The sequence below is a fragment of the Hymenobacter crusticola genome, assembly GCF_002154225.1.
In the GTDB taxonomy this organism is placed as follows: domain Bacteria; phylum Bacteroidota; class Bacteroidia; order Cytophagales; family Hymenobacteraceae; genus Hymenobacter; species Hymenobacter crusticola.
This window is the reverse complement of sequence record NZ_MTSE01000002.1, coordinates 692056-743054: the sequence shown is the minus strand read 5'-3', so window position 1 is coordinate 743054 and position 50999 is coordinate 692056. Positions and strand designations below refer to the sequence as shown.

Below are 50999 nucleotides of genomic sequence, written 5' to 3'. Positions count from 1 at the left end.
AATCCGAATAATCCGTTCGAATCCGTGGTTTAGATTTACCACTGTATCGGTGCTTCGCCGTGCTGTTCTAGGTACGCATTCGTTTTACTGAACGGACGAGAACCAAAGAAGCCCCGATCGGCGGCGTAAGGTGATGGATGCGCTGCTTTGAGCACAAGATGCTTACGGCCATCAATTATTTCTTCCTTCTTCTGCGCGTAGGCTCCCCACAGAATGAACACGACGTGCTCTTTTAAGTTGGAGACCTTCTGAATAACGGCGTCGGTAAACTGCTCCCAGCCCTTTTTCTGGTGTGAGCCTGGCTCGCCTGCCCGAACGGTGAGGGTAGCATTGAGTAGCAGCACACCTTGCTGCGCCCAGCGGTCAAGGTTACCATCAGGAGCGGGTGCTGTACCAGGCAGGTCCTGCTGGAGCTCTTTGAAGATATTTTGAAGCGACGGGGGCGTGCGCACGCCATGGGCCACAGAGAAAGCTAGGCCATGTGCTTGCCCTCGGCCATGGTAAGGATCTTGGCCTAAAATAACCACCTTCGTTTGGTCGAAAGGACAGGCATCGAAGGCATGAAAGATCTGGGCACCAGGCGGATACACGGTGGCAGTGGCATACTCGCCGCGTACAAAAGCAGTCAAGTGCTGAAAATAGGGCTTGTCAAACTCGTCTTGTAGTACGCGCTGCCAGCTTTCTTCTATCTTTACAGACATAGGGAATTTAAATTTTTTACGGTGACAGCTGGCCTTTTTGGTGCTGAGCTGCGTAGATAAACCAAACTTCGGCCACGGCTGTTTGTCCCTCACAGAATTGAATGAGAGCCATGAATACCACGACCACGCAAGGCGTCACGGTTAGCGTCACAACGAATTATCTGCCTGACTATTCCAGCCCTAGCCAAGAACATTACGTATTCGCCTACAAAATTGATATTCAGAATAACAGCGAATACACGGTGAAGCTGCTTCGCCGTCACTGGTACATCTACGACGCGAACGGTGTAGTGCGTGAAGTAGAAGGGGAAGGTGTTGTAGGTCAGCAACCTATCTTAGAACCCGGCGACTCGCACCAGTATGTATCTGGCTGCAATCTTAAGAGTGGCCTAGGAAAGATGCGCGGTACTTACCAGATGGAGCGCCTCGTAGATGGCCGCACATTCATGGTAGAAATACCTGAATTTACGCTTGTCGTTCCGTATCGTCTAAACTAAGTTACTGGTTGCATGGCTAGGTAATTCCTAAATGATCGTTTTAACAAGTAGTTTTGAACGACCAGCCATTTAGCTATTTAATTTCTTGCTCTACCAGGCACTCCAGTACGTACAGTTTTTATTCCGTTCGGGGAATGCGCATGGGCTGCATTCCCCGTTCGTTTTTGCGCTCTACAACGATGTCATCCTACACGATGGCTTCTACGCCCCCTACACCTCTATTGAAGCTAGGCGTAGTGCGTTACTCAAGCGAATGGACACTATTACTGTCCGCGATTTTGGGGCTGGCTCACGCACGGGGGCTGGTCAGCAACGCCGTGTAGGTGCTATCGCCCGCACGGCTGCCAAACCGCGCAAATTCGGCCAGTTGTTGTTCCGGCTAGTCAATCGGTTTCAGCCGCGCGTTGTGCTGGAGCTAGGTACTTCTTTGGGGCTTACAACAGCGTACCTTGCTACCGCCGATTCACGAGCGCAGGTCATTACGTTTGAAGGCTGTCCTCAAACTGCCGCCATTGCGCAGCAAACATTCGAAGAGCTAGGCTTACAGAATGTAACGCTTATAGAAGGCAACCTTGATGCAACCCTAGCTCCAACGTTAAGAAACCTAGTAGGCCCCGTTGACTTTGCCTTCTTTGACGGCAATCATCGCTACGAGCCCACCGTGCGCTACTTCGAACAGCTTCTCCCCTATCGCACCGACCACAGCGTATTTGTGCTGGATGACATTCATTGGTCAGCAGACATGACCCGCGCTTGGCAAACGATTAAAGCTCACCCGGCGGTCATACTTACCATCGACTTGTTCTTTGTGGGACTGGTGTTTTTCCGCAAGAATCAACCAAAACAGCATTTCCGCTTGCGCTTCGATAATGTGTTTGATAAAATCATGAATCGTACGCGTAGCTTGTCTGCCTAGGTAACCAGATCAGCGAGAAAACACTACAAATAAATTTTGCTATTATAAATAGCAAACAAATGACGCAAATGCCAGTATATTTGGCAAGCGTACGGTTGTCACCCCGCCAACACGACTGTTTTAAGCTTTTAAAACAGTGAAGCCCGTGTTGTGAGCACGGGCTTCGGGATAAGTGGGTGTGTGAGCCACCCTCAAATCCACTGGTATATGGGTAAGGGTCGTACAGACTTGGATGGGCTTCGTTTCCGATTCTCCATCCAGGTTACCACTACCTTCTTGGTGAAGGTACTGGCCGCTTTGGGAGGAGTAGGAGGTTTATACCTCTTATTTAATCCCTAGCAGAACGGTAGCAGGGGGCATTTGCTTCCTGCTACTTTCGTTTTCAACGAAACAAATATACGGTATGTTTTGGCAAAAAATGGACAACAAAATTGACTAATTGGCATTTATAGGCCCGCTACTCCTAGGTCTTTTACGCTACCCGTATCCTGCAAGGCTTGCCGAATATTTGTCAGTTTTATCAGCAAACGTTCCAGCTGATCTAGGGGCAACATATTGGCGCCATCTGACTTCGCTGTGGCTGGTGTAGGGTGCGTTTCGATAAATAAACCATCCGCTCCTACCGCAATAGCAGCTTTAGCAATCGTCTCGATCAGAGCGGGTTGTCCCCCGGTTACACCACTTGCTTGGTTGGGTCGTTGTAAGGAGTGCGTCACGTCCATCACCACCGGCACACCAAAGCTTTGCATCTCCGGTAAGTTGCGAAAATCCACTACCAAGTCGGAATAACCGAAGGAGTTGCCCCGGTCCGTTAGGATGACGTGTTCGTTGCCCGACTGCTTCACTTTATCGACGGCAAACTTCATGGCCTCCCCCGATAAGAATTGACCTTTTTTGATATTAACTACTTTGCCCGTCTTGGCTGCGGCAATTAATAAGTCGGTTTGCCGGCACAGGAAAGCAGGTATTTGCAGCACATCAACATAGTCGGCTGCAAAGGCGGCTTCGCCGGTTTCGTGAATGTCGGTAACGGTGGGTACTCCTATTTCCTTGCTCACCTTCTGCAGAATGCGCAGAGCCGTTTCGTCGCCAATACCTGTGAACGAATCGAGGCGTGAACGGTTTGCCTTGCGGTACGAGCCTTTGAAGATGTACGGGATTTGCAGCTTGTCGGTGATGTGCTTCACCCGTTCGGCAATACGCAGGGCCATCTCCTCCCCCTCAATTACGCAAGGGCCAGCCATCAAGAAGAACTGACCAGAGTTGGTGTTGCGAAAGTGCGGCAGAGCGTCGGCGAGAGAGTTAAACATACAAGAGGAAATGCAGCGTGGAGCAACAGCTCCATGCTTCGTTGAACAATGGGTACAAAAAGAGCTAGGTATAGTAGCTATAAGGCACTACAACAAGTAGCTCAAGCTTATTTCTTTTTCAAACAGACAAACAGTTCCCGTCCTTGGCGTGGCTTAATGGAGTTATAGGCCCTTTCGAAATGAACAAAATCAAAGTACGGCGCAAAATACGTTTCGTACTCTGCCCGATTACCGCCAAACGGTGGTTCTTGCCTAGGTCCAAAATCTGCATCGAACAATAATCCCATTAAAGTTCCGCCTTTGCGTAAGAGCTGAGCACACTTTTGCGCGTAAGTAGCGCGCTGCGTGGGAGGCAACGCACAAAAAAATGTTTGCTCTATTATTAGATCGTAGGGAAGCGCAGGAGACAAGGCAAAGAAATTTTGCAACAATAAATGCTCTTGGGGAAAGCTAGGTACCCGCGCCTGAAATGCCGCGATTGGCTCTGGTGCTACTTCTACGACGAAGACCTGCGTAAAACCTAAACTATGCAGATACTCAGCTTCATAACTATTGCCAGCGCCCGGAATTAAGATGCGACGGGCGTCGGGTGGGCCTAGCTGCATAAAATAATCGCGCAGAGGCGGCGTTATAGCGCCCACGTCCCAGTCGGTGCGACCCGTGGTATAACGCTCACTCCAGTAGGAAGGATCAAAGATTAAATCCAAATTCATCCGGATTTAGTAACTATGTAATGTATTTGCGTAGGCGGCTAATCCGTTTATTTTTGCGAATAAAGGTAATGCGCCAGCCGGACAGTCCGGGCTTTACTCATTTAAACACCCACCTTTCATATGGAACAAAACACCAGCCCCGAACCACAGAAAAGCAACCGGGCCCTACTTTGGATAGCCCTAATTCTGGTTTTGTTGGGCATTAATGCCGTGCTGATTTACATGAATCAGCAGAAAGGCAAGCAGAATGAGCAACTTACTGCCACTGTGCAGGAAAAGGACACGAAGCTAGAAGAGCAAATCAAGCAATTTGAAGCACTCAAAGCTGATTTCGAGCGACAAAGCCAGGAAGTACAATCCATGGGGCAGTCGAACGATTCGCTAGAAGCCAAGATTGCCTCCATCAATGCTGACTTGCTGAAACTCCGTTCCTTTAAGAAAGGCAGTTTCTCTATTGCTGACCAGCAACGTTTCAAGCAGCGCGCTGCTAATTTGGAAAGCCAGTTGAAAGCAAAAGACGCTGAAATTGCCCAGCTCAAGCAGGACAACGAAGCGCTTTATACCGAGACAACTACTCTGAAAGAGCGTCAGAATAAGCTCACTGACACCATTTCGACGGTAGTACGCTCTAATCAGGAACTTACAGAGAAGGTAACGATTGCATCACGCTTACAAGCCGAGAACATCAAGGTAGGCGTCATCAATAGCCGCAACAAGGAAAAGGATGACGAAGAAAATGAGTTCAAAGCCAAGCGTGTGGAAAAGGTAAAGGTAACCTTCAACATTGCGCGCAATGATGTATCACCCAAAGAAACCAAGGAGATTATGATGCGGCTGATCGAACCTGATGGCTCAGCGCTCTATAACCTGAGCACTGGCGGCGGCACGTTCATGATCGACGGGGCAGAAGCATTCTACACAGCCAAGCAAGATGTCGTGTACGATAACACGCGCCAGCCCGTGCAGTTTGTATATGCGAAAGGCGCTCCTTACAAGACGGGTCTGCACACGGTTGAGCTGTACTCAGGCGGTGTTATGATCGGCAAGACTACATTCACGCTGAAGTAACCTGAACCACGGATTCGGCGGATTCATCGGATTTCACGGATTTTGTGAGCAAGTAATAACTTAGGTTACGATCAATAAAAAGCCTTCCCGCTTGCGGGAAGGCTTTTTGACTTTTAAGCTATGCTAAAAAGAAAGAAGAGACAATCGACTACAAAATCCGTGAAACCCGATGAATCCGTCGAATCCGTGGTTCAGACGGACTGTTCATAGGCTTCTAGTTTTTTAATGGTATCGCTGATGTTCTCCGTGAGCAAGACGATAACCGATCCTTCTGGAGACGTTGCTAGCACGTGGTCGATGGCCTCCATTTCATTTTCAATGTAGGTAATAGGCAAGTCAGCTTTGTCGAGGCGCAAGCCCCGAGTCATCAACTCGCGTAGTTCGGCAGCGGTTTTGCCACGCAGGTCCCGGTCTTGCCGTAATATAATTTCGTCGAAAGTGCGCCCTGCTACCCGCGCAAAACCTAAGGTATCCTCTTCGCGCCGATCACCTAGCCCCGATACTATCCCAATTTTGCGGGTGGCAGTGGTATTGTCTAAAAATTCCGCAAACTTTTCAATACCAGCCGTATTGTGGGCATAGTCAACAATGACTTCGAACTTCGGGAACCGGTACACGTTCATGCGGCCCGGCGTTTTAGTAGCAGAGGGCACAAATGTGCGCAAGGCGGTTTTGATATCGTCTTTCTCGAACCCAGCTAGGTAGGTTGCCAGCGCCGCAGCCAGCGAATTTTCGATATTGAAGCCTGCTCTGCCACCAAAAGTTATTGGGAACTCAGCGGCTCTATCGATGCGCAGCTTGTAGCTGTTTTTATAGATCGTGACGTAGCCTTCCTCGTACACGGCCGCCACTCCTCCTTGCTCCACATGCTCGCGAATTCGAGGGTTATTCTCGTCCATGCTGAAGAAAGCAACCCGACATTCCAACGTCTTAGCCATCCCGTACACCAAGTCGTCATCGGCGTTGAGTACGGCCCACCCGTTCTTCTGTACTGTACGCGGCACAACGGCTTTCACCGCCGCCATTTCCTCCAGCGTGTGAATATCCCGCATACCTAGGTGGTCAGCAGCTACATTGGTTACCACAGCAATGTCGCAGGCGTGAAAGCCTAGCCCCGAACGCAGCATGCCACCACGCGCCGTTTCCAACACTGCGTAGTTGACGGTAGGGTCTTTCAGAACGAACTCAGCACTTTGTCCACCGGTGCAGTCACCTTTTTGCAGCTGTTTGTTTTGAATGTAGATGCCATCGGTGGTAGTAAAGCCTACTTTATAGCCTTTGGCTGCCACAATATGCGCAATCAGTCGAGTAGTGGTGGTTTTGCCGTTGGTGCCCGAGATGGCAATAATAGGAATGCGTGCTGTAGAGCCAGCCGGAAACAGCATATCAAGCACCGGGGCAGCCACGTTACGCGGCAAACCATCGGTGGGCGAAATGTGCATCCGGAAGCCAGGCGCAGCATTCACCTCGATAACGGCGCCGTTTGTTTCATTGAGGGGAATGGCAATGTCGCTCGTCAACAGATCAATGCCGCATATATCGAGCCCAATGATGCCCGCTACGCGCTCCGCCAGTAGCACGTTGTATGGATCTACCAAGTCGGTTACGTCTGTAGCGGTACCACCGGTGCTAAGGTTGGCTGTGCTTTTTAAGTACACGGTCGTGCCAGCCGGCAACACCGATTCTAAGGCCAGGCCTTGTCCTGCTAGCAGGTCTAAAGTATGTTGATCTGCTTTGATCTGGGTAAGTACCTTCTCGTGGCCAACTCCCCGTCGCGGATCCATGTTAACGTGGTCGATTAATTCCTGGATCGTGCGGGTTCCATCACCAGTAACGGCAGCAGGCGTCCGTTTTGCAGCGGCAATGAGCTTACCATTTACCACCAGCAAGCGGTAATCGTCACCTTCCACATACTTTTCCACGATCACAGCCCGCGAGTATTCCTGGGCAGCCTTTAACCCAGCCAGCGCTTCGTTCCAAGTTTTGATCTTGATAGTTGCTCCTTTGCCATGATTGCCGTCGAGCGGCTTTGTTACGATAGGGTAACCTAGCTCATCAACGGCATCTTGCAGGCCTACCGGCGAATACACCGTGGTGCCACGCGGCACTGGTACACCTGCGTCGTGCAACATGGCTTTTGTTCTGTTCTTGTTGCCAGCAATCTCGACGGCGAAATAGCTTGTCTTAGAAGATGTAGTAGCCTGTATACGCTTTTGATTACACCCGTATCCTAGCTGGATAATCGAGGTGTTTTTGAGCTGAATGTATGGGATGTTGCGCGAAGCAGCTTCTGCTACAATGCTCCATGTGCTAGGTCCGAAGAACTCATCTTCTCGGATTTCGTGCAGTTCATCAATAATAGGCTGTAGGTTCACCTCCTGCTCCCGACACAGCGCTTCTACAATCTGCACAGCGGCTTCGGCAGCGGCTCGCCCTGCTCGTTCCTCTTGGTACGAGAAAACCACAAACTCTACCCCTTCTTCACGGGCTGGGTATGATTTGCCCCAGTACACGGGCATGCCTGCTAGGCGCTGGATTTCCAAGGCAACATGCCGAATCAAGTGCCCTAGCGGTTCACCATCAGCAATCTGTTCGCGCGTGAGCGGCGGATATTTAGAAGCATATTTTTTCGCTTCTGCCCCCTGAGGCTGGCTCATAGCAGGAAAGAGCTGCATGATCCTAGCATCGAGTCCAGGCACGGCGTCCGACCACATGTTGGCAAAATCCTCCAAGTCTACTTTCATCACAATTAGCTTGTAATGCTTCACCGACCAGTAACTTGGGCCGCGCATAGTACGCAGGTCAATAATCTTCATAAAAGTGCTTGGGAAAGGAGGAAAGCGTAATAAACAGCCTGCTTGTACGATTTTCTTAAATGTAAGGATTATGTTTTGTCAGCCACAAACCCATTTAGCCTTTACCCTAGCAGCACGTACTCGCTAGTAAACCAGCCTAAAAACAAAAACCCCGGTTGGGGCTAGTCAACCGGGGTACTGAACTACTGAAAACAGGAATCAAAAGAGGTGACGAGCGGATTCGAACCGCTGTAGGAGGTTTTGCAGACCTCTACCTAGCCACTCGGTCACGTCACCAGAATGAGGACGCAAACTTACAGGTTTAGTTGGCTTCCGCCAAACCTGATATCGTTTTTTCGTCTTTATTAGCCTTAAGCAACTGTCTATCTGAAGAAAGCAAATTAAAAAGAATGATTCACCCGCATAGAAAAGGCCCCAGTTCTGCTGGGGCCTTTCCATTTCACTAAATTAAAGAGTGAACTGCTTACGCTTGCTCGTCTTCTTTTTTAGTCTCATCCGTGTCGAGCAAGTGCTTTGCACGTTCTACCACGTCTCCAGCTACTTCTTTAGCTTTTTCGAAAGCGGCTGTGTGCGTAGCTGCATCAACAGCGTCGGTAGCTACTTCTTTAGCTTTTTCGAAAGCAGCCGTAGCAGCATTCGCTACAGTCGATAGAATACCACCTTCAACTGCGGGAGCTGGAGTAGACTTCTTTTCAACTTGCGCTTGCAGCTTCTGTTCACCAGCCTGACGCTCGTCACCCATCATCCGGTCACGTAGGGCGCTCAACGCGTCCAGGTCACCTAGGGTCGACTTTTCAGCCGGAGCTGGCTTTTTCGCGTCGTTCTGCTTGCTATCGTTTTGGGCGGCAGCAGGCTGACCAGCAGCTGGCTTCTTCTTCGCGAACTTCGAATTGCGGTCATCTTCTTGTGGTGCTTGCTGGCCGTAAGTAGCCGAGTGCGACAGCACAATGCGACGATCGTCTTTCGAGAATTCTACTACGCGGAAGTCGAGCGTTTCGCCGTTTTCAGCATTCGAGCCGTCTTCCTTCACGAGTGACTTCGGATAAGCGAAGCCTTCGATGCCATAAGGCAACTCTAGCACCGCGCCGCGGTCGTTTTTCTCGGTGATAGTAGCACGGTGTACCGAACCGGGGGTAAATACCGTCTGGAACGTATCCCAGGGGTTTTCCTCCAGCTGCTTGTGGCCTAGAGCCAAGCGACGGTTAGCAACGTCCAGTTCAAGTACTAGCACGTCCAGACGGTCACCTACCTTCACTACTTCTGAAGGATGCTTGATCTTTTTGGTCCACGATAGGTCCGAAACGTGCACGAGGCCGTCAACACCTTCTTCTAGTTCTACGAACAAGCCGAAGTTGGTCAGGTTACGCACTAGGCCGTTATGCTTGGTGCCTACTGCGTACTTCGTGGCGAAGTCGCCGCGAGTCCAAGGATCTTCGGTCAGTTGCTTGATACCTAGGCTCATCTTGCGGTCTTCGCGGTCGAGCGTCAGGATTTGCGCTTCTACCGTGTCGCCCTGCTTGATGAAATCTTGTGGGTTACGCAAGTGCTGGCTCCAGCTCATTTCCGAAACGTGGATGAGGCCTTCCACGCCAGGAATGATTTCCATGAATGCGCCATAATCGGCAACGTTCACGATGCGGCCTTTCACTTTCGAACCTACGCCCATATCGGCTGGCAGCGAATCCCATGGGTGTGGGGTCAGTTGCTTCAAGCCGAGGCTAATGCGCTTCTTGGCTTCGTCGAAGTCCAGAACTACTACGTTCAACTTCTGATCCAGCTGCAACACTTCGCTCGGGTGCGCGATACGGCCCCACGAGATATCAGTGATGTGCAGCAGGCCGTCGACGCCACCTAGGTCGATGAACACACCGAAGTTGGTCATGTTCTTGATAACGCCCTCGAGGATCTGACCTTTCTCCAGGTTGTTGAGGATAGCTTCGCGCTGCTTCTCGAGGTCTTTCTCGATTAGGACTTTGTGCGAAACAACCACGTTGTCGAAAGCAGCGTTGATCTTCACCACTTTCACTTCCATGCGACGACCAACATAGATGTCGAAGTCACGGATGGGTTTCACGTCGATCTGCGAGCCGGGCAAGAAAGCTTCTACGCCGTCTAGCTCCATGATAAGACCACCTTTCGTGCGACGCTTTACAACACCTTCTAATACAGTGTCGTTTTCCAAAGCATCGTAGATAGCCTTCCAAGCCTGCTTGATCTTCGCCTTCTTGCGCGACAGGATCAATTGGCCATTTAGGTCTTCCTGGTCTTCAATGAATACTTCTACCTGGTCACCAACCTTCAGGTCGGGAAGGTCGCGGAATTCAGACAGGGGCACGAGGCCGTCGGATTTGAAGCCAATGTTCAGGATTACGTCGCGGTCAGTGATGCCCACTACGGTACCTTTCACCACTTCTTCTTCCTGGACGGTTGTCAGCGTGTCGCCGTACATCTGTTCCATCCGGGCGCGCTCCTCGGGGCTGTAGTTGCCACCGAAACCACTCGCTCCGACGTTGTCCCAGTCAAAGTTATCTACTACTTCTGCCATATTGTATTTAGCCCTGGCTATACACGTTCCAACCTAGGACTAGCAGTTGGTCCGCGTTTTTGGTAACTACCTGAAGCTCAGCCCCAGACCCTACCACCTTGGCGGGGGCGCAAAGATACTAAAATTGGTCGAAGAAAAACAGCAAGACTTCACAGGATTGCTAGCAGTCAATTGCTTCTTAATAAGTACTGTCCTCCTCTGCTGTAAATCTTATCTGAACACTGTGTTTTAAGTGAAGCCAAGCCTACTTGCAGCAGTTTTCCACTTACCTCTCCCGCACTAGTAGCTACTGGGATATTCTAGCTAGCGCTATTCAACAGCGAAATTTCGTGTAGATCATATTAAAGCATATGTTAACTAGCTAGGATTTTGTGGTATAATCACCAAGCAGATTATAGTAATTATACAATTACACCTAGCTGCTGCTGAATATTTAGCTTATTTGACTTAGTGGAGAGCGAGTTACAACTTAAACTTAAATGACTATTTATTTACCTATTCTGATATACTATCATAATTGAAGGTATTTGCAGCTTTTAGTGCGTTTCATAAGACAATACACCCTAGTTTTTTAGGCGTTTACCTTGTAAAAATGGTCATTTACCGGTTTTCCCCTCTCAATCACATGGTATGACTGTTCACCTTATAATTGGTAATATTTGTTAGTATTAGAGATATTTTATTAAAAATTTGTTCGATCATGTTTGCTAGGTTTGAATAGATGTACTTTATTCGTTATATTCTTTGAATATTTCTTAATCAACAAAATTTGATCACATGAGGAAAGTTCTACTGCTCTTCCTGTTTGCAATTCTTGCGCTGGCAGGCCATGAATTAAGAGCTCAAGGGCGTGCCATTTCTGGAAAAGTAACAGGACCCGATGGTTCAGGATTACCCGGTGTTACAGTGGTAATACGTGGCACTTCGCTGGGTGCCTCTACTAACGCAGAAGGTGTTTACTCGTTAGAAGTACCCACATCAGCTACAAACTTGGTTTATTCATCCATTGGATATGAATCCAAAACGGTAGCTATTGGAAATGAATCAACCATCAATGTTACGCTAGCTGCTAGCGCAACTGGGTTAGATGAAGTGGTAGTAGTTGGCTATGGTTCTACCGTATCCAGACGCGAATTAACGGGTGCTGTATCTACAGTTAGCGGGACAGAAATTGCGCAAAAACCTGTACAAAGCTTTGAACAAGCTTTACAAGGGCGGGCAGCGGGCGTTAGCATCACTACACCTAACGGCGTTCTGAATAACCCGCCTGTCGTTCGAATCCGAGGTGTGAATTCTATTAGCCTGAGTTCTTCGCCGCTTTATGTTATTGATGGCATTCCAGCGTACAGTGGTGATAACTCCGCTACAAACGCGCCAAACAACCCACTTAGCAATGTCAACCCCAACGACATTGAAAGTATTGAAGTACTAAAAGACGCAGCTGCTGGTGCTATTTATGGCTCACGAGCGGCTAATGGAGTTATCTTGGTAACTACCAAAAAAGGTAAAAAAGGCCAGAGCCGTGTAACATTGGACTCCTGGGCTGGCTGGACGAAACCGGTGCGTTTGTATAGCCTTTTAGGCGCACAAGATTACATGACGATTAAGAACGAGGCTGTCCGTAATCTGAATGATAACCGTCGTGCCGTTACTCCCGCTGGCACTGCCTTCACACCTAGCGTTGAAGGTTTTTTACCCTCTTATAATCCTGATGGGAGTTTGGTGGATACACGCTGGTATGACTATGTATATCGGACAGGCTTTTCATCTTCAAACAATCTGAGCTTCTCGGGCGGCACGGAGAAAACTAGCTTCTATGCCTCTGTAGGTTATACTAACCAGAAGGGTATGTTGGAGAACAACGAATTCAAGCGTGCCTCGGCTCGTTTAAACGTTGATCATAAGGTGTACAAAAACTTCACGGTAGGTGCCCGTGTAGCTTATGCCAACAATTACAACTCTGCCCCTAACTCTGGTTCGTTGAGCGGTTCAGCTTTCAGTATCGCAGGCCTAGGTCGCGCCCCACTGGTGTTACCACCCAACATTGCAGCTTACAATGCAGACGGCACCCCAAACCTTAGTGGTGCATATGTTGGCTCTGGTGCTAACGTTGGCCCTACACCGCCAGCGTCACCTTCATTGCCGGTTCCACCTCTAGGGCCTACCTACTATAATCCGGTAGTTGACTTGATGTACAATAAATACACATCGGAAAGTAATGAGATTCAAGGTAGCGTTTACGCTAACTGGGAAGTACTCAAAGGACTGAATATCCGCACAAGCTATGGCATCAACAACGTCGGTTTTGAGGATAAGTCGTTCCAAACAGCTCTTGGTGGCGATGGTTTCAGCCTAGGTGGTTCAGCAACCAACTACTATCGCACGAACAAACGCTGGAACTGGCAAAACACGGCGCAGTATGACCGCACTATTGCTGAGAATCACAATATCTCCTTGTTGGTTGGAGGTGAGCAACAACGCACTCAGATCCAACGCTGGGGTGCCCAGCGCACACAAGTAGCTGATAATCTTTTTGATTCATACCAAGGCAACTTCACCAACATTGCAGTAGCAGGTAACTTACAGAGCGATAACTACTTAGTATCTTACTTTGGCCGGCTTACTTATGACTTTGCGAAGAAATACTTAATTTCTTTTAACGCTCGGCGTGATGGATACTCTGCTTTTGCCAAGAAATGGGGTAATTTCTATGGGGTTGGGGCTGGTTATATCATTTCGGAAGAGAACTTTTGGAAGAACTCTTCTGTGTTGGCTCCTATCAGTTTCCTGAAATTTACTGGTAGCTATGGCGAAGTAGGCAACATTCAAGGCGTTGAGGATTACGGCTTTTTACGTTCCTATTCATCCGGACTTTACGCTAATGCAGCAACGCTGGCGTTTAACGGAGCTGGTAACCCCGATTTAACGTGGGAAAGCAGCAAGAAAACTGATGTCGGCTTATCCTTCGGCTTGTTACAAGATCGGATTCAAGGTGACTTTTCATACTACCGCACTACTATTGATGACCTCATCCTGAACGTGCCATTGGCACCTTCTCGTGGTGTGCCCTTCCCAGGAGTAACTAACGCCAACTACATTCAAGCGAACGTAGGATCGATGCGCAATTCGGGTGTTGAATTCAACTTACGGTATAACGCAATTCAAAAGAAAAGCTTTACCTGGACAGTAAGTGGCAATGTCACCACACTGAAAAATAAGGTACTCGTACTGGCGACAGAAGGTCAGCGCCTTGGAACAGCTACTTCCGGCTCAGAAACTGTGAACTATACGGAAGCGGGTCGGCCGATAGGCTCTATTCTGGCTGTAACCTCTCTGGGGGTAAACCCAGCGAATGGGCAACGAATGATTGCTAAAAAGATCAAGGACACCGACGGTAAAGTAGTTGACATCATCCCAGTGCAATACAACCACCTAGGTACTCCAGCTGGCACTACAGGCTGGACAACATTAGATGGGCAAAATACTATTGCTCCGACACAGCTAGCTGATGGCGAGTACTATAACGTACTTCCTAAATGGTATGGCGGTTTTGATAACACTTTCACTTTCAAGAACTTCGACCTAGGTATTTTTATTCAGTACTCAGGAGGCAATTACATCTACAACGGTACCAAAGCCGGTCTGCATGACCAACGTTACTGGAATAATGACGCAGATATTATGGAACGTTGGACTCCGGAGCACACCAATGCGAAGTGGCCGCGAGTAGTGTATGGCGACAACGTATCTAACGGCTCGGCGTTGGTTATGTCGTCGAATGTAGAAAAAGGTGATTTTGTACGCCTTCGAAACGTATCGCTAGGGTATTCGCTAGCCTCACCAGTGGCCAAACGGCTAGGTATTGCTAGCGCCCGACTGTACGTTCAGGTGCAGAACGCCGCCTTGTTGACCAAGTATAAAGGCATTGACCCAGAAATCTCGTCGAATGCCAGTGGTGCTAACAGCAACACCGGTACAGGGGTAGACCGCAACTCGGTTGGGCAAGCTAGAACATACACGGTTGGGTTCAATATCGGTTTCTAAAAGTAGTTTCTAATGAAAATAGTCATAAAAAACAAGGTTACAGTAGCAGTTTGCTCAGCGCTCCTGACACTAAGCGCCGTTTCTTGCCAGACTGATTTACTGGATCCACAACCAACCACCATTTTTTCTAACTTAGTTGTATTTGATACCCCTACTCGTATCACATTACAAATCAACGGCTTGTATGCTGCTGTAAAAAATGGCAATTTTTTGGGTGGTCGTTATCAGGTGTACAACGACGTTCGCGCTGATGATTTCATCAACCGCACCTCGAATGCTATTACTGCTCTCCAGGTTTGGAACCACACGCTAACAGAAACGTCGCAAAATGACGTTATCAACACGTGGGAATACGCCTACAATGCCATTAACCAGATCAACGTGTTTTTGGATGGCATGGATGCTAACTCGGCTAAGTTCGTGGCCCCTGTTTTCCCTGCGGATTACGCTACTACGACGGCCAACCAATACAAAGCAGAAGCTAGGTTTCTGCGGGCGCTGTGCTACTACTCACTCCTCCAACTGTACGCCAAGCCTTACGCGGACAACAATGGCAATAATCCTGGACTGCCTCTCCGTTTGAAGGCAGAAGCTTCACTGCCCGGCAATGATTTGGCGCGGAGCACGGTAGCCGAAGTATATACGCAGATATTGGAAGACCTTAAGTACGCTGACGAGAACCTTCCGTTAACTTATCCAGCGGCTGTAAGCCCGAGCACTAGAGCTCACCGCAACACGGCTATTGCGCTAAAAACGCGGGTGTATCTGTCGATGGGCCGTTATCAGGATGTTATCACAGAAGCTGACAGAATTGTGTCGAAAACGGCGCCTTTCACAGCTACGACTGGTGTACAGCATACTCTGAGTGCTTCAGTCACCAATGTGTTTCCTTCGCAGACGACTACTGAAAGCATTCTGAGCTTTCCTTTCACGGCGCAGAACCCCCCTGGTACGCAGAATCAGTTAGGAAACTACTTCCTGCCTAACTTACCGCAATCAGCAGGCGGAACCGGTGAATTCTACCTGAATGCTAACGGTATATTAGCTAATCCTGCTTGGGCTGCTAACGATACCCGCCGGGTTAACTGGGTGACGGTGTATAATGGTGCTTCTTATCTTAAGAAATACTCTAGTCCTACTCCATTTCTAGATCCAGCCCCTGTTATTCGCTATGCTGAGGTATTGCTGAACCTAGCAGAAGCTCGCTCCCGTGTATATGGGGTGAGTGACCCACAGGCATTGGCTCTATTGAACGCAGTACGTACGCGTTCTAACGGCACAGCTTACACTCAAGCAACAGTAGATAATATCTTGCTGGAAAGGCGTATTGAGTTCTTAGGCGAAGGCCTGCGTAACATTGACATCATGCGCTTGAATGCTACCATTCCGGGCAAAGGAACAATTAGCGCAGTACCTCCCGGCAGCCCTAGGTACATTTGGCCGATTCCATCAACGGAAATAGCAACGAATAGATTGATAGTTCAGAATTAAGCACAGTTCCTCTGTTCAACAAAAAAAGGCTTCTCCGAAATTGGAGAAGCCTTTTTTTGTTGAACAGAGCTAGGGATTACTGACGTCCCATCTCGCGTAAATGCGCAACGTGCGAAGCTACCGCGTAGCGCATTTTGGGATATTCATTGTACTCAACGCCAAACTCCGCGCAGGCCTGTTTGATAATTTTGTTCAGAGCGGGGTAGTGAACGTGAGAAATGGTAGGGAATAAGTGGTGCTCTACCTGAAAGTTCAGGCCGCCTACTAACCAGCTGATTACTTTATTATCGGTAGCAAAGTTGGCAGTGGTTCGGATTTGGTGGATGGCCCACTCGTCTTCCAGCTTGTGCGTGATTTCGTCGGGCATAGGGAAGGCTGCGTGTTCCACAGTATGTGCCAGCTGAAAGACAATACTCATAGTGAAGCCAACAACAGTTGTAAACACAATGAAGCCGATGAGCCATGCCCAGAAACCAGTTGTGTAAATAGGCAGCGCCACGAACAAACCTAGGTGTAAAGCTTTAAAGCCCCAAAAGACTGACTGATCCTTGGCCGTCATCTTTTTGATGGGCATCTCCCCGATCTTTCCCTTGAAGTACTTCTGGTAATCCATAAAGAAGATCCAGGCAATAAAGAGCAAGGCATAAAAAAACCAGAAGTAGAGGTGTTGGAAGCGGTGCAACTTATAGCGGGGCTGCGTGCTGCTCAAGCGTAACCAAGGCTGCGCATCAATATCGTCGTCGACGCCATCCACGTTGGTGTACATATGATGGATGAGGTTGTGCTTCATGTTCCACATAAAGCTGTTGCCGCCCAGTACGTTCAGGGTAAAAGCGGCGAACTGATTGACCCACCTCGACTTACTAAAGCTGCCGTGTGCGCCGTCGTGCATCACGTTGAAACCGATAGCCGAGCCGATCAGGCCTAGCAATGCGCACTCAGCGAGAGCTACCCAGGTGGGCGGAGTCAAGAACACGAGGTGCAGGTAGAGCGCAACGAAGGTTGTGGTAAGAAGAACAGCCTTAACAAACAAGCTCGTACCGCCGGTTGTAGACTTGCCTGCCTCCGCGAAATAGTTGTTGATTCTAGCCTTAAGCTCGGCGTGAAAGGAACGCGAAGCCGCAAATTTGGGGATTGACATCAGGGTGTATTAAGTGAACCACCCGCAAAGGTAGGCTTCAACTCAACCCTTACAGCTTACTATTGATTCAGTTATAGACAATTCATGTTCTATATACCCCGAAACTGATGCCTGTTATGAGGTCTAACTCGTTCAGCCGCTGTTGCTATATCAAGAGCGTATATAATTTTGGCAGCCTTCAAAAGCTCATCCAGCATTTTTACTTGTTTACCGGTTAAGTACCAGCGTTAGCAGAAAAGCAGCCTACAGCGCGGTTTCAGGGGTTGCTGCGTAAGACAACTCAACTGTTGCAAAATAGTATGTAGCAAAGACACAGCACACGCTGCTCTCTCATTCTCCATACACTTCCTATGAACTTCATTAAAGCCGGCACTGACTCCCAGGGTCATCCCGTTGAATTATTTTACCAAGACCTAGGCCAAGGCAGCCCAGTAGTACTTATCCATGGCTGGCCGCTCGATAGCCAATCATGGGAACATCAGTTGTTGGAGCTTCCTCAGCATGGCTTGCGCGTTATTGCCTACGACCGCCGTGGGTTTGGCAAATCGTCGAAACCATGGGACGGGTACGATTACGATACATTCGCTAGCGACTTGAAGGCCGTACTTGATGAGCTTGACCTACAAGACGTGACCTTGGTCGGCTTCTCGATGGGCGGTGGCGAAATAGCCCGCTACATGAGCCGCTACAATGGCGCCCGGGTCTCGAAAGTAGCCTTCGTTAGTGCCGTAACGCCCTTCATGTTAAAGACGGACGACAACCCTAGCGGTGTCGACAAATCGGTATTCGATGAAATGATCGAAGGCGTGAAGAAAGACCGCGCTGACTTCCTCACCAGCTTTGGCAAACAGTTTTTTGGCGTAGGCTTGCTCGATCATTCAGTGAGCCAGGCTACACTCGACTGGATGCAGAGCATTGCGTTGCAGGCAACACCTAAAGCGACATTGGATTGTATCTACGCGTTTGCCTCTACCGATTTCCGCCAGGACCTAGCTTCTGTGAAAGTACCAGCGCTCATCATCCACGGTACGAGCGATAAGATTGTGCCCATCGAATCAGGTGGTGAGCAAACCGCCCAGCTCCTGCCCCAGGCGCAATACCTGGAGTACGACGGAGCACCGCACGGCCTGAACGTGACGGAAAAAGATCGTCTTAACCAAGACTTGCTTGCTTTCGTAGGGCAACCAGCTAGCACCACGACAGCTAGCTCAGCTTACTAACAAGTAACGCTAGTACCATTGCTTACTAAAAAAGCCACCCGTTGGGTGGCTTTTTTAATTTAGATAGTCGTGCCAGTTTTGGTCAATGGTGCCAGCACTAAGTTTGAGAAAGCCGGATAACGTGGGCTTTTTAGGATGCTGCCGTATCGTAAGACCAGCTTCGTATGGGGTTCGGTGTCCTTTCGCGTGGTTGCAGCGGGCGCAAGCCGTAAGCAAGTTCGTCCACGACGATTCACCACCCCGAGAACGGGGCAACACGTGATCAAGCGTCAGGTTTTTGGTCGAACCACAATACTGGCACTCAAAATGGTCGCGCTTCATGATGTTGTGGCGGCTTAGTGCAATGCCTTTATAAGGCACCCGCACGTAGCGCTGCAACCGGATAATGCTAGGTTTGGGGTACGCTTGGCTAATGGTGCGTAAGGTCCCGTGCTCTGACTTTGCAATCATCTCGGCTTTGTCGAGAAAGAGCAGCACAAAAGCTTTCTGCACACTGCACAGCGTAATGGCAGTGTAGTCGCCATTTAAAACAAGAACTTTTTGGTCCATACGCTCGGTCAGGTAGAATCTGGTCTAGCGGAAAGCTAGGTGATTCTAAGCGTATTAACAACAGGCAATTCGTCTTAGTTTCAGTACTATTCCGATAAGACGCGTTTGATAAGGCGCAGCTTGTGCGTGTACTTCTGACGCTGCCGATTGTAAATCCCGTTGTGGTCGAGCGGATCGATGCGTACCTCGCCGCTAGCGTGCAAAATCTGCTGGTCTTCCAGCAGCATACCAACGTGCACGATGGCGCCGTCGGCATTATCGAAGAAAGCTAGGTCGCCGGGCTGCGTCTGCGAGACGAAATGGACCACACGGCCGTGGTCGATCTGCTGCCGCGCATCGCGTGGCAGTTGGTAGCCAATTAGGCCATAGAGCTGCTGCATTAGCCCTGAACAGTCAATGCCCAACAGCGACTTTCCACCCCACCGGTAAGGAGCTTTGAGAAAGAACTGCCCCATTTTCAGTAACAGCGCTAGCCGTTTTTCGGGGCTTCCGAGCGGGCCGTGGCCATTTTGGGGATTAGTGGCCGCGCCGTTATAGAAAAGCTGCTGCTCCCCTACGCGTAGCGTCATGCCGTCGAAGAAGGGCAAGCGGGCTCCTAGGGTCACGGGTATACGCACGGTAGCGTCGCTCACCATTTGTACCAGGTCGAGGCTGCGCGGATGGTCTTGAGCCTGCCACGCGGCGAAATAGCTCGGCGTAACGGGCTGGTGCTGGTTGTAGAATATCCAGCCCACGTACTGATCGGCCGCTACCCGAATCTGGTGCCAATTGCCTTGCGTGAGTAAAATGCTGTAGCATTCGCCAAAAGCTAGCTCGGTTACTTGCTCGGCCCGGTCGGTTGGCTCGGCGCGTACTGGTACAGCGCTCAACGCGCAGATTCCGTGTTCCAAAAGAGTAACTAAGTGATTAAGTAGCTGAGTAATTTTTTGAGAGCAACCCGACGGCTGAGTAATAGCTAGGTCAGTTGAACAATATTACTCAATTACTCAGCTGCGCAATTGCTCTTAATAGTCGCGGGCGCGGTCCATCTCGCGCTTCTGGTCTTTGGCTTTTAGGTCTTCGCGCTTGTCGTAGAGCTTTTTGCCTTTGGCAAGGGCTATTTCCAGTTTGGCAAATCCTCGGTCGTTGACGAACATACGTAGTGGTACAATCGTGAGGCCCTGCTCCTGGTTTTTGCCGGCCAGCTGCTTCAGTTCGCGTTTAGTGAGCAGCAGCTTCCGCTCACGCATAGGCTCGTGGTTGTTGTAGGTGCCCTCGGTGTATTTGGCAATGGTCAGGTTGTGCACCCACAAACTACCATCCGTATGAAAAAGACAAAAACCGTCCTGCATATTGACGTTGCCGTCGCGGATACTTTTGATTTCGGTGCCTTGCAGCATGATTCCCGCATCGTACTTAGCCAAAAACGCATACTCGTGGCTAGCCCGGCGGTTGACAATGTTTATTTTTTTGGGAGCAGTATCTTTTGCCATTCTCAGTTCAGTATTGAGTAGTAAGTATTTAGTATTGAGCACTTAGAAGAGTGACAGTGAGTAGTTAGCAAGTTATTTTGCCACACTAATTACCCAATACACAATACTCACTACTAAATAGCTACGTTAATTTTAAGCGTGGATCAGGGCTTACGAGTTGGCTGGCAAAATCGCCGGCTTCGTATTGAAAATGGCCCGTCATGGCCACCATTGCCGCGTTATCGGTACAGAACTCGAAGTCGGGGATGAACACCTGCCAGCCTTTTTCCCCTGCTAGATCTTGCAAGGCCGCCCGCAGCCCCGAGTTGGCCGCTACGCCGCCAGCTAGCGCCACTTGGGTGAGTTCCTGATCGGTGGCGGCTCGGGTAAGCTGACGCAGCAGCGTTTGGATGATGGTGTGTTGAATGCTGGCGCAGAGGTCGGCTAGGTTGTTCTGTATGAATGCCGCGTCTTGAGCCGTTTGCTGGCGCAAAAAGTACAGCACGGCCGTTTTGAGGCCACTAAACGAAAAATCGTAGCCAGCCATAGCTCCCACCGGAAAGGAAAAGCGCAACGGATTGCCCGTGCGGGCTAGCTTATCGAGGTGCGGACCACCGGGGTACGGCAGGCCGAGCAGCTTGGCTGTTTTGTCGAAGGCTTCGCCGGCGGCATCGTCAATAGTTTGCCCAATAATTTCCATGTGCATGGGGCTGCGCACCACCACCAGCTGGGTATGCCCGCCACTTACGGTAAGGCACAAAAATGGAAAGCTAGGTTTAGGATCTTTGATAAAGTGCGCCAGAATGTGTGCCCGCATATGGTTCACGGCGATGAGCGGCTTACCCAAAGCCAAGGCAAACGTTTTGGCAAACATCCCCCCCACGAGCAAGGAGCCAAGCAACCCAGGACCTTGGGTGAAAGCCACCGCGTCGATTTCTTCTTTTGCCACCTTTGCCCGGCGCATGGCCTCCTGTACCACCGGAATTAGGTGCTGCTGGTGGGCCCGCGAAGCTAGCTCGGGCACCACGCCTCCATACTGCTCATGCACTTGTTGGGTGGCCACCACATTGGCTCGGATTTCACCCCCGACCATCACCGCGGCCGAGGTATCATCGCACGATGACTCGATTGCCAGAATAATTGGAGAAGACATTCGTTTGGTAAAAGCTATTAATTGTTGGTTGTTAGCTGTTTGTCGGGTGGCTAGTACGTTTCTTTGCCCTGTGAATACGCCTACCATTGCCCCATTGCCTGCCACGAACAGCTGAGGCCAACCATTCTTTTTTTACAAAGGTCGTAAACTAAGGGCTGCTTTTGCTATCTGAACACTACAGCCCCTACTTAAGGTTTAGCATACGCGTGGGTTGACGCGGCCTAAACCGTTGTGGTTGCGTACAACTCCGCATCTTTGTAACTACCTTCCTGACTTTCTGCCGCCCGTGCCTCGTTTTATCTCCATCACGCTCCGAGTCTTGTTCACCATGGTGGTGCTCTTGTTGCTCGCAGTGGGTGGGGCGTTGCTGGCGTTGCGTATTCCTAGCGTGCAGACGAGGCTAGCCCACGAAGCAGCGAGGATCCTGACTGATAAGCTCAAACAGCAAGTCATTGTAACGCGGGTTGACATTCGCCCGTTTACGCGTGTGTTGCTGGAAGGGGTGCGGGTACTCGACCGGCGCGGCAATGAGCTATTCAATATTGGCCGGGCCGACGCTGATATCAAGCTCTTCTCCATCTTCGACCCTAGCCATTTGCACGTAGGCAAGCTCACGCTAGAAGAACCGCGCTTTGATTTGGTGACGTACGCCAATCAGCCTGACTCAACCAACCTCGATGAGTTTATCGGGGCCGTGAAGCGCCTACTAGGGCCCGCCGACACCACGAAGAAAGCGAGTAAGCCGTTTGACTTTCAGATCGAGGGCATTGGCTTGCGCAACGCCCGCTTTGTGCTCGACCGGCAGGATGAACCCAAGGCGCCTACTTACGGCAAATCCATGGACTACGCGCACATGTACATCGACAGTGTGTACGCGGATGCTTCGCAGCTATGGCTGAAGGGCGACACGATTCATGCGCTGGTCAATGGCTTACGCGCCATCGATATCCCTTCGCAAACGCGCCTCCGTGAGCTGACGGCCGATATGACGTATGCGGGCAAGTTCTGGGAATTCAAGGGCCTCAACCTGCGGGTACAGAACAGTCAGCTGCTCAATTACATCCGCTTCGAGTACAAGCACTTTCTCAACTTCACCGACTTCAACGACTCGGTGCGCGTGGTGGCGAACCTAGCTCCTTCGCGCATCTACTCCGACGACATTGCCAAGTTTGCCCCACAGGTAGAAGACTGGAACGAAACCGTGTTGATTTCAGGCGAGGCCAAGGGTATCGTGAAAAACTTCACGACGAAAAACTTGGATGTCCGGTACGGCAAAAACACCCACGTGGTGGGCAACATCAACGTGGAAGGCTTGCCTAATTTGCAAGCTAGCTTTGTACAGATGCAACTGAAGCCCTCGGTAATTGATGGGCGCGATATCCGGCGCTACATTCCGGCGTCGGGCTGGCCATATGTACAGCGCCTCGGAACAGTGCGCTTCCAAGGGCAGTTTCTGGGTTTTTACAACGACTTCGTTGCGAATGGCAAGTTCAACACGGCGCTGGGCGACGTGAGGTCGGACGTGAACATCAAGTTCAAGACAGATCCGCGCTTCTCCACGTACGAAGGGCAAGTAACTACGAAAGCCTTCCAAATAGGTCGGCTCTTGGGCCAAGAGGACGTCATCCGCGACATCACTATGAATGGCCGGGTGGAGGGCGTTGGCTTCACGCCCGAAGGAGCGCACCTCACGGCTAACGCTACGGTGCAGAGCATTTGGCTGAACGGCTACCGTTACCGCAACGTGAGTACCAATGGCAAGTTCCGACAGCAAGCGTTTGCGGGTAAACTTTCCGTCAACGACCCTAGCTTACAAGTAACGGCCAACGGCAGCGTCGACCTCAATAAGAAGCACCAAGCATTCGATGTACGCGCTCAGGTGCGCCGCGCCGATTTGCACGCCCTAGGCTTAGTTGATCAGCACGTTACGGTGGCTACTACCGCCGATTTGCACTTCACGGGGTTGCACCTCGACGAGTTACTAGGTCGTATTCAGCTACGCAACTCTGAGTTGGGCTTCCAGGGCCGCACCGTACCCATCGATACGTTTGACGTGGTAAGCCAGCGCACCGGCGACCAGCGCCAGCTTACGGTGCGCTCAGAAGTCGTGAACCTAAACGCGGCGGGTAACTACCGGCTATCCAATGTCATTCGCGACGTGCAAACGCTAGTGACGGAGTATCAGCTCAACTTCGAGAGCAACGACGCGGCCCTGGCCAATTACTACCGGCGTAAGCGGCAGCAACCTATTTCGGAATACCAGATTGATCTGGACCTAGATCTGAAGCGTTTCAATCCGGTGTTGCACCTGTTTATGCCGCAGCTCAGCATCTCCGATTTCACGCACATTGATGGTTCTTTCCGCAACGCGCCTACGTCCATTTTTTCGCTAGGTGGGCACATCGAAAACATTCAGTACGACAGTATCCGGGCCGTCAACAACGAATTTGAATTTACCACCTCCAAGCTACCTGACCAGCCCGAAGTACTAGCGCAAGCCAATATTACGTCTGAGCGGCAAGTGATTCCGGGCCTAGGTAACACGCAAGGGTTTTACGTGGAAGGGGTGTGGGACCAAGAGCGCATTAACTTCTCTACTTCTCTGGCCCAAACTGGTACCGCTAACAAAGCGAACATCAACGGCGCCTTATCCTTTTTGCCCAATGCGGTTCAAGTCGTATTTCGTGAGTCAGGCTTGGATCTGCTGAACAAGCACTGGACTATTGCGCCCAATAATTCGGTAGTTATCTCGGGTAAAGGCAAGGAGCTGGACATCAAAAACCTAACGCTCAGCAACGGGCCACAAAGCGTCAGCGCTCAGGGTTTTGTCTCAACTGACCCGGCCAAGCAGTTGCAGCTCGTAGTGAAAGATTTTGAGCTAGCTACGCTCAGCGCACTTACCACCCAAAATATCAAGGGGCGCGTCAATGCGAATGGTACGGTAAGCGGCATTTATAATACGTTGGAAATCAATAACACGCTGAGCGTCGACTCCTTGAAATTCGATGACGTGCTCATTGGCAACGTGACGGGGAAGGGCGACTGGGATACGCCAAACAACCGCCTTCTGGTAGACCTTGATGTGCTTCGGGATGCGCAACGTGTGGTGCGCGTGACGGGATTTTATGCACCTAGCTTGGCTGCACCGCTCGACCTTACGGCCATGCTCGACAACGCTCCCATTAAGCTAGCAGAGCCGCTGCTTCGTACCCTGTTCCGCGACATGAGTGGCACGGCGGTAGGCATGCTCCACCTGTACGGGCCACTCTCCGCCCCAAACCTGGTTGGAAACGTTGATGTGACAGCCGGCCGACTTACCTTCAATTACCTAGGTACTACCTACTCATTTGCCGACCGCATCCGCTTTGCGGAGGATGGCATCTCCTTGCGCGACGTCAAAGTGCGCGACGTGTTCGGCAACCTAGGTTCGGTAGACGGCAATATCTACTACAAAGGCTTCCAGGACATGCGACTGGACTTGCGTGGCAACTTTCGGAAGCTGCAGGTGCTCAACACTACCCGGAAGGATAACGACCTGTATTTTGGGCAGGCGTTTGCCACTGGCGACGCCACCGTACGTGGCCCAGCCGATAACTTATTTATCCGCGTGAATGCCAAAAGCGAAGCCGGCACGCGCCTGTCGTTGCCGCTCGACAATGCTGCTAAAGCGCAACAAGCTAGCTACATTCGCTTTGTCAATCATAACATTCGCGACACTACCACAACCGTGAAGGTACCCGTTGCGGCTGCTCAAAAAGTCGATCTGTCGGGTATTCGCTTGAACATGAATCTCGACGTGACGCCCGATGCTTACATGGAGATTCTGCTGGATGAGAGCACCGGCGACATCATCCGGGGCACTGCTGTGGGGCAGTTGCGGCTGAACATCGACACGCGCGGTGACTTCAATATGTTTGGGCAAGTGGAAATTGTGCGCGGCGCTTACAACTTCACGCTGCAAGGCCTTGTCAACAAAGAGTTTGTAGTACGCCCCGGCGGCTTAATCACCTGGAACGGCGATCCGCTAGCGGGTGAGATGAACGTGACGGCGACTTATACCCAGCGTACGTCATTGGCGCCTCTGTTTCAGGGTTCTACCAACGGTACTGGCACCAGCAACGGCGCCGTAGTACCCGTCACGGCCGTGATGAACTTAACTGGCCCGCTCCTACTGCCCACTATCAAGCTAGGTTTGGAGTTCAACGACGCCCCCTCTACACTGGAAGGCGACCTAGTAGCTTTCACCTCCGCTCTTCGCAACGATGAGCAGGAGCTCAACCGTCAGGTATTTAGCTTGTTGGTGTTTAAGCAGCTTTCGCCACAAGGTCAGTTTACTCAGCTTTCCTTGCAAGGCCAAGACAATAAGCTTCAAAATAGTCTCGGCCAGATTGTGTCGTCGCAGCTAGGATTGCTGACGTCGCAGATTGACGAAAACTTGGAAATCGACTTCAACATCAACGGGTTGACGGCGGAACAGCTTCAAGCGCTGCAAGTACGCTTGAGCTATAGCTTTATGAATGGGCGTTTGCGCGTGACGCGAGAGGGCGGCTTCAGTTCCAGTGCCAACACTTCGGGGGCCCTAGGTCCTACCACAAACACTTCTACCCAAGCTAGCTTGCTCGGCGACTTAAGCCTAGAGTACTACCTACAAGCCGATGGCAAGTTTCGGGCAAAGTTGCGCTACGAGACCACCCCCCGCGACCTAGAAACAATCAACCAGCCCCGCGCTGGGTTAAGCTTGCTGAATACGCAGCAATTCGACTCGTTCCATGAGCTCTTTGCCCGCAAGCGCCTACGTCGTCGGGAGGCCGCCCGCCGCCGTGCCCGCGAAGTCCTGAACATCGACGACGACCCTAGAACAATCATGTAATTAGTTATCAATTAACAGCTAACATTTATCAATCTTCACAATCAAGCAGTTACGATTTATTTCGTAGTTCGTAACTTAATAAATGCATAGGTTGATTGATAAATGGTAAATGTTACCTGACCTTTGCCTTCCATGGCCCAATTGCAACGCTCACCCATTCGTAAGAAGACGCTCGGCAGCTACCCGCACACGATGGTAGTGTTCAGCATTACGCTGGCCTTGCTGGTCATTGGGTTATTTGGGTTACTGCTGATTCACGCACACAAGCTCTCGACAATAGTGAAGGAGAGCATAGAGGTTCAGATTTTTCTGGAGCGCGACCTTCCCGAAACGCAACTCTTGCGTTTGCACCAAGATTTCGCCCGCAAAAAGTACATCGCGTACAAGGGCGACCAACCGCAAGTGCGCTTTCTCTCCAGGGAAGAAGCAGCCCGTGAGTTGCTCGGCCCTTCCGACGACAGCCAGTTTCGCCAATTGCTCGGCGACAACCCGCTGCACGATGCTTTTATCTTGAATATCAATGCGGAGTATTCCGACTCTCTGAACATGCGTCGCATTACCGATGAGCTGCGCGCTGAACCAGGTGTCGATGATGTTGCCTACGTTCAAAGCTTGATCGATTCAGTCAACAAAAACTTACGACGCGTTAGTCTTGTGCTGCTCAGCTTTGCCGCCCTACTGACTATCGTGGTAGTAGTTCTGATCAACAACACGATCCGCTTGGCACTCTATTCACAGCGCTTTCTCATCCGGAGCATGCAGCTAGTGGGCGCTACGTCCTTTTTCATTCAGCGGCCTTTTTTGCGCCGAGCTACGTGGCAAGGTTTTGTGAGTGGCATCCTGGCGTGCCTCACTCTATTAGCCTTGGTGCAGTACGCCTACTTAGAAATGGATGAGCTCCGTGTACTGCGCGACGAGCGACTGATTGGTATTTTGTTCGGTGCGCTGCTGGTGCTAGGCTGTGTTATCGGCTTCTTTAGCTCTTACCGTGCCGTGCGCAAGTACCTGCGCATGTCATTGGATGATTTGTACTAGGCTAAATTGTTGAATCTAACAGATCTGACTTCAGTAATCCCTAATTGACGCAGTCTGACTTCTAAACTAGAATTTCCATGATCCAGGACCAAACTCCGCGCTTCGCTTTTGGGCGGCGCAACTACCGGTTGATGTTCGCCGGCTTGGCCGTACTCGCTATCGGCTTCATCACGATGACCCTCGATAAGACGGAATACGGGGAGGGCTTTTTGGGTATTACGCTCGGGCCAATTTTGCTGGTAATTGGTTTCATCATCGAGTTTTTTGCCATTATGGTACGCCCCGACAACTCGGCACCGGTCGCCAACGAGACGACTACGCCGACCACTGTCAACCAACCCCTTGCTCCTCTTTCGACACCGGCAGCGCCGGCTCGTCCCACTTATAAGCGATAGTAAATGAGTTATTGGCACGCCTTTCTAATAGCCGTTGTAGAAGGTCTTACTGAATTTTTGCCCGTTTCTAGCACGGGGCACATGGTTATTACCCTAGCGCTGCTAGGTATTCCAACCACCGCCTTTACCAAGCTGTATCTAGTTGTGATTCAGCTTGGTGCTATCCTGTCGGTGTTTGCTGTATACTGGCGGCGTTTCTTTCAAAGCATCAACTTCTATCTGAAGCTGTTGGTTGCTTTTCTACCCATTGTGGTGGTCGGCTTATTACTTAAAAAGCACATCGATGCGCTATTAGAATCGGTAACGGTGGTAGCCTTCATGCTACTGGTAGGTGGTATTGTACTCATGTTCGTTGACAAGTGGTTTCCGCAGGAGGAACCCACGGCAGGAGGTCATCCCGTCACGACGCCAAACTACAAGGAAGCTTTTATCATTGGCTTATTCCAATGCCTAGCGGTGGTGCCGGGCGTTAGCCGTTCAGCAGCTACCATTATTGGGGGCCTCACGCAGAAGCTGACCCGGCGGGCCGCGGCTGAGTTTGCCTTTTTTTTAGCGATGCCTACCATGACGGCCGCCGCCGCTAAGGACATGCTGGACTATTACCAGGAAAATCCGGCTTTGTCGTCAGAGCAAATCAAGCAGTTGCTGTTCGGCAACGCCATTGCCTTTGTAGTGGCCCTAGTTGCGATTCGAGTATTTGTCGGCTTCGTGACGAAATACGGCTTCCGTGTTTTCGGTATCTATCGCATCATTGTGGGTGGCATCCTCCTGATTATGATTGCCCTAGGTATCAATTTGAACCTAGTATGAGCCAATCATCTTTCAACTTCGAGGCCGGGGAGGTACTGCTGCTCGATAAGCCGCTCACTTGGACTTCGTTCGACGTCGTACGTAAGGTAAAAAACACGTTGCGGATCCGTAAGATTGGGCACGCTGGCACGCTGGACCCGCTTGCAACGGGGTTGCTCATTCTGTGCACGGGCAAGAAAACCAAACAGATCGACCAAATTCAAGCCCAGGAAAAGGAATACACCGGCACTTTTCGCCTAGGTCAGACCACACCTAGCTTTGACTTGGAAACGCCTGTTGACGCCGAAGCTCCTTACGAGCACCTGACGGAAGCCGAAATTCAGGCCGCGGTGCAGTCGTTCGTAGGCGTTATCGATCAGACGCCCCCGCTTTTTTCGGCCGTGAAGGTGAACGGGGAACGGGCTTATGAGCTAGCCCGGCGCGGTGACTCCGCCGAAATCAAGTCGAAGCAGATTGAAATCAAAACGTTTGAGCTTACCCGTATCGCGCTGCCAGAGGTCGATTTTCGGGTGGTATGCTCGAAGGGCACCTACATCCGCAGCCTAGCCCGCGACCTGGGGATAGCGCTCGGCTGTGGAGCGCACCTGATCAAGCTTGTGCGCACCCGTATTGGAGAGTACAACCTGACGGATGCGCTAACTATTGAGGCCATCCAGGCGCTAGCGCCCCCTCGCGAACCGCGCCCAGAAACGCCCGACCGCGCAACGAATTCGAACCAACGACCGCCTCGTCGTCGTATTCAGGCATATGTAGCTCCTGTTGCTTCCTCAGCTGCTCCATCAGACGAAACGGAACAGCTAGGCGAGGCACCAGAAGGCGCACCTTCTGATGCTTCCCACTAGGTCAGCTTCAGTTACTTAACCATTTAATTTATCCTCCTTCATGCAAGTCGTTCAGGATCTGGCGCAGTTTCCGCACCTCGGCAATGCCGTTGTTACGAGCGGCACCTTCGATGGCGTGCACGTAGGGCACCAGAAAATATTGCGTCGCCTGCTGGAGGTGGCGCAGCACGACCACGCGCCTTCTGTGGTTATCACCTACTGGCCCCACCCGCGCCTGGTACTGGCGCCGCCTCTCTCCCACCCCCAGCCGCTCAATTTGCACTTACTGTCTACGCTGGAAGAGCGAATTACGCTACTGGAAAAAGCGGGCGTTGATTATTTATTGGTGGTGCCCTTTACCAAGGAGTTTGCGCAGCTTTCCTCAGAGGAGTACATCCAGCAACTGCTCATCAAAACGGTTGGTACGCGCAAGCTGGTAATTGGCTACGACCATCGCTTCGGCAAGAACCGGGAGGGAAGCTTCGAATACCTGAGCCAGCATGCCGACCGCTACGGCATGGAAGTAGAAGAGATTCCGCGCGCCGATGTAGATGAAGTAGGCGTCAGCAGTTCGCGCATCCGCCGCGCTCTGGAAAGTGGCGATGTGCAGACGGCCAATCGTTACCTAGGTTACCCCTACACCCTAACGGGCATAGTTGTGCGCGGCCAACAGCTTGGCCGAACCATCGGCTACCCTACGGCAAATATTGTGAGTGAGGAGCCGCTAAAGCTTATTCCGAACCGCGGTGTATACGCCGTGATGGCCACTACCGCAGCTGGTGACACCTACCAGGCGATGCTGAACATAGGCGTGCGCCCAACAGTCGGTGGTGGCCTAGCCGAAACGGTAGAAGCGCATCTGCTCGACTTCGATGGGGATCTGTATGACCAACCGCTCACGGTGCAGTTTGTAGCCCGACTGCGCGACGAGCAGAAGTTCAACGGCCTTGACGCTCTGCAAGCGCAACTGGCAAAAGATGCCGACGAGGCTCGTCGTCACTTGATCAGCGGCTAGTTCTTCTTTCAAGAAAGCCCCTTGTTATACCCAGCTAAGTCTATGCGACTTAGCTGTTTTTTTTGCTACTACTTCAACTTATTTCCTAACTGCTAGCAACCTTCCGGCTCACCTAGCACTCTACCCTCTGCGCATAACGCTGTTGCGGCGGGTTCGCCTAGCTGCAAAGTGGGAGTTTAGTAACGCAGCTGAATTGCGCATATATGCTGGCTAATCTGAACGGAAGGCAGCGGAAATTTGACACAGCAAGCGAGAGATTACTGGTTGATTACTGCCTACTAAAACTGACGCCTTGCCTACTATAAATTTAATTTGAGCAACAGCCGATTTCAATAGTCTATTACTCAAGTACAGCTTTATATTTGGCCAGTCATATAATTTCTAGTGCTGAGTGCGTTAGACACGCAATCTATTACCTGTTATCTATTTCTAGTTCCTGTTATCCTCATGAAGCAGACTGCTACCTTGTGCCTGCTGCTAGCTACGCTAGCGCCCGGTGTTCGGGCCCAAACCACCACCCCTTCTATTACCTCTTCCAGCCTCAAGGGGCCTGGCGTGCTTCGAGGTAGCGTGCGCGATGGCGCCACGCAGAAACCCATTGAGTATGCCACCGTAACGCTGCTCCCCGCTACTGGCACTACGCCCTTAGCCAGTACCACCTGCGACGACAAAGGCCACTTTGAACTCAAGCAGCTGCCGAAGGGCTCCTTTCGACTGCAACTGAGCTTTGTGGGGTACACCCAGCGGGTCGAGAACGTGACCATCACGGACCAGGCCACCGACCTAGGGGCTCTCACCCTCACCGCCTCGGCACAGAAGCTAGGGGAAGTAACCGTGACGGGGCAGCGCCCTTTGGTGGAAACCAAGCCTGACCGCCTCATTTATAATGCCGAGCAGGACGCTACCAATGCTGGCGGTACCGCCACCGACGTGCTCCGCAAAACGCCCATGCTGAACGTAGACGTTGATGGCAATGTGCAGCTACGGGGTACTTCCAACTTGCGCATTCTCATTAATAATAAGCCCTCAGCTATGCTGGCGGGCAACCTAGCCGATGCGCTGAAGCAAATTCCGGCCGACCAGATTAAGTCTATTGAGGTGGTCACCTCTCCCTCGGCCAAATACGACGCGGAAGGCTCAGGTGGTGTGATCAACATTGTGTTGAAAAAGAGCAGTCTGCAGGGCGTGAATGGCAGCGTGGGCGCGAGTGGTGGCAACCGCAATCAGAGCACAAACGGCTCTTTGAACGTGCGGCGCGGCAAGCTAGGTGTAAACTCCCGGCTCAGCGTTTACCGTAGCAACTACCCTTACCGCTCCAGCCTTAGCCGCACCGATTTCACGCCAACTGGCGAGGGGCAATTGGAGCAGCGTACGGAGAGCCGCAGCACGGGCCGGGGTGGTTACGGACAAGTGGAGCTGGTGTATGAGCCTTCACCCTTGCACAGCTTCACGCTTAGTGGCAATGGCAACCTTTACCTAAGCCGCTCACCACAGAATCTATTCAACCAGTACGTCGCTCCTCCTCTTCCCTCAGGTGGCAGTCCCTATGCTCAGCGCGACACGTTATACTCCCGCGACATTCAGCAGCGTTACGAAGGTCGCAATTACGATTTCAATGCTGGCTACACCCGCACGTACGGCGAGGCGCATCCTCGCCGCGAGTGGAGTATGTTGGCTCAGCATACCCGTAGCACGAATACTGGCCGTTATTCTCTCGATCAGTACCACGACGCAGCTATTGAGAATGGCCCATTAGAATACCGGGAGCGCAGCACCAACCTAGCGCGCAACCTCGAAACTACGCTCCAAACTGATTACACGCACCCGCTCTCGGATAAGAACACGCTGGAAGCAGGTGCAAAAGTTATCCTCCGCCAAGTGAGCAGCGACTACAGCCTCGATACGCTGTTACTGGCCGAGCAGCCCGATTTTGCGCGCAGTTCGCGCCGCTCCAATGCCTTCAACTACCAGCAAAACGTAGCCTCAGCCTATAGTACCTATAGCTTCTCTATGGGCAAGAAGTATGCGTTTACCCTAGGTGCTCGTCTGGAGGGCACCTCTATTGAAGGGGATTTCCTAGGAACCGAGAGCCGGTTTACCAACCAATATCTCAATCTGTTGCCGAACCTGAACGTGACGCGCAACCTGAAGAAACCTGGCCATACTTTGCGCATGAGCTTCTCACGCCGTATCCAACGGCCGAATATTTACTTCCTAAATCCTTATATCAATCAGACAACCCCCAACAACGTTTATTACGGCAACCCCAACTTGTCGCCTGAGTTCACCAATGCGTATGAGTTGAGCTACAGCACCTTCAACGATAAAGCTTCGCTTAATGCCTCAGACTATGTACGGCGAACCGGTAATTCTATTGAGCGCTATAATATTTACAACGAAGCCCTAGCCCGTACCGAATCCACCTACGGCAACCTAGCTACCAACTCTAGTTATGGCCTCAGCTTGTATGGCTCCATAAAGCCCATCCCGGCCTGGAACATCAGCAGCAACCTGAATCCGAGCTACACGCGCCTGTATAGCGCAGCCCTGAGCCGCACCAACAGCCGCTTCAACCTGAACATGAGTCTCAACTCGTCCTTGAAGCTAGGTAAGCTTTATACAATACAGGCATTTGGTGGCGGCGGCACAGGCGGGGTTATGCTACAATCGCGCTACTCAGGCTACGCTTATTATTCGATGGGCCTAAAGCGGACACTGCTCAAGGAGAAGGCTGACTTGACGCTAAATGCAAACAACTTCTTTCAGCCAGGCCGTCAGTTCCGCTCGTCCACGGTTACCGATCAGTTTGTGAGTTCCAGCATTAGCTATCAGTACCAACGGTCGGTGAACCTGTCGTTCAACTATCGTTTTGGCAAGCTCGATAACAACAGCATGCGTCAGCGCCGCTCCATCCGCAACGACGACTCCAAAGGCGGTGGCAGCAGCACGGGTGGCAGCAACTAAAGAGGTAGCGTTGGGTGTAAGCTAGCTTTTGGGCTACGGCGCTACCGCGCATTGCCCAAAAACCCTACCTTGCTAGCCCACCCACCCTTACCGTTATGATTAACAAAGTAGTGGCCGACGCCCGGGCGGCACTGCAAGGCATCCGTGATGGCATGACGCTGATGCTAGGAGGTTTTGGCCTCTGCGGCATCCCCGAGAACAGCATTCAGGAGCTCCTGCGCCTTGGCGTCCGGAATCTCACTTGCATTTCCAACAACGCCGGCGTTGATGACTTTGGCATTGGCCTACTGTTGCAACAGCGGCAGGTGAAAAAGATGATTTCCAGCTACGTCGGCGAAAATGCGGAATTTGAGCGGCAGTTGCTTTCCGGCGAGCTAGAAGTGGAGCTCATTCCGCAGGGAACCTTGGCGGAGCGCTGCCGGGCCGGCGGGGCGGGCATTCCGGCGTTCTACACGCCGGCCGGCTACGGCACCGAAGTAGGCGAAGGAAAGGAGAGCCGGGAGTTCAATGGGAATATGTACCTGCTAGAAACAGCGCTGCATGCTGATTTTGCTTTGGTAAAAGCCTGGAAAGGCGACACCGCGGGCAACCTGCTCTACAAGGGCACGGCTCGCAACTTCAACCCTATGATGGCGACGGCAGGCAAAATCACTGTGGCCGAAGTGGAAGAGCTTGTGCCCGCTGGCGAGCTTGATCCAAACCAAATCCACACGCCGGGCATTTTTGTGCAGCGCATTTTCGAGGGCAAACACTACGAAAAGCGCATCGAACAGCGCACGGTACGCGTCTGAACCACGGATTCCTCCGGATTTTTCGGATTGATCGGATTTTGTGGACGATTTCTGTCAATTCTGAAAGTTTCCTGTAAACCTCGAGAGGACTAGTTGCCCGTTACCCTTGCATGGGGGCGTAAGCGTACCGCTCGCATTACGACTAAGTTAGTTTAGACAGCGTACTACTCTGTCTCTCTGTACTAGTCTCACTCACAGTAGGCAAGCTAAAAAAGCGTACAACTCACATTCCTACTGCGGTTAGCCACAATGAAAAGTACCGTCCACAAAATCCGAAAAATCCGAAAAATCCGCGGGAATCCGTGGTTCAGACCATGTTAGACAAACACGGCATTGCCAAGCGCATTGCGCAAGAAGTAAAAGACGGCTACTACGTGAACCTAGGTATCGGCATTCCGACGCTGGTAGCTAATTATATTCCGCCGGGCATCAACGTCGAGCTCCAGTCGGAAAACGGCCTGCTCGGCATGGGCCCTTTTCCTGTTGATTCCGAAGTCGACCCCGACCTTATCAACGCCGGCAAGCAAACCGTAACCACGCTGCCGGGTTCTAGCCTTTTTAGCTCGGCCGATAGCTTTGCCATGATTCGCGGCGAACACATCGACCTGACTATCCTAGGAGCCATGGAGGTCTCGGACCAGGGCGATATTGCCAACTGGAAGATTCCGGGCAAAATGGTGAAAGGCATGGGCGGCGCGATGGATCTCGTAGCGTCGGCGCGCAATATTATTGTGGCCATGCAGCACACCGCCCGCGATGGTTCCTCCAAGCTCCTATCGGCCTGCACGTTGCCGATTACGGGATTGCACTGCGTGAGAAAGGTGGTGACCGACCTAGCTGTGCTCGACATTACGCCCGATGGCTTTGTGCTACGTGAGCGGGCGCCGGGCGTTTCCGTTGAGCAAATCATAACAGCTACGGCGGGCCGGTTGGTTGTACCGCAAGCTGATATTCCAGAGATACAGTTCTGATGCTACTCGCTACCGCCGCTAGTTATTCCTGCTGCTGAAGACATGCTGAATTGGTAATTAGTGGAATCCCACCTAGAATTAGGTAGGATTGTAATGATATGGGCTGTTATATTTAGCAGCCTAACTAGTTGGTAGCTACAGCCGTATTCACTGGCTAACGCTCAAAATTCCTTAATAGGAATCTTGAGCGTTAGCTGCATTGCTAGCTAGCCCTGTCCTTCTGTCTACCCTAACCTTTACCGCATGCGCCACTCCTACTCTTTCCTTCTTTCGGCTTTCCTTACGGCTTCGACGCTCACGGCGCACGCCCAAACGCCCATCAGCATCACCCGCGACGACATGCCCAATACGGGCGACACGTTGCGCGTAAGCCAGACCGTTCAGCTTTCGGGCTCGTCGCTCAACGTGCGGGGCGCTAACCAGACCTGGAACTACACTAGCCTACGGCCACTTACCCAGCGGGTAATGCGGTACCAATCGGTAGCTAGCACTCCCCTCACGCTGCTAGCCACTTTTGGCTTACCCATTGGCTCTAATCGGGCGACCATTGCTACTCGCTACGACTTATCTGGGCTGAGCGAGCTAGGGTTGCCAGTGGGCGACGTGTATGGCTTTTTCAATGAGTCATCGAGCGACTATCGCCAGGTAGGGTTCGGAGTGCCGGTACCTACGGGGACAGCCACAATCGATCTGCCCGTTACGTACCAGAATCAGCAGTTGCAGGATGTGGTGTACCGCTTCCCCGTTACGTATGAAAAGCGTGACTCCAGCAACTCAAAGTTTGCCATCGACTTGCCCGGCGTAGCCTATCTGCGCGACGAGCAGAAACGTGTAAACCGGGCTGATGCTTGGGGGACGCTCATTACGCCCTTTGGCACCTTTGCGACGCTGCGGGTCGTGAGTACCCTCTACGCACGCGACAGTGTATCCGTGTCCGGCGCGCCGGGCGTCGTTATTCCGCGTCCTGTGAGCCGGGAGTACAAGTGGCTCGGCAAAAACCAGGGCATTCCGCTGTTACAAGTAACCACGCAGCTTGTAGCTGGTGAAGAAGTGGTGACTAGCGTTGTGTACCGCGACATTTACCGTCGCCCAGGCGGCGTACTAGCCACCAACAACACTCTAGCGGAAAAAAACCTAGCTGCCTACCCAAACCCCTTGCCAGCCACCGCCGACTTACGCCTGTTGCTCCCAGAAGCTGGCCCGGCTACCCTCACTGCTACCGACTTATCGGGCCGACTGCTGTTTAGCCGAACGCTGGTATCGACGACAAAAGAAGCCGTAATACCTGCCGCCGCTTTCGAGGGGTTCAGTGGTGTAGCGCTACTGCGCGTGCAGACCGCAGCGGGTGTGGCCGTGCGGCGCGTAGTACGAGAGTAACAGCCCAAGACCGTAGAAAAAGCACAGAAACGTAAACAGCCGGCTCTTAACTGAGCCGGCTGTTTTGTTGTTATCACGGTGCAATGAGCCTTTTTGCTACTAAAGTTGTTGCCTAACCGTAAGACGAACCTAGCTGCTCAGCATTAGGCAGGTATCTTTGATTTTGCTTCGACAATTATCCTCTCCTATATGGCAACCAATTCTAACAGCAAAACGGGCGGTAGCCACGCCAAAAAGCAGACGTTACCCGGCATGCCCAGCGCGGGTGAGCTACTGACCCCCACGGCCGTACCCGCTCACAAACTGGTGCTCCGGACGCTTACCAAGGGCGACTTTAAAGCGGTGAAAGCCATCATGGACAAGGTGTACTCCAACATGGAGGGTGCCTGGGCCGCTGATGAGTATGCTGCTTTGCTACGCAAATTCCCCGAAGGTCAGATTTGCATTGAAGACAACGGGGTAGTGGTAGCGGCGGCCCTAGCTATCATCGTGCAATACAGCGACTTTGGCGATAAGCACACGTATGCCAAAATTACCGGCAACGGTAAGTTCAACACCCACAACTCCGATGGCGATACACTCTACGGCGTAGATGTATTCGTGGACCCCGAGTACCGCTCCCTGCGCCTAGGTCGTCGTTTGTACGACGCCCGCAAGGAGCTGTGCGAAAACCTCAATCTACGCGCAATGGTAGCGGGCGGCCGTATTCCCGGCTACGCAGCTTACGCTAATGAGATGACGCCGGCGAAGTACGTAGAGATGGTGCGCAACAAGGAAATCACGGACCCGATCCTGACTTTCCAACTCGCAAACGAGTTTCACGTGCGCAAGATCATCAAGGGGTACCTACCCTACGACTCCGAATCCAAGGCTTTTGCGACGCTATTGGAGTGGATCAACGTGTACTACGAGGAAGAAGAGAAGCTGATCGGCAACCAGAAGTCAAACGTGCGCATTGGTATTGTGCAGTGGCAAATGCGCGCGACCAGCAGCCTCGAAGACTTCTACCAGCAGATTGAGTTCTTCGTGGACACCGTAAGCGGTTACAAGGCCGACTGTGTGCTGTTTCCGGAGTTCTTCAACGCCCCGCTGATGGCGCTTACCAACGAACAGTCACCTTCAGTGGCTATTCGCTCGATGGCGGCCTTCACGGAGCCCATCAAATCTAAGTTTATGGAGCTGGCGGTGAGCTACAACATCAACGTCATTGCGGGCTCTATGCCCCTGTATGAGGATGGCAAGCTATACAACGTGAGCTACTTATGTCGCCGCGACGGTACTGTAGATGAGCAGTACAAGCTACACGTAACCCCCGACGAAGCTAGCTATTGGGGTATGCGTGGCGGCGACAAGCTACGGTGCTTCGACACGGACTTTGGCAAAATCGGTATCCTGATCTGCTACGATTCGGAGTTTCCTGAACTTTCTCGTATGCTGTCTGATGAGGGCATGAAGATTTTATTTGTGCCTTTCTGGACAGACACCAAGAACGCGTACCAGCGCGTGCGCATCTGCGCCCAAGCTCGGGCTATTGAGAACGAATGCTATGTGGCCATCACAGGCTCGGTGGGCAACTTGCCGCGGGTCGAAAACATGGACATTCAGTATTCCCAGAGCGCCGTGTTCAGCCCTTCCGACTTCGCTTTTCCCCACGATGCCATCGTGGCCGAAGCCACCCCGAACACCGAGATGACGCTCATTGCTGACCTCGACCTCGATTTGCTGAAGGATTTGAATACCAGTGGCGCCGTGCGCAACCTGCGCGACCGTCGTAAGGATTTGTATTCGGTAAGCTGGGTGAAGAAGACCGAACGCGACGATGAGCTACTCGCCCAGGGCGAAGAGCGGGCGCCGCGCACAAGCAAGCGCAAGATGGTGCACCATGTGGCAACGAACCTAGCTGAATAAATGCACTGCCCGCGGGTGTCAGAAACCTGTTAGGCTAGCGTAGTAAGAAAGACCGGTGAGCTGTTTGTTCACCGGTCTTTTGCGTTTCAATGCCCCTTGATGGCTTCAATAGCTTAGAGAATAGGCGAATGGTCCTATATTCGAGTCCTTGTTACCATATTCCATTTCTCACCCATGAAACGTATTCTCATCACGGGCGCTAATCGGGGCCTAGGTCTTGAGCTTACCCGCCAATACCTTGAGCGCGGCGACCAAGTATTTGCCGCTAGCCGTCAGCCCGATGCTGCCACTGAATTGCAAGAATTGCAGGCGCAGTATCCGGATCACCTTTTCCCTGTTACGCTCGACGTAACCGATGAGGCATCCATCAATGCGGCCCATGCTGCGGTGCGCGCCAAAACCGATGGCCTCGAAATCCTTATCAACAACGCGGGTATCTACCCAGGCGCTAGCGCCGATGAGCCAACCAATCAGCGCCTAGGCCAGCTCACGGGCCAGGGTGCCATCCACGTGATGCAAACTAATGCCCTAGGCCCGATCCTGGTCTCTCAGCAATTCCTGGATCTGCTCCAGAATGGCGTAAAGGCTCGCATCCTGAGCTTGTCGTCGGGGCTAGGGTCACTTACTTGGAAGAGCTCTGGCGACCCCTACCACTACAGCGCCAGCAAAGCCGCCCTGAATATGTACATGCGTTCCTTGGCGGCCGAGGTAGGTCACTACGGTATCATTTCGGTGCTAGTTGATCCGGGTTGGGTGCGCACGGGGATGGGCGGCAGCGGTGCTACCCTTCCTCCTTCCGACTCAGCGCGCGGCATCATCCGTATCGCCGATCAGTTGCACACGGAAGAAAATGGCAGCTTCCTGACGTGGCAGGGCCAACCGGTGCCGTGGTAAGCTAGGTAGCCGTTTTAATGCTTTAGCAAAGGGTGACTTTCTACAGGAAGTCACCCTTTTTTTATCAAGCTCAGCGCCAATTTTTTACAACACAATACCCTCAAATAGTACATAACTTTCTTATTTACAGAACATTAAAATAATATTAAAAACAATCCATATATACTTTTACGTCGTATACACACAGCCGGCCTCCGGATGACCTTCCTGTTTTACCCTTATCTATTTCCACTTTTTGTTACCTATGAAAATTTCTACTCGCATGCCTTCCTTACGCCACACGCTGCTGGGGCTAGCTACCCTAGGCCTTACGGTAGGCGCCACTCAAATACAGGCGCAAACGGTGTATGGTTTGCTGGCAACCCCACTTCCTACTCCCACGCAAAGCGTTGTAACCTTCAATGCAACAACGCCCGCTGCTTTCACGGCGAATGTGCCAATTACGGGAACTACGGTTGGCGCAATTGTAGGCCTTGATGTGCGGCCGAACACGGGCCAACTATTTGCCCTTGGCTACAACAGCACGACGCAACAGGCACAGCTTTATATTCTGAGCCCAACTACCGGCGTGACGACAGCCGTCGGTAGTGCCATTACCCTGAACCTAGGTACGGATGTAAGCCGTATCGGCTTTGACTTCAACCCCACCGTTGACCGCATCCGCGTGACGGCTGGCAATGGCGCCAACTTCCGCCTCAACCCCAACAACGGTGCCCTCGCCGCCACGGATGGCACGCTAGCCTACGCTACTGGTGACACTAACGTGGGCCAGACGCCAGGTGTCGGCTCTTCCGCTTACACCAACAGCTACATCGGCTCCACAAGTACCACGCTCTATAACCTCGACGAAGCTAATAGCCGGCTCGTTACGCAGAATCCGCCAAACGACGGAAAACTCAATACGGTAGGAGCCTTAGGTGTGCCCACGAACGGCACCGCTCAGGTGTCAGACCTCGACATTTACTTCAACCCAACAACAGGAACGAACGTGGCGTACATGACGACTTCGGTTGTCAGCCTTACTTCTATCGCGTCTACCCTATACACGGTCGATCTGACCACTGGTGCGGCCACAGCCGTCGGTACCCTAGGTTCGACTAGCGCCGCCGCTGTCACGGATATTACCTTCGCCATCGACCGGCCTGCTTCGCTGCCCGCCGTTACGGGGCAACTCGCCTACGCGTTAGCAGGCTCCAACCTACTCACGTTCGACACGAGTCAACCAACCCTGGTGCGCACCTCAGTAGGCATTACGGGTGTTGATGCTGCCCAAACCCTGGTAGGGCTCGACGTACGTCCTAGCACTAATTCGCTTTACGCCCTGGGGTATAATGCTACTGCGCAAACGGCTCAACTTTACACCATCAACGATCTGACAGGCGTAGCGCGGGCTGTAAACGCCGTGCCGCTTGCTCTGGCACTAGGTAACGGCAAAGTAAGCTTCGACTTCAACCCCGTGGCCAACCTCATCCGGGTGATTGGTCGCAATGGCGCTAACTTCCGTCTCAATCCTGCGGATGGCAGTTTAGCCGGCACTGATACTCCCTTAACGTATATCGCCGGCGATGCAAACGCTGGTACTACACCAAACATTGGCGCTGTCGCTTATACCAACAGCATGATGGGCGCCACAACGACCGCGCTCTACAATTATGATTTGAACCTGAACGTGCTAACGCGCCAAGACCCGCCCAACGCAGGCACGCTCACTACCATTGGCGCGACCGGTGTGACCGCGAATGCTACCACCCCGAACGTAGACATGGATATTTTCTACAACACTGCCACTTCTACGAACCTAGCTTACCTGGTAGCCAACACTGGCACGGGTGCCAACACAACGCTCTATACCCTGAACGTAACCACCGGCGCGGCCACGGCAGTGGGTGCTATCGGCAACGGCATTGCCGCCCGTGACATTGCTATTGCCGGGCAAGGCGGCGTAACGGCTAACACGTCGGCGCGGGAGTTGGCCGCTGGTCTGAGCCTCTACCCTAACCCCGTGGCAGGCATCGACGCTACGGTGTCCTTCAAGCTGACGCAACCCACCCAAGTGGAGCTAACGGTATTCGATGCCCTCGGCCGTCAGGTGGATGTGTTGCACTCCGGTGTGTTATCGGCGGGCAACCAAACGGTGCGGTGGAACTCTGCGGCGCGCTCGAAAGGGCTGTATTTCGTCCGTCTGACGCTGGACGGCCAACCAGCCGGGGCACAACGTAGCCTGGTGCTAAACTAACCTAGCTACCTAGCTTACAAACGAAGAAGCCGTCCAAGTACACTTGGACGGCTTCTTCGTTTGTAAGCTAGGTAGTCTTTAGCTATAATATCCTTCGCTGGCTAAATGGGCGTGGTCGCGAAGAAGTGTGCGTAGAAACGCCTCATCCGATAGCGTCGTGTAGATTCCTGTAAGCCCTTTAACCTTGTTAGCAACTTCATTGAGCAGCAAGTAGTTTTGCCGCTCCAGGCCTTGCGTGAGCAACTGCCGAATAAGCGCTACGTCGTGATCAGCTAGGTTGGCCGCCTGCGGGAATACCACTTGGTAGTTCGGATCGGGCGGCCCAACGGTAGCACCTAGCTTCTTCCCCGTGGCGGGCCGTAGCCGCACGACCGTAGTGCCCGCGGCCAAATCGCCTAGGCGTTGCCCCCGGCCATTGAGCAGGATAGTAATAACTGCTACTGCTCCGGAAAAGATACCTAGGTCGATCAGGCGGAGCAGCCACCGCAGCAGATAGTCGCCGAGGCCAGGGCGGCCGCCATCGAGGCGAACGACTTTCAGGTCGCGGGCGCGCTTGCCCAAGCTTTGCCCGTTCAAGAACACTTCACAAATTAAGTGGTAAAACACGTACGGCACGCCTACCAGTGCAATAGCTACCCAGGGCAACGTAGTACGGCTGAGCCAAGAGCCTAGCCCAATCACCACCACGGCCCACACAAATAGCACTAAGTAGTCGAGAATAGTAGCAATAATCCGGTCCCCGATGCTGGCTACCTCGTATTCAATTGTAACATTTTGAGTTGTCTGAACTCGAATAGTAGCCATAGCGAAGTAAATGCCTGAGCCTTGTGAGCCGTAGGAGATTATGAATATATTTGTCTGAGTAGCTTTTTCCGGCTTGGCCCAAGGTTTACCTTCCTTTATTCCTGTGTTCGATACCTATGCGCGAAGCTGTCTTTTTGCGGCAAAATGCCGATAAGTGGCGCCTCTACGAAACGGAGCCGGTCAAAGACCCGGATGAGCTAGCGGCGCGGTTTATTGAACTCACCGACGACCTGTCGTTTGCGCGCACCTTTTACCCCGAGTCGCCCACGACACAGTACCTCAATGAGCTTACAGGCAAGCTACACCAAGCCATTTACAAAAACAAAAAGGAGCGCACCGGCCGGTTTGGCCAGTTCTGGCGCCGCGAGTTGCCGTTGTTGGTTGCCCGCTCGCATCGGCAGCTAGCCTGGGCTCTGATCTGCTTTCTTATCGCTACCGGCATCGGAGCGCTGTCGGCCGCCTACGACGATACGTTTGTGCGCGTGATCCTCGGGGACCAGTACGTGAACCAAACGCTGCGCAATATTGAGCGCGGCGACCCCATGGCTGTATACAAGAGCGCGGGCGAAACGTCGATGTTTCTGTTCATCACGGCCAACAACATCTTTGTGGCGCTCCGCACGTTTGCTATGGGCGTGCTGCTCTCCTTTGGCACGGCCTACGCCTTATTCACTAACGGGCTGATGCTCGGCGCGTTCCAGTACTTCTTTGTGGCTAAGGGGCTAGGTATCCAGTCGGCCCTCACGATCTGGATACACGGCACACTCGAAATCTCGGCCATTGTACTAGCCGGTGGCGCGGGTTTCGTGATGGGCAACAGCATCCTATTTCCGGGTACCTTTTCCCGTACTGAGTCGTTTCGGCGCGGCGCCCGCGATGGGCTAAAGCTAGCTATCGGCTTGGTACCCATCTTCGTGGTAGCCGGTTTTCTGGAAGGCTTTGTAACGCGCCATACCGAAATGCCGCTGGGCGCGAGCTTGCTCATCATTGGTGGCTCTTTCTGCTTTATTTTCTGGTATTTTATTCTTTATCCCATTCGAGTACAGCGCCTTGCCGCTAGCTCCTGATCCTAGGTCCTTATGCCGCGTCTTGCCTTTACCCAACCTGCCGACTTTCTGAAAGAGCGCGACTTTGGTCAGAAGCTCGAAGCCACGTTCGACTTCGTGCGGGCCCATTTTAAGCCGCTAGGCAAGTGTTTGCTCTACATTGCGTTGCCAGTAGCGCTGCTTAGTGGCCTGGCTAATGGCATCTTTCAATATTACCTGAGTAGCACCTTGCTGCAACGTTCGTCTTCAGCCGATGGCGCTAGCTCGTCTTGGTCTATAGTAAGCACCATGGTGTCTTCGCCGCTGTATGTGGTGCTGACGCTGACAGGCTTCGTCACGGTAAGCTTCATGCTTCTCACCGTGTACGGCTACATGGTGTTGCGGCTACGCAACGAAGACCCCGCGGCAGAAGTGACGGTAGCGGAGGTGTGGGCACTGGTTCGTAGTCGGCTGCTCGGCACTATTGGCGCTTTGCTAGGCTTGATGGTGTTCGTGGGGCTGCTCGCTTCCCCTTTCTTTTTGTTTGTGGGGCTGGCTGCCCAACAGCAATTTGGGGCGCTTGCCCTGGTAGGCGTGCTCATGCCATTCCTCTACATGGCTATTCTGTATGTAGTGGTAGCGCTCAGCTTGTTCTTCATCATCTGGGTACGCGAAGAGCTAGGTTTTCTGGCCACGCTGCGCCGTTCCTTCTACTTGGTGTGGGGCAAGTGGTGGTCCACATTCGGGCTGATTATCGTGCTAGGCATCATACTAGGCCTCCTGACTTCCGTGGTAGTGGTACCCGTGACCTTGACGACTGCATGGTCCATCTTCTCGGCTCGCGAATCAGTCATCAGTCCGGTCCTGACCGTAGCTGCCAATGCCCTCAGTACGCTCGTTATGCTTTTTATGTACCCAATCATTTTTATCGGGCTAGCTTTTCAATACTTCAACTTGGTGGAGCGCAAAGATGGCGAAGGCTTGCGCTCTTTAGTCGACCGCATCGGCCAGCCCGCCCAGCCCGCTCCCCTCCACCCCACCGATTACTACCAACCCGATGAAGAAGGAGACTACTAGGGTTTAGGGTTTCGTGTACCTTTCCTAAAATCACTTAGTCACCCCCGCTTCTATCTGAGCATTTTGTCCTCTCGTTTCCTTCTATCTGCTTTGAGGCTAGCTTCTGCGCATATGCAGCGTAGAGGCGGCGTCTTGTTGCTGCTCGCTATGCTAGGCTCGGTGCTTGCTGCAGTGCCTCTGGCGGCGCAGTCAGTGCCACCTTCCACGCCGGTCGCAGTTGCGCCGCATGTGCCACTACGCCGCCCTACGGCCGCTCACCTGCAAGATCTGCGCAGCCAACACGAGTTGCAGTACGAAACAGATCCAGTGCCCCAAGCCAGCGTCTGGGACTTGTTCTGGTACCGTGTGCAGCGCTGGCTAGGTCGTACCTTAAATGGCTCAGTGTACCAGCACGGCGGCCGTTACGTTGTGTACGGCGCCTTTCTCGTTGCCTTCGCCTTCATTGTCTTGCGCCTGCTCAAAGTTGATCTTACAAGCGCTTTTGGCCGCAATCCGCAGCGCATGCCGCTAGCTTACACCACCGAAGGCGAAGACATTCACGCCGTTGATTTCCCGAGCCGCATCGCCGAGGCAGAGTCAGCGGGAGATTACCGCTTAGCCGTGCGCCTCGGCTTTTTGAGCGTGCTCAAGCAACTAACCGACCGCGGCCTGCTTACTTGGCGACCCGAGAAAACAAACGCCGACTACTTAGCTGAGCTGCCTGCCGGGCCTTTGCCCGTGGCGTTCCGCGCAGTAGCCCAGCAGTTTGAATACGCCTGGTATGGCGAGTTGCCGCTGACAGCGGCTCACTATACCCTGGTTCGCGAGGCCCGGGCAGCCTTGTTGCAGCTTCTTACGACCCGCGCCGCCTGATGAAAAATCGCCGGTTTCAACTGTATCTACTAGGCTTGTTGGTTTTGTTTGGGGCCTACGTAGCGGCGGAATATTACCGGCCCAAGCCGGTTGATCGTACGCCTACCTTCATCAACCACGACAAGATCCCGTACGGCACCTATGCGCTGTTCGACTTACTACCCGACTTGTTCAAACGTCCCGTGCAAACGGTACGGGAACCGATCTTCAACCAGCTTTACCCCAGCGCCAACCCCGATAACCCCAGTATTGACAGCAACGAACCTCTCGCCACGAACGTCAACTATTGTTTCGTCAACAGTATTTTCCGGCTGGATTCGCTTGATTGCAACGCCTTGCTCCGGTTCGTAGCTAGTGGCAACCATGTATTCATCGCAGCTGAAGAATTTGATGCCGAGCTAAGTGACACGCTGCACTTCGATACCGATACGTACGCCCGGGTGCGTACGCTACGCAACGGCATGGGCGCGCTGCGCACCGATTCGGTAACGTTGCGCTTCGCGGCAGGTGGTCCGGCTTCGCAGCGGCGTTTTCGGTACCCTAGGCAGTTAGCGACAACGCATTTTGTTCTTGATAGTACCGACACGCGACCTAAGGTGCTGGCAGCCGATACGCGCAACCACCCGGTACTCTTGCGCATTTCGCACGGACGCGGCAGCTTTTATCTCTGTTCCGTCCCCATTGCTTTCACCAATTTGTATGTGCTCCGGCCACAAACCAGCGATTTTGCTTTTGCAGGCCTCTCCTACCTGCCAGCACCGCGCACCGTTTGGTGGGATGAATATCAGAAGCAAGGCCGTATAGGACAACAATCGTTGCTGCGTGTAATGCTTCGTTATCCGGCATTGCGCACGGCTCTTTATGCTAGCTTACTCGGTGTGGTCCTGTTCATTGCCTTCGAGGCGAAGCGGCGGCAACGCATCATCCCGGTATTGAAGCCGCTGCCAAACACCACACTACTCTTCACGCGCACCGTCGCATCGCTGTATCAGCAGGGCAATAATCATCAGCTCATTGCCGAAAAGAAGATCAGTTTGTTTCTGGAATACATCCGCACGCGGTTCCACGAAAACACCCACAACCTAACCGATGAGTTGTTTCGCGAGCGACTCGCACAGAAAGCGGGTCTCACCCGAACACGCGTCGACGAATTAATACGCCTCATCAACTTTGCCCGCACTGCCCCCCGCGTTTCCGACCAAGACTTACTCACGCTGAGTAGACGCATAAGTGATTTTCGGCGCGATGCACGCTAGTTTTTCTACTGGCGGCTATTTCCCTTCTTCTATCCTGCAAAAACTATCCATCGAATGGAAAACGAATCTCCTTCTTTAGCGCCTGATTCTCCTCAACTTCCACCGGGCGCATCGCTGCCCAATGTACCAGCAGGATTTGCACCGCGAGCCGATCTTGGCAAGCTACAAGCCAGCGCCGACGCTATTCGCCGGGAGCTAGGGAAGGTCATTGTGGGCCAACAAACGCTGCTCGACTTGCTGCTCACCGCTATTTTGGCCGATGGCCATGTGCTGCTCGAGGGCGTGCCTGGCGTGGCAAAAACACTGACGGCCAAGCTCCTGGCGCGCACCCTAGCTATTCCCTTCAGCCGTATTCAGTTCACGCCGGATCTGATGCCGTCAGACGTGCTCGGCACCTCGGTTTTCCGACCCAATCAAGCCGAATTTGAATTTCGACCTGGTCCCATTTTCGCCAGCGTCGTCCTGATCGACGAAATCAACCGTGCCCCGGCCAAGACTCAGTCAGCTTTGTTTGAGGTGATGGAAGAGCGCCACATCACGCAAGATGGCACCACGTACCCCATGCAAGAGCCTTTCTTGGTGCTGGCGACGCAAAACCCCATCGAGCAGGAAGGCACGTACCGCTTACCCGAAGCACAGCTCGACCGTTTTCTGTTCAAGATCAACGTCGGCTACCCAACTACGGCCGAAGAGGTAGCTATCCTGCAAGGGCACCACGCGGGTTTCGGTGGCACGCCGCTCGAAGCGGTGAATCCCATCTTGAGCGCCGCGGATATTCAGGGGCTACGCCAACAAGTTCGTCATCAACACGTTGAGCCGAAGTTACTGGAATACATTGCGCAACTCGTTGGCAGTACGCGCGCGCATAAGGCGCTCTACCTAGGTGCCTCGCCCCGCGCTTCCTTGGCGCTGCTCAACGGCGCCAAAGCCCTGTCGGCCTTGCGCGGCCGCGACTTTGTGACGCCCGAGGATGTGCAGTTCTTGGCGCCTGCTGTATTACGTCACCGCATCTTGCTTACTCCCGAGCGCGAGATGGAAGGCGTTTCCCCCGATGACGTAGTAAAGCAGATTATTCAGCAGCTGGAAGTACCTAGGTAATTTGTAGTTACCGTTTATCAGCGCCCAGTTATGAGCCGCTATAGCTTTCTCCTATTTAGCTTCTATTCGACAGTCCCGTGACATGTTTCTAACCCCTCGCTTCTTTTTAGCTTTAGCGGTTGTCATAATCGGGCTAGTGGTGGCTTTTTTCCTGCCGGTGCTGCTTCCTCCTTTTCAGATAGCCTTGGCGCTCCTGGCAATACTTACGTTGCTGGATGCACTGCTGCTCTACACGCCAGGTCAGAATGGAGCGGGGCACGTTTTTGGACGCCGCGTGCTGGGCGATAAGCTCGCGAACGGCAGCGAAAACGATATTGCTATCTACTTAGAAAACCACTACCGTTTCCCCGTTAATACCCAAACCATCGACGAGATACCGGTGCAGTTTCAGCGCCGCGACGTGCTCTTTCGGGCGGCCTTGAGAGCTGGTGACACGGCCATCATCCGGTACCAACTGCGCCCCACGAGGCGCGGCGAATACCAGTTCGGAGCCGTCAATGTATTTGTGGCTTCTCCCATCGGGTTGATACGTCGGCGATTTCGCTATGGGCAAGATCAGCTAGTACCGGTCTATCCGTCGTTTTTGCAAATGCGCCAGTATGAACTGCTTGCCATTAGCAACCGCCTGACGGAAGTAGGCGTGAAGCGGATTCGCCGCGTGGGCCACAGCCTAGAGTTTGAGCAAATTCGGCCCTACGTAGCCGGCGACGACCCGCGTGCTATCAACTGGAAGGCGTCTGCGCGCCGCGCTAGTGCCAGCACCGATACCTTCGTTGTAAATCATTTTCAGGACGAGCGCGCTCAGCAGGTATACTGCCTCATCGACAAAGGCCGGGTAATGCGCATGCCGTTTGCCGGTCTCAGTCTGCTGGACTATGCCATCAACGCGACGTTGGTCGTTAGCAACATCGCACTCATCAAGCACGACAAAGCGGGTCTGGTCACGTTTTCGAACAAGCTCAGTACCATTGTGCCGGCCGACCGCCGCAGTGGCCACATGCTCAAGCTATTGGAAGTGCTCTACCGACAGCGCACCAAATATCTCGAAACCGATTTTGAGCTCCTTTACACAAATATCAAGGCCAAAATTCGGCAGCGGAGCTTATTAATTCTGTTTACCAACTTCGAAACGCTGAGCGGACTGCAACGGCAGCTGCCGTACCTGCGGCGGTTAGCTAAAGATCACTTACTGCTAGTTGTATTCTTCGAGAATACGGAGCTAGACGCGTACCTGAACTCGCCCGCCGACACGACCGAGGACGTTTACAATCAAACCATTGCCGAGAAGTTTTCCCAAGAGAAGCGCCAAGTTGTACGGGAGCTACAGCGTTATGGCATTCATGCCCTGCTCACGGCGCCAGCCAACCTGACGATCAACACAATCAACAAATACCTAGAGTTCAAGTCGCGGGGGTTGATTTAGGCTATTAAATGGTTTTGATACCTTCGGCTTTCCAACCTGAGGTTTCTACATGCTTGTCTCTCTTCGCATAGGGCGTCTGCTGCTCTGTAGCTTTTTTCTTTCTTGTTCTTTCATTGCGCAGGCGCAACCCACGGATACTCGCCAGCTGATGCCCGTGCCAGCACAGCTTACGTGGGGTACAGGCCATTTTGCGCTCAGAGGCAAACTAGGTGTCCGTTTTGAGAGTGACACCGATCCGGCGGTGCGTACGGCAGCCAATCGGCTCGCAACCCGGCTCAGCAAAAAAACTGGTTTCACGCAGCCTAAACCCGCTCTGACCATTCGCTACGGCCGGGTTGGCGGAGCAAAGCTAGGGGAAGACGAGTCATATAGCTTGCGCGTCACGCCGATTGGGGTTGCGCTTACTGCGGCTACCAGCCTAGGGGCACTCCGGGGCCTCGCCACGTTAGAACAGCTCTTAACCCAGGAAAAGAAAAGCTATTATTTCCCCGAAGTCGACATTACCGATCAGCCGCGTTTTGCGTGGCGCGGGCTTTTAATAGATGCTGCGCGGCACTTCATGCCGGTTCCAGTAATCAAGCGCAACCTAGATGCCATGGCGGCAATGAAGCTCAATGTGCTGCACTGGCACCTATCCGACGACCAAGGTTTCCGAGTGGAAAGCAAGGTACTGCCCAAGCTTCAAGAAGTGGCCGCCTCGGGGCAATATTATACCCAAGCCCAAGTGCGCGAGGTAGTACGCTATGCAGCGGCCCGCGGCGTTCGGGTAGTGCCCGAGTTTGACTTGCCAGGTCATACTACAGCGCTCATTGCCGCTTACCCGGTGCTTGCTAGCAACGACTCCGTTTACGCCCCGGCCCAGCGCTGGGGAGTGCTCAACATTGCCATCGATCCAACCCGGGAAAGCACGTACCAGCTATTGGATACCTTGCTCACAGAAATGATGGGGCTCTTTCCCGACGCCTATTTCCACCTTGGGGGCGACGAAAATAATGGGCAACAGTGGCGCCGCAATCCGCGCATTGCAGAATACATGCGCGCTAATAATATGGTAAAGGAGAACGGCAAGTTTGACACCCATGCGTTGCAAACAGCCTTTATGCGTCGTATGCTGCCTATTGTTACAAAAGGTGGGAAGATCATGGTCGGCTGGGATGAAATACTTGCGCCTGATTTACCAGCCGAGATTGTCATTCAGAGCTGGCGCGGCCGCAAAGCCCTGTACGAAGCGGTAAAAGCTGGTCACCCCGCTTTACTGTCCAATGGCTATTATATTGACCTTAACTACAGTGCGGCTTCCCACTACCTGAACGATCCGCTCCCGGCCGATAACGGCCTGACGCCAGAGCAACAACAGCGGGTGTTAGGAGGCGAAACCGCCATGTGGGCTGAATTTGCGGACTCTACTATTCTGGACAGCCGCATCTGGCCCCGTGCTGCTGCCGTTGCCGAGCGTTTCTGGTCTCCGAGCACCGTGCGCGATGTGCCCGACCTATACCGCCGACTGGCTATTGTATCGCGCCAGCTCGACGACCTAGGTTTGCAGCATCGACGTGTACCGGAGCAGCTTCTACTCCGCCTTGCAGGCAAGCAATATGTAACTCAATTAGGAGTTTTAGCGGGTGTGATAGAGCCGGTAAAGGAATACAAACGCCACCGCCAGGGCTTCACCTACACCACCCAAACCCCCCTGAATCGACTCGTTGATGCCGCTTTGCCCGAAGCGGAAGCCGCTCGCCAGTTCGGCGTTGGTGTCAGCGCG

At 52.6% G+C, this 50999-nt stretch carries 37 protein-coding genes and 1 tRNA gene (1 of these 38 running past the window's edge); 26 read left to right on the top strand and 12 right to left on the bottom strand.

Going from position 1 to position 50999, the window contains the following annotated elements; genetic code table 11:
- Window positions 1–35: 35 nt before the first annotated feature.
- Complete coding sequence (locus tag BXP70_RS06335) at window positions 36–701, bottom strand: uracil-DNA glycosylase (protein ID WP_086593170.1); 666 nt, start codon at window positions 699–701, stop codon at window positions 36–38.
- A 110-nt stretch (window positions 702–811) separates the two neighbouring features.
- On the opposite strand from BXP70_RS06335, the gene apaG reads away from it, so the two are divergent.
- Window positions 812–1198 carry a Co2+/Mg2+ efflux protein ApaG gene (gene apaG / locus BXP70_RS06330; RefSeq protein ID WP_086593206.1) on the top strand — a complete coding sequence of 129 codons (387 nt, stop codon included), beginning with the start codon at window positions 812–814 and terminating at the stop codon, window positions 1196–1198.
- Window positions 1199–1451: 253 nt separating this feature from the next.
- Entirely contained in the window at window positions 1452–2114 is a 663-nt protein-coding gene (locus BXP70_RS06325) for an O-methyltransferase (protein ID WP_317044456.1), read from the top strand.
- A 446-nt stretch (window positions 2115–2560) separates the two neighbouring features.
- Here the strand turns inward: BXP70_RS06325 and kdsA are convergent, their stop codons facing one another.
- Both kdsA and BXP70_RS06315 read right to left on the bottom strand, forming a co-directional pair.
- Window positions 2561–3424, bottom strand: coding sequence for a 3-deoxy-8-phosphooctulonate synthase (gene kdsA / locus BXP70_RS06320; protein WP_086593168.1), 864 nt, complete (start codon window positions 3422–3424; stop codon window positions 2561–2563).
- A 107-nt stretch (window positions 3425–3531) separates the two neighbouring features.
- Complete coding sequence (locus BXP70_RS06315; protein WP_086593167.1) at window positions 3532–4137, bottom strand: methyltransferase domain-containing protein; 606 nt, start codon at window positions 4135–4137, stop codon at window positions 3532–3534.
- 120 nt (window positions 4138–4257) lie between these two features.
- Here BXP70_RS06315 and BXP70_RS06310 point away from each other — a divergent pair, with 120 nt between their 5' ends.
- Window positions 4258–5205, top strand: coding sequence for a hypothetical protein (locus BXP70_RS06310; protein WP_086593166.1), 948 nt, complete (start codon window positions 4258–4260; stop codon window positions 5203–5205).
- Window positions 5206–5396: 191 nt separating this feature from the next.
- Here the strand turns inward: BXP70_RS06310 and cphA are convergent, their stop codons facing one another.
- The 3 genes from cphA to rpsA all read right to left on the bottom strand — a co-directional run bounded on the left by cphA (window position 5397) and on the right by rpsA (window position 10566).
- Entirely contained in the window at window positions 5397–8021 is a 2625-nt protein-coding gene (gene cphA / locus BXP70_RS06305) for a cyanophycin synthetase (RefSeq protein ID WP_086593165.1), read from the bottom strand.
- Window positions 8022–8226: 205 nt separating this feature from the next.
- Window positions 8227–8297: transfer RNA gene (locus tag BXP70_RS06300), tRNA-Cys, on the bottom strand.
- A 187-nt stretch (window positions 8298–8484) separates the two neighbouring features.
- Window positions 8485–10566, bottom strand: coding sequence for a 30S ribosomal protein S1 (gene rpsA, locus BXP70_RS06295; RefSeq protein ID WP_086593164.1), 2082 nt, complete (start codon window positions 10564–10566; stop codon window positions 8485–8487).
- Between the two features lie 777 nt (window positions 10567–11343).
- Here rpsA and BXP70_RS06290 point away from each other — a divergent pair.
- On the top strand, window positions 11344–14610 hold the full coding sequence (locus BXP70_RS06290; RefSeq protein ID WP_086593163.1) for a SusC/RagA family TonB-linked outer membrane protein: 3267 nt from the start codon (window positions 11344–11346) through the stop codon (window positions 14608–14610).
- A 12-nt stretch (window positions 14611–14622) separates the two neighbouring features.
- Window positions 14623–16101, top strand: a complete 1479-nt coding sequence (locus BXP70_RS06285) for a RagB/SusD family nutrient uptake outer membrane protein (protein WP_086593162.1) — start codon at window positions 14623–14625, stop codon at window positions 16099–16101.
- 76 nt (window positions 16102–16177) lie between these two features.
- Here the strand turns inward: BXP70_RS06285 and BXP70_RS06280 are convergent, their stop codons facing one another.
- Entirely contained in the window at window positions 16178–17242 is a 1065-nt protein-coding gene (locus BXP70_RS06280; RefSeq protein ID WP_086593161.1) for a fatty acid desaturase family protein, read from the bottom strand.
- Window positions 17243–17592: 350 nt separating this feature from the next.
- Here BXP70_RS06280 and BXP70_RS06275 point away from each other — a divergent pair, with 350 nt between their 5' ends.
- Window positions 17593–18462 (top strand): alpha/beta fold hydrolase, encoded by an 870-nt coding sequence (locus tag BXP70_RS06275; protein WP_086593160.1) that lies wholly within the window; start codon window positions 17593–17595, stop codon window positions 18460–18462.
- A 54-nt stretch (window positions 18463–18516) separates the two neighbouring features.
- Here BXP70_RS06275 and BXP70_RS06270 read toward each other — a convergent pair whose 3' ends face one another.
- The 4 genes from BXP70_RS06270 to tsaD form a co-directional block, all read right to left on the bottom strand.
- Window positions 18517–19011 carry an HNH endonuclease gene (locus BXP70_RS06270; RefSeq protein ID WP_086593159.1) on the bottom strand — a complete coding sequence of 165 codons (495 nt, stop codon included), beginning with the start codon at window positions 19009–19011 and terminating at the stop codon, window positions 18517–18519.
- A gap of 86 nt (window positions 19012–19097) precedes the next feature.
- Window positions 19098–19901, bottom strand: a complete 804-nt coding sequence (locus tag BXP70_RS06265) for a C40 family peptidase (RefSeq protein WP_245849532.1) — start codon at window positions 19899–19901, stop codon at window positions 19098–19100.
- A 114-nt stretch (window positions 19902–20015) separates the two neighbouring features.
- Window positions 20016–20483: an SsrA-binding protein SmpB gene (gene smpB, locus BXP70_RS06260; protein ID WP_086593157.1), complete on the bottom strand. Its 468-nt coding sequence runs from the start codon at window positions 20481–20483 to the stop codon at window positions 20016–20018.
- A gap of 121 nt (window positions 20484–20604) precedes the next feature.
- Window positions 20605–21615, bottom strand: coding sequence for a tRNA (adenosine(37)-N6)-threonylcarbamoyltransferase complex transferase subunit TsaD (gene tsaD / locus BXP70_RS06255; protein ID WP_086593156.1), 1011 nt, complete (start codon window positions 21613–21615; stop codon window positions 20605–20607).
- A gap of 286 nt (window positions 21616–21901) precedes the next feature.
- On the opposite strand from tsaD, the gene BXP70_RS06250 reads away from it, so the two are divergent.
- The 13 genes from BXP70_RS06250 (at window position 21902) to BXP70_RS06190 (ending at window position 41702) form a co-directional block, all read left to right on the top strand.
- Complete coding sequence (locus BXP70_RS06250; RefSeq protein WP_086593155.1) at window positions 21902–26485, top strand: translocation/assembly module TamB domain-containing protein; 4584 nt, start codon at window positions 21902–21904, stop codon at window positions 26483–26485.
- Window positions 26486–26617: 132 nt separating this feature from the next.
- Window positions 26618–27520 carry a cell division protein FtsX gene (locus BXP70_RS06245; RefSeq protein ID WP_086593154.1) on the top strand — a complete coding sequence of 301 codons (903 nt, stop codon included), beginning with the start codon at window positions 26618–26620 and terminating at the stop codon, window positions 27518–27520.
- Window positions 27521–27597: 77 nt separating this feature from the next.
- A complete protein-coding gene (locus BXP70_RS06240; RefSeq protein WP_086593153.1) occupies window positions 27598–27915 on the top strand; it encodes a DUF3098 domain-containing protein in 318 nt (105 codons plus the stop codon).
- Between the two features lie 3 nt (window positions 27916–27918).
- The gene (locus BXP70_RS06235) at window positions 27919–28725 is read left to right on the top strand and encodes an undecaprenyl-diphosphate phosphatase (RefSeq protein ID WP_086593152.1); all 807 of its coding nucleotides are present in this window, start codon (window positions 27919–27921) and stop codon (window positions 28723–28725) included.
- Complete coding sequence (gene truB / locus BXP70_RS06230) at window positions 28722–29567, top strand: tRNA pseudouridine(55) synthase TruB (RefSeq protein WP_086593151.1); 846 nt, start codon at window positions 28722–28724, stop codon at window positions 29565–29567. The genes BXP70_RS06235 and truB overlap by 4 nt, the downstream gene beginning before the upstream one ends.
- A gap of 40 nt (window positions 29568–29607) precedes the next feature.
- Complete coding sequence (locus tag BXP70_RS06225; protein ID WP_086593150.1) at window positions 29608–30561, top strand: bifunctional riboflavin kinase/FAD synthetase; 954 nt, start codon at window positions 29608–29610, stop codon at window positions 30559–30561.
- 447 nt (window positions 30562–31008) lie between these two features.
- A complete protein-coding gene (locus BXP70_RS06220; protein ID WP_086593149.1) occupies window positions 31009–33525 on the top strand; it encodes a TonB-dependent receptor domain-containing protein in 2517 nt (838 codons plus the stop codon).
- A 95-nt stretch (window positions 33526–33620) separates the two neighbouring features.
- Window positions 33621–34316, top strand: a complete 696-nt coding sequence (locus tag BXP70_RS06215) for a CoA transferase subunit A (protein WP_086593148.1) — start codon at window positions 33621–33623, stop codon at window positions 34314–34316.
- Between the two features lie 314 nt (window positions 34317–34630).
- The gene (locus tag BXP70_RS06210; RefSeq protein WP_086593147.1) at window positions 34631–35287 is read left to right on the top strand and encodes a 3-oxoacid CoA-transferase subunit B; all 657 of its coding nucleotides are present in this window, start codon (window positions 34631–34633) and stop codon (window positions 35285–35287) included.
- Window positions 35288–35530: 243 nt separating this feature from the next.
- Complete coding sequence (locus BXP70_RS06205) at window positions 35531–36664, top strand: T9SS type A sorting domain-containing protein (RefSeq protein WP_086593146.1); 1134 nt, start codon at window positions 35531–35533, stop codon at window positions 36662–36664.
- Window positions 36665–36916: 252 nt separating this feature from the next.
- Window positions 36917–38572 (top strand): bifunctional GNAT family N-acetyltransferase/carbon-nitrogen hydrolase family protein, encoded by a 1656-nt coding sequence (locus tag BXP70_RS06200; RefSeq protein WP_086593205.1) that lies wholly within the window; start codon window positions 36917–36919, stop codon window positions 38570–38572.
- A 174-nt stretch (window positions 38573–38746) separates the two neighbouring features.
- Window positions 38747–39466 carry an SDR family oxidoreductase gene (locus tag BXP70_RS06195; protein ID WP_086593145.1) on the top strand — a complete coding sequence of 240 codons (720 nt, stop codon included), beginning with the start codon at window positions 38747–38749 and terminating at the stop codon, window positions 39464–39466.
- A gap of 244 nt (window positions 39467–39710) precedes the next feature.
- On the top strand, window positions 39711–41702 hold the full coding sequence (locus BXP70_RS06190) for a DUF4394 domain-containing protein (protein WP_086593144.1): 1992 nt from the start codon (window positions 39711–39713) through the stop codon (window positions 41700–41702).
- A gap of 78 nt (window positions 41703–41780) precedes the next feature.
- Here the strand turns inward: BXP70_RS06190 and BXP70_RS06185 are convergent, their stop codons facing one another.
- Window positions 41781–42506 carry an RDD family protein gene (locus BXP70_RS06185; protein WP_086593143.1) on the bottom strand — a complete coding sequence of 242 codons (726 nt, stop codon included), beginning with the start codon at window positions 42504–42506 and terminating at the stop codon, window positions 41781–41783.
- A gap of 116 nt (window positions 42507–42622) precedes the next feature.
- On the opposite strand from BXP70_RS06185, the gene BXP70_RS06180 reads away from it, so the two are divergent.
- From BXP70_RS06180 to BXP70_RS06150, 7 genes are all read left to right on the top strand, one after another.
- Window positions 42623–43573 (top strand): stage II sporulation protein M, encoded by a 951-nt coding sequence (locus tag BXP70_RS06180; RefSeq protein WP_086593142.1) that lies wholly within the window; start codon window positions 42623–42625, stop codon window positions 43571–43573.
- A gap of 12 nt (window positions 43574–43585) precedes the next feature.
- Window positions 43586–44608, top strand: a complete 1023-nt coding sequence (locus BXP70_RS06175; protein WP_086593141.1) for a hypothetical protein — start codon at window positions 43586–43588, stop codon at window positions 44606–44608.
- 111 nt (window positions 44609–44719) lie between these two features.
- Window positions 44720–45460, top strand: coding sequence for a DUF4129 domain-containing protein (locus BXP70_RS06170; RefSeq protein ID WP_086593140.1), 741 nt, complete (start codon window positions 44720–44722; stop codon window positions 45458–45460).
- The gene (locus BXP70_RS06165) at window positions 45460–46716 is read left to right on the top strand and encodes a DUF4350 domain-containing protein (protein ID WP_086593139.1); all 1257 of its coding nucleotides are present in this window, start codon (window positions 45460–45462) and stop codon (window positions 46714–46716) included. Before BXP70_RS06170 ends, BXP70_RS06165 begins: the two co-directional genes overlap by 1 nt.
- Before the next feature lie 54 nt (window positions 46717–46770).
- Window positions 46771–47814, top strand: coding sequence for an AAA family ATPase (locus tag BXP70_RS06160; protein ID WP_086593138.1), 1044 nt, complete (start codon window positions 46771–46773; stop codon window positions 47812–47814).
- An 82-nt stretch (window positions 47815–47896) separates the two neighbouring features.
- Entirely contained in the window at window positions 47897–49237 is a 1341-nt protein-coding gene (locus BXP70_RS06155; RefSeq protein ID WP_086593137.1) for a DUF58 domain-containing protein, read from the top strand.
- 49 nt (window positions 49238–49286) lie between these two features.
- Window positions 49287–50999, top strand: partial view of a beta-N-acetylhexosaminidase gene (locus tag BXP70_RS06150; protein ID WP_086593136.1) — the 5' portion only. Its footprint extends 351 nt past the window's final position; only the first 1713 of its 2064 coding nucleotides appear in the window; it begins with the start codon at window positions 49287–49289; the stop codon falls past the right edge of the window.

Coding starts and splice junctions, on each gene's coding strand:
- BXP70_RS06205 (WP_086593146.1), top strand. CDS start 35,531: ATGCGCCACTCCTACTCTTTCCTTCTTTCGGCTTTCCTTACGGCTTCG.
- kdsA (WP_086593168.1), bottom strand. CDS start 3,424: ATGTTTAACTCTCTCGCCGACGCTCTGCCGCACTTTCGCAACACCAAC.
- BXP70_RS06200 (WP_086593205.1), top strand. CDS start 36,917: ATGCCCAGCGCGGGTGAGCTACTGACCCCCACGGCCGTACCCGCTCAC.
- BXP70_RS06215 (WP_086593148.1), top strand. CDS start 33,621: ATGATTAACAAAGTAGTGGCCGACGCCCGGGCGGCACTGCAAGGCATC.
- BXP70_RS06225 (WP_086593150.1), top strand. CDS start 29,608: ATGCAAGTCGTTCAGGATCTGGCGCAGTTTCCGCACCTCGGCAATGCC.
- truB (WP_086593151.1), top strand. CDS start 28,722: ATGAGCCAATCATCTTTCAACTTCGAGGCCGGGGAGGTACTGCTGCTC.
- BXP70_RS06170 (WP_086593140.1), top strand. CDS start 44,720: ATGCAGCGTAGAGGCGGCGTCTTGTTGCTGCTCGCTATGCTAGGCTCG.
- BXP70_RS06155 (WP_086593137.1), top strand. CDS start 47,897: ATGTTTCTAACCCCTCGCTTCTTTTTAGCTTTAGCGGTTGTCATAATC.
- BXP70_RS06160 (WP_086593138.1), top strand. CDS start 46,771: ATGGAAAACGAATCTCCTTCTTTAGCGCCTGATTCTCCTCAACTTCCA.
- BXP70_RS06285 (WP_086593162.1), top strand. CDS start 14,623: ATGAAAATAGTCATAAAAAACAAGGTTACAGTAGCAGTTTGCTCAGCG.
- BXP70_RS06190 (WP_086593144.1), top strand. CDS start 39,711: ATGAAAATTTCTACTCGCATGCCTTCCTTACGCCACACGCTGCTGGGG.
- BXP70_RS06275 (WP_086593160.1), top strand. CDS start 17,593: ATGAACTTCATTAAAGCCGGCACTGACTCCCAGGGTCATCCCGTTGAA.
- BXP70_RS06315 (WP_086593167.1), bottom strand. CDS start 4,137: ATGAATTTGGATTTAATCTTTGATCCTTCCTACTGGAGTGAGCGTTAT.
- BXP70_RS06325 (WP_317044456.1), top strand. CDS start 1,452: ATGGACACTATTACTGTCCGCGATTTTGGGGCTGGCTCACGCACGGGG.
- apaG (WP_086593206.1), top strand. CDS start 812: ATGAATACCACGACCACGCAAGGCGTCACGGTTAGCGTCACAACGAAT.
- BXP70_RS06220 (WP_086593149.1), top strand. CDS start 31,009: ATGAAGCAGACTGCTACCTTGTGCCTGCTGCTAGCTACGCTAGCGCCC.
- BXP70_RS06165 (WP_086593139.1), top strand. CDS start 45,460: ATGAAAAATCGCCGGTTTCAACTGTATCTACTAGGCTTGTTGGTTTTG.
- BXP70_RS06185 (WP_086593143.1), bottom strand. CDS start 42,506: ATGGCTACTATTCGAGTTCAGACAACTCAAAATGTTACAATTGAATAC.
- BXP70_RS06310 (WP_086593166.1), top strand. CDS start 4,258: ATGGAACAAAACACCAGCCCCGAACCACAGAAAAGCAACCGGGCCCTA.
- BXP70_RS06245 (WP_086593154.1), top strand. CDS start 26,618: ATGGCCCAATTGCAACGCTCACCCATTCGTAAGAAGACGCTCGGCAGC.
- smpB (WP_086593157.1), bottom strand. CDS start 20,483: ATGGCAAAAGATACTGCTCCCAAAAAAATAAACATTGTCAACCGCCGG.
- BXP70_RS06235 (WP_086593152.1), top strand. CDS start 27,919: ATGAGTTATTGGCACGCCTTTCTAATAGCCGTTGTAGAAGGTCTTACT.
- cphA (WP_086593165.1), bottom strand. CDS start 8,021: ATGAAGATTATTGACCTGCGTACTATGCGCGGCCCAAGTTACTGGTCG.
- BXP70_RS06175 (WP_086593141.1), top strand. CDS start 43,586: ATGCCGCGTCTTGCCTTTACCCAACCTGCCGACTTTCTGAAAGAGCGC.
- tsaD (WP_086593156.1), bottom strand. CDS start 21,615: ATGTCTTCTCCAATTATTCTGGCAATCGAGTCATCGTGCGATGATACC.
- BXP70_RS06290 (WP_086593163.1), top strand. CDS start 11,344: ATGAGGAAAGTTCTACTGCTCTTCCTGTTTGCAATTCTTGCGCTGGCA.
- BXP70_RS06335 (WP_086593170.1), bottom strand. CDS start 701: ATGTCTGTAAAGATAGAAGAAAGCTGGCAGCGCGTACTACAAGACGAG.
- BXP70_RS06240 (WP_086593153.1), top strand. CDS start 27,598: ATGATCCAGGACCAAACTCCGCGCTTCGCTTTTGGGCGGCGCAACTAC.
- rpsA (WP_086593164.1), bottom strand. CDS start 10,566: ATGGCAGAAGTAGTAGATAACTTTGACTGGGACAACGTCGGAGCGAGT.
- BXP70_RS06270 (WP_086593159.1), bottom strand. CDS start 19,011: ATGGACCAAAAAGTTCTTGTTTTAAATGGCGACTACACTGCCATTACG.
- BXP70_RS06210 (WP_086593147.1), top strand. CDS start 34,631: ATGTTAGACAAACACGGCATTGCCAAGCGCATTGCGCAAGAAGTAAAA.
- BXP70_RS06180 (WP_086593142.1), top strand. CDS start 42,623: ATGCGCGAAGCTGTCTTTTTGCGGCAAAATGCCGATAAGTGGCGCCTC.
- BXP70_RS06195 (WP_086593145.1), top strand. CDS start 38,747: ATGAAACGTATTCTCATCACGGGCGCTAATCGGGGCCTAGGTCTTGAG.
- BXP70_RS06280 (WP_086593161.1), bottom strand. CDS start 17,242: ATGTCAATCCCCAAATTTGCGGCTTCGCGTTCCTTTCACGCCGAGCTT.